This window comes from Paenibacillus phytorum, assembly GCF_013141715.1.
GTDB lineage: Bacteria > Bacillota > Bacilli > Paenibacillales > NBRC-103111 > Paenibacillus_E > Paenibacillus_E phytorum.
The window spans coordinates 1-57,025 of the sequence record NZ_WHOA01000064.1; the positions used below are offsets into that span (position 1 = coordinate 1).

Annotated in this window: 47 protein-coding genes; 17 read left to right on the forward strand and 30 right to left on the reverse strand. The window is 45.5% G+C overall.

What is annotated here, in order from left to right; all coding sequences use genetic code 11:
* Positions 1 to 362 precede the first annotated feature (362 nt).
* Both GC098_RS07925 and GC098_RS07930 read right to left on the reverse strand, forming a co-directional pair.
* Positions 363 to 752, reverse strand: a complete 390-nt coding sequence (locus GC098_RS07925) for a VOC family protein (protein WP_171642609.1) — start codon at positions 750 to 752, stop codon at positions 363 to 365.
* A 69-nt stretch (positions 753 to 821) separates the two neighbouring features.
* Positions 822 to 1,043 carry a hypothetical protein gene (locus GC098_RS07930; RefSeq protein ID WP_171642611.1) on the reverse strand — a complete coding sequence of 74 codons (222 nt, stop codon included), beginning with the start codon at positions 1,041 to 1,043 and terminating at the stop codon, positions 822 to 824.
* Between the two features lie 157 nt (positions 1,044 to 1,200).
* Between GC098_RS07930 and GC098_RS07935 the strand changes: the two genes are divergently transcribed.
* Positions 1,201 to 1,494, forward strand: coding sequence for a hypothetical protein (locus GC098_RS07935; RefSeq protein ID WP_171642614.1), 294 nt, complete (start codon positions 1,201 to 1,203; stop codon positions 1,492 to 1,494).
* Between the two features lie 125 nt (positions 1,495 to 1,619).
* Positions 1,620 to 3,770, forward strand: a complete 2,151-nt coding sequence (locus tag GC098_RS07940) for a 5'-nucleotidase C-terminal domain-containing protein (protein WP_171642616.1) — start codon at positions 1,620 to 1,622, stop codon at positions 3,768 to 3,770.
* 172 nt (positions 3,771 to 3,942) lie between these two features.
* Here the strand turns inward: GC098_RS07940 and GC098_RS07945 are convergent, their stop codons facing one another.
* Positions 3,943 to 6,636 carry an ATP-binding protein gene (locus GC098_RS07945; protein ID WP_171642618.1) on the reverse strand — a complete coding sequence of 898 codons (2,694 nt, stop codon included), beginning with the start codon at positions 6,634 to 6,636 and terminating at the stop codon, positions 3,943 to 3,945.
* Between the two features lie 167 nt (positions 6,637 to 6,803).
* Here GC098_RS07945 and hisC point away from each other — a divergent pair, with 167 nt between their 5' ends.
* Positions 6,804 to 7,919: a histidinol-phosphate transaminase gene (hisC, locus tag GC098_RS07950; RefSeq protein ID WP_171642620.1), complete on the forward strand. Its 1,116-nt coding sequence runs from the start codon at positions 6,804 to 6,806 to the stop codon at positions 7,917 to 7,919.
* Between the two features lie 121 nt (positions 7,920 to 8,040).
* Positions 8,041 to 8,508 carry a large conductance mechanosensitive channel protein MscL gene (gene mscL, locus GC098_RS07955; protein ID WP_171642622.1) on the forward strand — a complete coding sequence of 156 codons (468 nt, stop codon included), beginning with the start codon at positions 8,041 to 8,043 and terminating at the stop codon, positions 8,506 to 8,508.
* A 20-nt stretch (positions 8,509 to 8,528) separates the two neighbouring features.
* Here mscL and GC098_RS07960 read toward each other — a convergent pair whose 3' ends face one another.
* From GC098_RS07960 to GC098_RS07970, 3 genes are all read right to left on the reverse strand, one after another.
* Positions 8,529 to 9,290 carry a (S)-benzoin forming benzil reductase gene (locus GC098_RS07960; RefSeq protein WP_171642624.1) on the reverse strand — a complete coding sequence of 254 codons (762 nt, stop codon included), beginning with the start codon at positions 9,288 to 9,290 and terminating at the stop codon, positions 8,529 to 8,531.
* 461 nt (positions 9,291 to 9,751) lie between these two features.
* The gene (gene add / locus GC098_RS07965; RefSeq protein WP_171642626.1) at positions 9,752 to 10,798 is read right to left on the reverse strand and encodes an adenosine deaminase; all 1,047 of its coding nucleotides are present in this window, start codon (positions 10,796 to 10,798) and stop codon (positions 9,752 to 9,754) included.
* A 207-nt stretch (positions 10,799 to 11,005) separates the two neighbouring features.
* The gene (locus GC098_RS07970; protein ID WP_171642628.1) at positions 11,006 to 11,689 is read right to left on the reverse strand and encodes a DNA alkylation repair protein; all 684 of its coding nucleotides are present in this window, start codon (positions 11,687 to 11,689) and stop codon (positions 11,006 to 11,008) included.
* Positions 11,690 to 11,812: 123 nt separating this feature from the next.
* Between GC098_RS07970 and GC098_RS07975 the strand changes: the two genes are divergently transcribed.
* From GC098_RS07975 to GC098_RS07990, 4 genes are all read left to right on the forward strand, one after another.
* Positions 11,813 to 12,610, forward strand: coding sequence for a Cof-type HAD-IIB family hydrolase (locus GC098_RS07975; protein WP_171642630.1), 798 nt, complete (start codon positions 11,813 to 11,815; stop codon positions 12,608 to 12,610).
* Between the two features lie 150 nt (positions 12,611 to 12,760).
* Positions 12,761 to 14,380: a long-chain fatty acid--CoA ligase gene (locus GC098_RS07980; RefSeq protein ID WP_171642632.1), complete on the forward strand. Its 1,620-nt coding sequence runs from the start codon at positions 12,761 to 12,763 to the stop codon at positions 14,378 to 14,380.
* Between the two features lie 6 nt (positions 14,381 to 14,386).
* Positions 14,387 to 14,845, forward strand: a complete 459-nt coding sequence (locus GC098_RS07985) for an acyl-CoA thioesterase (protein ID WP_171642634.1) — start codon at positions 14,387 to 14,389, stop codon at positions 14,843 to 14,845.
* A gap of 60 nt (positions 14,846 to 14,905) precedes the next feature.
* Positions 14,906 to 15,757 carry an SDR family oxidoreductase gene (locus GC098_RS07990; protein ID WP_171642697.1) on the forward strand — a complete coding sequence of 284 codons (852 nt, stop codon included), beginning with the start codon at positions 14,906 to 14,908 and terminating at the stop codon, positions 15,755 to 15,757.
* Between the two features lie 348 nt (positions 15,758 to 16,105).
* On the opposite strand, the gene GC098_RS07995 is transcribed toward GC098_RS07990, so the two are convergent.
* The 7 genes from GC098_RS07995 to GC098_RS08025 all read right to left on the reverse strand — a co-directional run bounded on the left by GC098_RS07995 (position 16,106) and on the right by GC098_RS08025 (position 24,010).
* Entirely contained in the window at positions 16,106 to 16,684 is a 579-nt protein-coding gene (locus GC098_RS07995; protein ID WP_171642636.1) for a GGDEF domain-containing protein, read from the reverse strand.
* Positions 16,685 to 16,926: 242 nt separating this feature from the next.
* On the reverse strand, positions 16,927 to 17,199 hold the full coding sequence (locus GC098_RS08000) for a hypothetical protein (protein WP_171642638.1): 273 nt from the start codon (positions 17,197 to 17,199) through the stop codon (positions 16,927 to 16,929).
* Positions 17,200 to 17,338: 139 nt separating this feature from the next.
* Positions 17,339 to 18,193, reverse strand: a complete 855-nt coding sequence (locus GC098_RS08005) for a carbohydrate ABC transporter permease (RefSeq protein ID WP_376773848.1) — start codon at positions 18,191 to 18,193, stop codon at positions 17,339 to 17,341.
* 46 nt (positions 18,194 to 18,239) lie between these two features.
* Complete coding sequence (locus tag GC098_RS08010; RefSeq protein ID WP_171642642.1) at positions 18,240 to 19,115, reverse strand: carbohydrate ABC transporter permease; 876 nt, start codon at positions 19,113 to 19,115, stop codon at positions 18,240 to 18,242.
* 72 nt (positions 19,116 to 19,187) lie between these two features.
* A complete protein-coding gene (locus tag GC098_RS08015; RefSeq protein WP_171642644.1) occupies positions 19,188 to 20,534 on the reverse strand; it encodes an extracellular solute-binding protein in 1,347 nt (448 codons plus the stop codon).
* A 120-nt stretch (positions 20,535 to 20,654) separates the two neighbouring features.
* Positions 20,655 to 22,217 (reverse strand): response regulator transcription factor, encoded by a 1,563-nt coding sequence (locus GC098_RS08020; protein WP_171642647.1) that lies wholly within the window; start codon positions 22,215 to 22,217, stop codon positions 20,655 to 20,657.
* Positions 22,214 to 24,010: a cache domain-containing sensor histidine kinase gene (locus tag GC098_RS08025; RefSeq protein ID WP_171642649.1), complete on the reverse strand. Its 1,797-nt coding sequence runs from the start codon at positions 24,008 to 24,010 to the stop codon at positions 22,214 to 22,216. The genes GC098_RS08020 and GC098_RS08025 overlap by 4 nt, the downstream gene beginning before the upstream one ends.
* A 164-nt stretch (positions 24,011 to 24,174) precedes the next feature.
* Between GC098_RS08025 and GC098_RS08030 the strand changes: the two genes are divergently transcribed.
* Genes GC098_RS08030 through GC098_RS08040 form a run of 3 tightly spaced genes read left to right on the forward strand, consistent with a single transcriptional unit; the run spans position 24,175 to position 26,470 of the window.
* Positions 24,175 to 24,834: a helix-turn-helix transcriptional regulator gene (locus GC098_RS08030; protein WP_171642651.1), complete on the forward strand. Its 660-nt coding sequence runs from the start codon at positions 24,175 to 24,177 to the stop codon at positions 24,832 to 24,834.
* Between the two features lie 5 nt (positions 24,835 to 24,839).
* Positions 24,840 to 25,946 carry an alanine racemase gene (locus tag GC098_RS08035; protein WP_171642699.1) on the forward strand — a complete coding sequence of 369 codons (1,107 nt, stop codon included), beginning with the start codon at positions 24,840 to 24,842 and terminating at the stop codon, positions 25,944 to 25,946.
* A gap of 59 nt (positions 25,947 to 26,005) precedes the next feature.
* Positions 26,006 to 26,470, forward strand: a complete 465-nt coding sequence (locus GC098_RS08040) for a RidA family protein (protein ID WP_171642653.1) — start codon at positions 26,006 to 26,008, stop codon at positions 26,468 to 26,470.
* A gap of 1,156 nt (positions 26,471 to 27,626) precedes the next feature.
* Here the strand turns inward: GC098_RS08040 and GC098_RS08045 are convergent.
* The 7 genes from GC098_RS08045 to GC098_RS08075 all read right to left on the reverse strand — a co-directional run bounded on the left by GC098_RS08045 (position 27,627) and on the right by GC098_RS08075 (position 37,852).
* Complete coding sequence (locus GC098_RS08045) at positions 27,627 to 29,360, reverse strand: methyl-accepting chemotaxis protein (protein ID WP_171642655.1); 1,734 nt, start codon at positions 29,358 to 29,360, stop codon at positions 27,627 to 27,629.
* A gap of 134 nt (positions 29,361 to 29,494) precedes the next feature.
* The gene (gene mglC, locus GC098_RS08050; RefSeq protein ID WP_171642657.1) at positions 29,495 to 30,526 is read right to left on the reverse strand and encodes a galactose/methyl galactoside ABC transporter permease MglC; all 1,032 of its coding nucleotides are present in this window, start codon (positions 30,524 to 30,526) and stop codon (positions 29,495 to 29,497) included.
* An 18-nt stretch (positions 30,527 to 30,544) separates the two neighbouring features.
* Positions 30,545 to 32,062, reverse strand: coding sequence for a sugar ABC transporter ATP-binding protein (locus GC098_RS08055; protein WP_171642659.1), 1,518 nt, complete (start codon positions 32,060 to 32,062; stop codon positions 30,545 to 30,547).
* Between the two features lie 145 nt (positions 32,063 to 32,207).
* Positions 32,208 to 33,281, reverse strand: coding sequence for a galactose ABC transporter substrate-binding protein (locus tag GC098_RS08060; protein WP_171642662.1), 1,074 nt, complete (start codon positions 33,279 to 33,281; stop codon positions 32,208 to 32,210).
* A gap of 110 nt (positions 33,282 to 33,391) precedes the next feature.
* The gene (locus GC098_RS08065) at positions 33,392 to 34,372 is read right to left on the reverse strand and encodes a substrate-binding domain-containing protein (RefSeq protein WP_171642664.1); all 981 of its coding nucleotides are present in this window, start codon (positions 34,370 to 34,372) and stop codon (positions 33,392 to 33,394) included.
* Positions 34,373 to 34,384: 12 nt separating this feature from the next.
* On the reverse strand, positions 34,385 to 36,079 hold the full coding sequence (locus GC098_RS08070) for a cache domain-containing sensor histidine kinase (protein ID WP_171642701.1): 1,695 nt from the start codon (positions 36,077 to 36,079) through the stop codon (positions 34,385 to 34,387).
* A 114-nt stretch (positions 36,080 to 36,193) separates the two neighbouring features.
* On the reverse strand, positions 36,194 to 37,852 hold the full coding sequence (locus tag GC098_RS08075; protein WP_171642666.1) for a response regulator: 1,659 nt from the start codon (positions 37,850 to 37,852) through the stop codon (positions 36,194 to 36,196).
* A 553-nt stretch (positions 37,853 to 38,405) separates the two neighbouring features.
* Here GC098_RS08075 and GC098_RS08080 point away from each other — a divergent pair.
* The 4 genes from GC098_RS08080 (at position 38,406) to GC098_RS08095 (ending at position 42,643) form a co-directional block, all read left to right on the forward strand.
* Positions 38,406 to 39,362, forward strand: a complete 957-nt coding sequence (locus GC098_RS08080) for an AAA family ATPase (RefSeq protein ID WP_171642668.1) — start codon at positions 38,406 to 38,408, stop codon at positions 39,360 to 39,362.
* Positions 39,363 to 39,365: 3 nt separating this feature from the next.
* Positions 39,366 to 40,517 carry a DUF58 domain-containing protein gene (locus tag GC098_RS08085; RefSeq protein WP_171642669.1) on the forward strand — a complete coding sequence of 384 codons (1,152 nt, stop codon included), beginning with the start codon at positions 39,366 to 39,368 and terminating at the stop codon, positions 40,515 to 40,517.
* The gene (locus GC098_RS08090) at positions 40,480 to 41,859 is read left to right on the forward strand and encodes a DUF4129 domain-containing protein (RefSeq protein WP_171642671.1); all 1,380 of its coding nucleotides are present in this window, start codon (positions 40,480 to 40,482) and stop codon (positions 41,857 to 41,859) included. The genes GC098_RS08085 and GC098_RS08090 overlap by 38 nt, the downstream gene beginning before the upstream one ends.
* Before the next feature lie 613 nt (positions 41,860 to 42,472).
* Complete coding sequence (locus tag GC098_RS08095) at positions 42,473 to 42,643, forward strand: hypothetical protein (RefSeq protein WP_156410997.1); 171 nt, start codon at positions 42,473 to 42,475, stop codon at positions 42,641 to 42,643.
* 101 nt (positions 42,644 to 42,744) lie between these two features.
* Here the strand turns inward: GC098_RS08095 and GC098_RS08100 are convergent, their stop codons facing one another.
* On the reverse strand, positions 42,745 to 43,011 hold the full coding sequence (locus tag GC098_RS08100) for a zinc ribbon domain-containing protein (RefSeq protein ID WP_171642674.1): 267 nt from the start codon (positions 43,009 to 43,011) through the stop codon (positions 42,745 to 42,747).
* 191 nt (positions 43,012 to 43,202) lie between these two features.
* Between GC098_RS08100 and hprK the strand changes: the two genes are divergently transcribed.
* A complete protein-coding gene (gene hprK, locus GC098_RS08105; protein ID WP_171642676.1) occupies positions 43,203 to 44,117 on the forward strand; it encodes an HPr(Ser) kinase/phosphatase in 915 nt (304 codons plus the stop codon).
* Between the two features lie 35 nt (positions 44,118 to 44,152).
* Here the strand turns inward: hprK and GC098_RS08110 are convergent, their stop codons facing one another.
* Positions 44,153 to 44,371, reverse strand: a complete 219-nt coding sequence (locus GC098_RS08110) for a hypothetical protein (protein ID WP_171642678.1) — start codon at positions 44,369 to 44,371, stop codon at positions 44,153 to 44,155.
* An 18-nt stretch (positions 44,372 to 44,389) separates the two neighbouring features.
* On the reverse strand, positions 44,390 to 44,743 hold the full coding sequence (locus GC098_RS08115) for a hypothetical protein (protein WP_171642680.1): 354 nt from the start codon (positions 44,741 to 44,743) through the stop codon (positions 44,390 to 44,392).
* A 108-nt stretch (positions 44,744 to 44,851) separates the two neighbouring features.
* On the opposite strand from GC098_RS08115, the gene GC098_RS08120 reads away from it, so the two are divergent.
* On the forward strand, positions 44,852 to 45,862 hold the full coding sequence (locus tag GC098_RS08120; RefSeq protein ID WP_171642682.1) for a hypothetical protein: 1,011 nt from the start codon (positions 44,852 to 44,854) through the stop codon (positions 45,860 to 45,862).
* A gap of 163 nt (positions 45,863 to 46,025) precedes the next feature.
* On the opposite strand, the gene GC098_RS08125 is transcribed toward GC098_RS08120, so the two are convergent.
* From GC098_RS08125 to GC098_RS08155, 7 genes are all read right to left on the reverse strand, one after another.
* Complete coding sequence (locus GC098_RS08125) at positions 46,026 to 48,029, reverse strand: transglycosylase domain-containing protein (protein ID WP_171642683.1); 2,004 nt, start codon at positions 48,027 to 48,029, stop codon at positions 46,026 to 46,028.
* A 156-nt stretch (positions 48,030 to 48,185) separates the two neighbouring features.
* A complete protein-coding gene (locus GC098_RS08130) occupies positions 48,186 to 49,064 on the reverse strand; it encodes an aldo/keto reductase (protein ID WP_171642685.1) in 879 nt (292 codons plus the stop codon).
* Between the two features lie 153 nt (positions 49,065 to 49,217).
* Positions 49,218 to 50,876 carry a thiamine pyrophosphate-binding protein gene (locus GC098_RS08135; RefSeq protein ID WP_171642687.1) on the reverse strand — a complete coding sequence of 553 codons (1,659 nt, stop codon included), beginning with the start codon at positions 50,874 to 50,876 and terminating at the stop codon, positions 49,218 to 49,220.
* A 5-nt stretch (positions 50,877 to 50,881) separates the two neighbouring features.
* A complete protein-coding gene (locus GC098_RS08140; RefSeq protein ID WP_171642689.1) occupies positions 50,882 to 52,675 on the reverse strand; it encodes a GAF domain-containing sensor histidine kinase in 1,794 nt (597 codons plus the stop codon).
* 27 nt (positions 52,676 to 52,702) lie between these two features.
* Entirely contained in the window at positions 52,703 to 53,593 is an 891-nt protein-coding gene (locus GC098_RS08145; protein ID WP_171642691.1) for a diguanylate cyclase, read from the reverse strand.
* A 49-nt stretch (positions 53,594 to 53,642) separates the two neighbouring features.
* Positions 53,643 to 54,680 (reverse strand): HD-GYP domain-containing protein, encoded by a 1,038-nt coding sequence (locus GC098_RS08150; RefSeq protein ID WP_171642693.1) that lies wholly within the window; start codon positions 54,678 to 54,680, stop codon positions 53,643 to 53,645.
* Between the two features lie 272 nt (positions 54,681 to 54,952).
* Entirely contained in the window at positions 54,953 to 56,776 is a 1,824-nt protein-coding gene (locus GC098_RS08155; protein WP_171642695.1) for a carboxypeptidase-like regulatory domain-containing protein, read from the reverse strand.
* Positions 56,777 to 57,025: the final 249 nt, after the last annotated feature.

Consider the following 57,025-nt stretch of genomic DNA (forward strand, 5'->3'; position numbering starts at 1 on the left):
AGCTCGTACATCAATTGCAAGCACTTTTTTTCTTGTCAATTTCTATCGTTCTCTGTCGGAAAGCAATAATAACATAGCTTGCTGTTTGAATGCAAGTCCCATTTAATGACTCATGGTGATTTGCCGCTTCAAAGCAACGAGGAATAATGTAACACGTAGAGAAACCAATTACAACCCTTTTGGAAATGTTCCATAATTGCAATTGTTTTGAATTGTTCCTACATAGAATCCAAACACAAAGGATGCAGCCCTCTGCATCCTTTGAAGCTCATTAGTATTCCATTCTATCTATTGAAGGAAAATTCAAGGGGGAATCTACAACTCAAGTAAAAGGGTTGCCTTATCTAGCAGATTATTACGAATCAACGCGTAGATTGAAAGAATTCGATACGCTCTCCGTCTAAACCATTAAAGAAGAAGTATCTGGAGCCATTCGGAAGGGTCGTAATCTCAGCATCCAGCTGCTCAACTCCCAATCCTTTGATTCTTGTAAATTCCTCTTCAATATCATCCACAGTAAAGGCCAAATGATGAACTTTTCCCTCTTGCGGTAAACCCGCGTTATAACCCTCTATTAATTCAACTTCAGTTTCATTTAATGCTTCAAAGCCAAGAAAACCGAGTTTGATCACACCATTCGTATGTAACAAAGTACCTTTGTGCTTAAGTCCAATCACATCTTCATAGAAACGGATCGATGCTTCCAAGTTCGCTACCATTACACCGACATGCTCCATTTTCAAAACTGCCATCTGTACATAACCTCCTCCATTCATCTCCTTCTATTGTAACGAAAAGAGCATGAGAGGACTAGACCGTCTTTAAGAGATACTGAGCGTTTCCATTTCGCCATCCAGCGAGAAGAGCGTCACTTCTTTATTCGTAATATTGACCAAACCAATATCATCAAATACTTTTCTCACTTGAGCATTGGATAAATGCTTCACTATGGTTTGAGCCGCTATCTGTAAATGATCCTGATACATGGATTCAAAAAACATAAGAACTTCTTTTTCCCCGACTAGAATTTTCGCGTGCATCATCCCATTAACACCCCCATTATCAATGGTTCAATTGTATAATTTGGAATCTAGGAAAGTGTCAGAACTTTATTAGGTTTATGTTAGGTTCATAGATTTCGCCTTAGATATAAAGTCAGTGTATACTAGAGTAAAGAAGACGAGGTGGGAGGGTGCAAATATGAGATTACTAAAGCTTCTTCAAATCTATGAAGTGGACGGGATTACACCCAAGCATCGATCGGAACGATTCAATTTTGATGAAATTCAAGGGCAAACATTCCGTGAAATGAACCCTACTGAGGTTGGGTGCCCAATGATCCTATCAGGCGTCCATCAATATATACCCTTCAAAACAACTAGAGTTCAAGCAATAGATCGGGACGGATTGGATTTCCGGGTACTGACACGCAATACTATCTATCATTTTGAAGTTTATACGGAACGACAAGCCACTTCACCTTTGGAAGGTTAATGGCTTTTTTTGTTGTTTCATCTAATAACAATTTCTTCACTTCTCAAAATCTACCATTTCCCCTTATACTAATAGATGGGCTTATTAACCGCAGTTCTATTAATTGAAGGAGGAATTTTTAACACATGAAAAAAACATTGACCACCCGCCTTACAGCGCTCGCTCTTGTTACCGTTCTTACTAGCTCTTTCGCTAGCAGCCTAGCATTTGCTGAAACAGCAGCACCCTCTTCTCCCGCTTCAATGAAATCAGATTTGCGTCTTGCCATTGATAACGGCGCTATTGAGGGCTACGGGGATACCGACTACCGCGGTGCAAATGCTGCTACTCGCGCTGAAGTGGTAACAATGATTAACCGTGCTGCCAAGCTGAAAAGTGCAGATCTTGGTTCTGTCACGTTCACGGACCTTGCAAATTGGCAAAAACAAGCGGTTGCGAATGCCGTTGCAGCTAAACTCATTAGCGGCTTTGCTGACGGTACGTTTCACCCGAATGCTGCCGTTACTCGCCAAGAGCTTGCTGAGTTGATCGTTAAAGTCGTAACTGGCGGCCAACTGCCAAAAGTGAACGAGAATGTGTTGAACTACTTCAAAGATTCCTCCTCCATCGCTAAAGAATCCCGACCTTATGTCGCCTATGCCGTTATCAGCGGAATTTTCACACCTACCCTTGACGGTAACTTCAATCCTACTGCGGAAGTAACGCGTGATGAAGTAGCTAAGGCCCTTAAGCCTATTTTATTTAAAGTGGTCGATATTTTAACAACGAACGATATTCACGGTAAAATTGAAGTCGGCTTCGATAAAAAGCGAAATCAGGGTCAAGGCGGTATCGAAACACTCGGTGGTATCGTGACCGATTTCCGTGCTGTAAATCCAAAAGGAACGGTCGTTGTTGATGGCGGGGACGCATGGCAAGGTACGCTGATTTCCAATACGACGAATGGTCAATCCGTGATGGATACGATGGCGCAAGTGCAATATGATGCCGCGGCTATCGGAAACCACGAGTTCGACTTCGGTCGCGACGTTCTGATCGACAACATTAAGAAAGCTAAATTCCCTATTCTCGGGGCTAATATTATCGATGATAAAACAGGTAAACGCGTTGACTGGACACAACCCTATGTCATTGTTGAGAAAGATGGCCTGAAAATCGGTATCATCGGCTTCGCAACGCCACAAACGACAACAACAACGAAATCAACAAACATTGAAGGCCTTTCCTTTGTAAATCCAGTTCCTATGGCTAAAGAATTGTCTGCTGAGCTTCGCGCTAAAGGTGTCGACATCATTATGGTTACCTCCCACCTACCAGGTGAGCAAAACCAAAAATCTGCTGAAATCATTAGTGAGCTTGCTGATCTTGCAAAAGGCACTGGGAATGGCACCCTTGACGCGATTGTCGGTGGTCACTCCCATATGCGTGTTGCCGGTATCGTGAATGGCATTCCTGTTGTAGAGGCTCAAAGCTGGCTGTATGCGGTTGGGCACATTCAACTGTTTGTAGACAAATCCACAAAGCAAGTCGTATCCTCGAATGCAAGCTTGCTGGAAACATATACGAACCTGACGACAGCTGACGCAAAGATTCACCAAACGGTTGAAGATTATAAAGCCAAAATTTCGGCAAAATCCGGAGAGGTTGAAGTCGTTGCTGCAGAGCCGCTAACTCGTAAATCTTTCCGCTTTGCTACCAATGGTGGAGTTGATCGCGACGGCGCTTCCCAATTAGGAAACAGCATCACAGATGCCATGCGCGCTTCTGAGAAATCCGATATTGCCTTCACTAATATTGGCGGTATTCGCGCTGATGTAGACAAAGGTGAGTTGACGTATGGCAAAATGTTTGAAGTGTTCCCTTTCGGCAATTACAACGTAACGGGCACAATGACTGCTGCTCAAATCAAAAAAGCACTCGAAGTTACAGATAAGTACACAAATCTTCCGGCTATTCAATTCTCCGGCATGAAAGTAGAATGGGACAGCACGAAGCCACTCGGTGAGAAATATTCCAAAATTACCCTGGTAGATGGCACACCAATTTATGTCGATGGCAAGTTTAATACAGACCGTACATTCAAAGTAACAACCAATGATTTTATGGCTACTGGCAGTGGCGATGGCTTTACGGTATTTGGTGAAGTGAAAGATTGGAAAGATGGCGCCATCATGCTGGACGCTTGGGTGAATTATGCTAATTCCCTGAAAGCTGCTGGTAAAGAACTATCTGTGCAGGACGATGGTCGCGATGTGCGTTTGGATTTGAAGAAATAAGCTATCATTAATTATTAACCTCATACAAGGATAAACGACTTCGTCGTCCTTCTGGGACGAGCGCGTTTGTCAAGGTAGATGCGAAGCAAAAGTATAAAACTTATACTTTCTTATCTACAAATAAAAAAAGGCCTTTGACCGCATCCAAAAATGGATAGGGTCAAAGGTCTTTCTATTTGGTCAGCCATACACGCATCAGGGATAGCAATTGGCTTAAATTAAGCGGTTTGCTAATATAATCGGAGGCTCCTGCTTGCAAGCAAATGTCCCTGTCCTGTTTCATAGCCTTGGCCGTCAATGCAATAATCGGCACTTTCTCAAATCGGGTATCTTTCCTAATCATTCGCATGGCTTCGTAACCATCCATAACAGGCATCATGATATCCATAAGTATGAGATCGATGTCTTGATCTTTCTTCATGATCTCCAAACATTCCTGTCCATTATGAGCAACGGTAACCAGTATTCCTTCTTTCTCAAAAGCATTGCTTAGAGCGAACACATTCCGAACGTCATCGTCGACGACAAGTACTTTTCTTCCGCTAAAATTGTTCCTCTCTGCTGGATCAGCGGCTTTCTTATAGGCATCCCTAAGCAGAAAGTCACTTATCATTGGGGAAGACGCAGCTGCAGCTTCCTTCTGCATGGATTCAGTTTCATTAAAGACATGCTCCAATGAAGGAACATAAAGCGTGAAGGTACTGCCTACTCCCTCTTCGCTTTGCATAATAACCCTACCACCAAGAAGTCGGGCTAATTCACGGCTTATCGATAATCCAAGGCCTGTCCCTCCATATTTACGATTCGTTGTTCCATCCGCCTGGCGAAACGGCTCGAAGATCAATTGCTGCTTCTCAGGAGATATCCCAATCCCTGTATCTTTTACGGATATGACCAGAACTTGTCTATGTTTAGCCAATGGCAGAAACTCTTTAATCTGCTCCTCGCTGCACATACTCAAATTCACCTGAACAGAGCCCTTATGTGTAAATTTAAAGGCATTCGAGAGTAAATTTTTAATAATTTGGCTTAATCGCTGTTCATCCGTATAGAAAATATCTGGAACCTGTAAATCGCGCACGATGCTAAAAGTGAGACTTTGCTGTTCGGCCACCTTTGCAAATTGACTTCGCAATATATCGGGAAGCTCTGATACATTCATTTCACCGACATGAATATCTAATTTGCCAGCTTCGACTTTGGATAGATCAAGAATATCGTTAATCAGATGCAGAAGATCATTCCCTGAAGAATGAATAACACGGGCGTACTCTTGCTCTTCTTTGGTCAACGAACCCTGTTTATTTTCTTGTAGCATTTGGGAAAGGATAAGCACACTGTTTAATGGGGTACGGAGTTCGTGTGACATATTTGCCAAAAATTCCGATTTATATCGAGAACTTTGCTGCAGCTGAACCGCATGTTCTTCAAAAGATGCTTTGATATTCTCTAGCTCCCGTGACCTTTCTTCCGCAAATCGATTCTGTTCTTCCAACTGTTCATTCGTCATGTGCAGTTCTTCTTGTTGCGTTTGAAGTTCTTCCGTCATGATCTGATATTCTTTTAAAAGCCGCTCAACTTCAACACGCGTTTGCACACTATGTACAATTGTACCTAATACTTCGAGAATATCTTCAAGCAGCTCAAGCTGCAGCGGAGTAAATTTATCAAAGGAGGCCAGCTCCATGACAGCAATAACTTCATTGTTATGTAAAATGGGTACGATCAGAACACTTTGAGCTTTCGCCGCTCCAAGTCCAGACGATAGGGTAATGTAACTATCTGGTATATTGGTTAGGTGAAACATTCGCTTCTCAACCGCACATTGACCGACTAGTCCATCTCCCAATTTGAATCGGTGAACCCCAATGCCATCGCTCCCCCCCATGACCGCATAAGATGCCAACTTAATCATAGAATCCTTGTCTTCATAGGAAGAACGAAGATATAGAAGACCGTAAGAAGCATCAAACAGTTCAGCCGCTTTACTAATAAAGGATTTCCCAAGTGTTTCCATATCCGAGATCCCTTGAAGCATATGAACGACTTCCGTTAATTTTCGCTGCTGCCACTCCATCTCTTCTTGATTCTCAAGCAGAACATTCATTGCTTCCGCAAGATCTTTCACCTCATCGTTCATGGTAACTTGTATACGTTTAGAACGATCTCTCTTCGATGAACTTAAATTCATAATACTTCGTGTTACTTTTTTAATCGTCCCTACGATAGATCGGGAAATTAATAATGCAGCTGCTATTGAAAATATAACAACAAGCGTTAACATGACGAATAGAGACGTGGTCAGCATCTGATTCTGTGCATCTAAGTGCGCTGCTCTTTGCTTGGTAAGTCCCATTTCAACACTGCGAAAGCGATCTAACTGTGAGCGTATATCATCAATAACTTGCTTCCCAAGTAAAAAATTATAATCAAAATACGTTTCGTTATTAACGTTATTTCTCATCGAAGATAGGGACTTTCCTCCGCTCTGCTGAAGCCATCGTTCGATTGACGCCTTAATGGAAGAAAGATTTTGCTCCTGTATGCTATTATCTCGAGTCAGCTGACTGAGACGACTGTAGGATTCCCTCCACTTCGACTCGCCTACGTTGTAGGGTTCTAAATAGCTGAGAACACCCGTAAGTAAATAGCCCCGCTGCCCGCTTTCCATATCCATCACATATTTTTCGATACGATTCGTTTCATTATGGACGGCAAAATCATGCTCGATGATATAATTTCTATCTTTCTGCATGGAGATCACTTGATAATTAACTAATACAAATGAAATGGTTAAACAGACAATGATGAACATATACCCAATCATAATCTTGGAACGGATACCAAATCTATTTTTCCCCATCATGCTGCAGTCCCTTCCTTTAGTAAGAATTCGCCTTATACGTGTATTATACTATGTTCTCCAAAAAATGGGATATGGAGATTATATATACTTTACTACTTTACCAAGTTAATGTATTATTATAGTAACGCATTAAATTAAAATAATTTAAATAAATAGGAGTGATTATTATGAGTCGGACAATTAAACACATCCGCCCTCGCAGCGTTCTTTCACGCATGAAGCCTTACTCTCCTGGGAAACCCATTTGGGAAGTTCAACGAGAATTAGGTATCGAAAAGGTCACCAAGCTTGCTTCTAACGAAAATCCTATAGGCCCTTCGCCACTAGCACTAACAGCCATTCAAGCTTATCTGACCGATATCCATCGCTACCCCGACGCCGACACGATTGATCTTAGGGGGGCAATTGCGGAGAAATTACAACTTTCTTCTGATGAAGTCCTTGTAACCAATGGAGCCGATGAACTCATTACACTTATTTCGGAGACATTTTTGGAACCAGGGGATGAGATTATTGTTCCTTCTCCAACTTTTAGCGAATATGAATTCGGGGCTAATTTAATGGGCGCAAGTGTCGTGCAAGTACCGCTTCGTGAAGATTACCGTTATGATGTTGACGATATACTCGCTGCTGTAACTGAACAAACCAAACTGCTTTATATTTGCTCACCTAACAATCCAACAGGCACATATATGAAGAAACAAGATTTACACCGGCTTATGGATGAGCTCCCTTCCTATGTTCTTGTTATTTTCGATGGGGCTTATAGTCACTTTGTGACGGCGGATGATTATAGCGATGGGTTGGAGCTTGTGCGTTTGGGCTACCCCATCGTCGTCACACAAACCTTTTCGAAAATATACGGATTGGCTGGTATTCGTGTAGGGTATGGCATCGCGTCACCAAGTATTTTGCATAGTATCCGTCAGGTCAAAGAACCATTCAATGTGAATGCTTTAGCACAAGTTGGCGCTACTGCAGCGATTAAGGATGATCAGCATCTTGATGCGACACGTGAGATGAATGCTCGCGGGAGAGAGCAGTTATATGAAAGCTTGCAGGCAATGGGATTGAAATTCACACGCAGCATGAGTAATTTCCTATTGGTTGAGCTTGGCCCGGACGCTAAAAACATCTATGAAAAGCTGATGAATAAAGGCATTATTATTCGTTATGGCGGAGCTTGGAACCTTCCTAATCATGTGCGGATTTCAGTTGGGACGTCGGACGATCATAGGGTATTAATCGAGGCGCTTCGAGAAATATTCGTTCAGCAAACCTGATTTCATCGCCACAGCCCAAAAACGCCTTGAACGATAAGCCGAAACCTACCGCCAATTGTTTGCGCCCAATCAAATATGCTACAATACTAACAATTATTGTCTCATGGGGGTAAGCGAAACAATGCTTAAGGAATTTAAAGATTTTGCATTCAAAGGGAACATGGTAGATTTGGCTGTTGGGGTTATTATTGGAGGAGCTTTTGGGAAGGTTATTACTTCGATTGTAAATGATTTAATTATGCCGCTTGTTGGATTGCTAATTGGCAAAGTGAAGTTCAATGATCTCTTTATTTCATTAAATGGCAAGCATTACGATACCCTTAAAGATGCGGTTGCAGCTAGTGCGCCTACCTTTAATTACGGACAATTCATTTCGACCTTCCTAGACTTTCTAATTGTTGCTTTTGTCATTTTCCTTGTTATCAAACAGCTTAGCAAGTTCCGCAAGAAGGAAGAGCCGAAAGAAAAAACGGTAACATCCAAATCTTGTCCGCACTGCTTGTCCGAAATTCCTGTACAAGCTACACGCTGTAAGTTCTGTACTTCAGAGCTGTCATCAGGTACTGCAGTTTCCGGTAGTATTCAATAATGCTAAAAGCCCGAATCGAATTATATCGATTCGGGCTTTTTTGTGCGCAGATCGGCGATCTCGCCTTGCTCGAAGGCATTCGTCTGAAGCAGGTAGAGCAGCTGCCTCGCAGTCGCTTCGGGCGATTGCAGCTCGCCCTGCTCTTTGAGCTGGACGAACCGGCTCACCTGCGGGAAGTCCACTTCCGCAGCAGCGCGGATCTCCCGCTGCATATCTGTGTCAACCACACCCGGTGCGATGGAGTAAATCTCCACCGGGTGCGGTTGGTTCATCTGCTCGACGCCCACGCAGCGCGTCAACATGTCCAGCCCGGCTTTGGCGGTGCAGTAGGCACCCCAGCCGGGGTAGGGCTTCTTCCCCGCGCCCGAGGAGATGATGGCGACCCGCTTCACAATCGGCCACGCCTGCGTGAGCCGAATGAAGCTGTTCGTCAGCAGCGCGGGCGCGATGAGATTGACCTGCAGGCTGCGCTGCAGGTCGTCATGGTCTGCTCGGCCGATCGACGTCATCGGCTCGAGCATGCCAGCATTATTGATGAGCGTGATGGAATCCGCTCCATCCACCGTGCCGAGGATTCGCTCCATGAGCGAATATAGGCCTTGCGTGTCTGCCAAGTCGTAAGCGTGGAAGGTAAGTGTACCTTCCGCGCGCAGCGCCTCTTGGCGCAAAGCTTCACTGTCGCTGCGGGAAATGCAGTGAATCGCAGCTCCCTGTTGTAGAAGCTGCAGGATAATCGCAGCGCCGAGTCCTTTTGAACCGCCTGTAATAATATACGTTTCCATTTACAACACCATCCCGTTGAAATTCGCCCTATACTTTAAAGATACCACTCTTCGGGAATGATGTCTTTAATTTGGCTATCACTCGCTCGTTAGATACTAATCCGCTATCTTCACGTCTGTAAAGATGAAATATACTGTTACAGACACGATTCCACATCCCCTCACATCTGTAACGATGAAAAATATCTTTACAGCTTCGCTCAGCGCATAAAACTGCTTTTTTCTCGTTTGTAAGTATGAAAAACATCATTACAGACACGATTCCACATCCCCTCGCGACTGTAACAATGTAAAATATTTTTACAGCTTATACAATGGTTGTAGGTTATTGTACACTTTGCAACAATTGCTACTGTTCTGATGGATAATATCCAATAGACGGCTCCTAAAGTGGTTGAAAAGAACTCTTCAAAAAAAGAACCCGCTGCCTGGTCGCAACGAGTTCTTCTCTCATTAGGCTATTAGTTAAGCACGCCCAAACTACTCATTTCCTCTTCCATCTCTCGTCTTAACGACAGTTTATCATGATCTTCCATAAAGGCGGCATCTACGCCATTCATGATCAGCTTAACCAATTCCGGTGTCGTAAAGCCAAAGCGATCCGCAAGCACCCGGTATTCATTGGTAATGTTCGTACCCGATACGCTGGGGTTATCTGTATTAATCGTAACGACCAGCCCTTGCTCCAAATATTCGCGAATCGGGTAGGCTTCCCAACCGGAAACGGCCTTCGTTTGGATGTTGCTGATCGGACACATTTCGAGCGGGATGCGGCGATCCTTGACCATTTCCAATATGGACCTGCTCTCCTTCAATCTAACACCGTGCCCAATACGAACAGCGCCGAGATTCGTGACGGCTTCATACACGTTCATCGCTCCGGCTGCTTCACCGGCATGGATTGTGACAGGAATACCAAGTCTTCCTGACTCCGCAAAAACCTCCCGGAAGCATTCCGGCGGATACGACGCCTCATCACCGGCTAGGTCGACAGCGACTATGCCTTTCCCTACATACTTAGCAGCTGCTTCGATCACTTCTAGGTTGCTTTCGCAAGAATGATTTCTCATGCAAATCGCAATGACGCCGACTCTCACACCGAAATCCCGCTGCCCCCGTTTCACTCCCTCTACCACATGACGAATCGTTTCCTCAACCGTCAAACCGTTGTTCCTATGCAGCTGCGGTGCGAAACGAACTTCCACATATCTGCAATTATGCTCAGCAGACTGTTCTACGACCTCGTAGGCAACTCGCTCCAAGGCCTCAGCAGATTGTAAAAACCGAGTAGTAAAATCAAATTTGCTTAGATATTCAATGAGACTTCCGCACTCCTCACCTACTCGCATGTGTGGAATGAGTCCATCTTTATCATAAACAGGAAGTTCAATGCCTTGCCTACGAGCGAGATCCAGAATCGTCTCTGGCTTCACACTGCCATCCAAGTGCAAGTGAAGATCAACCTTGGGTAATCTCGCTAATAGATCGTTAGCCCGTATGTTATTCATCTTCCATCTCTCCTTTTTCTTTTAATCTCGTAACGCGCTTTTAAAGAATTTTAATAACTTTACACGAATGTTATGATTATGTCAATATACATGACAAATATTACGTTTTTTCAATATATGCGTAAAGTATGATGACATTGCATGAAGTTCTGGAAATAAAAAAAATCCACTTCAGGGTCATTCATCCCCCTCTGCGGATCTCCTATTTCATTTTTCCTTACGAAGAATCACTTTCAACGCTTCCCGCACACTTAGCGGCGAAAGCTCCGTACTTGCAACGAAAGATTGTACCGCTGCGGCATCTGTCTTCGAATACTCACGAAGCGCCCAGCCTATTGCTTTACGGATGAAGAATTCCTTCGAATCGGCCATGCGCCTGATACAGCTAAACAGAAGCGGTACATCCGTCCGTTCTTTATATTTTAGTTGGAACAATATCGCCGTTCTTTGCAGCCACATATGATCCGAAGCTAGCCACTTATCCACATAGGATGGAATCAACTCAGGAAACCTCTGAAAGTGAAAGCCGATTAAGTGATCAGCGATCATATCTACGGTGTCCCACCACGATTTTGTCACAACGAAATGCTCCAAGACATCGATATGCTCCTGTTCAGCGGTTTTTCGCAGCCCAGTTAGGACCAATAATGCCGTGTAGGCAAACTCGCGCTCCGGCAACTCCCAGAGCTCTTTGGCAACCTCGACCCCCTCCTCACCTTTAGGGATGCCATGTTCTTTCGTGAATTGCTTGGTCAATGCTACTCGTTCTGGATTACGGATCCCTAGAAATGGGAAACGATTCTTCATGTAGGCTTCCATACTTGGCGCATTTGCCGTGTTGCGGTACGCTCTTAACCAAGCCTCCAGCTTGTCCGTATAAGGGGATGCCATTGGTTACGTGCCTCCTTTTTAACCTATCAGCTATACGCTTTATTGTAGCAATTCCAAAGTAATTCGGGTATGCTTATAGCAGAATTTTTAATATAGACTACTTATCGGATCGGAGAGAACTACATGACTTACAAACTAGTTGCCGCTGACTTAGATGATACGCTGCTGCGTGATGATCTAACCATCTCACAAGAGACTATTGATGCTATGCACCAGGCTGTTGCTAAAGGGGTAACCGTAACGATTGCAACGGGAAGAAGCTTCCCATCCGCTGCCAAGATCGCCAACCAGATCGGTCTCAATGTTCCGATTATCACCTATCAAGGCGCGTTAATCAAAAATCTAATTGATGAGGAAGTCCTCTACGAGCGTACAGTTCCTGTTGAAAGTGCCCGATTCCTGCTCGATTTCTGTGAAAAGCGCAACCTTCATTTACAGCTTTACCACGGGGATGAGCTTTATGCAGGTGAAGATAACGATAAGATCAAAGCCTACGTGCGTCTCTCCAAGACGCCTTATATCATTGGTGATCTGCGCCAATGGATTGATATCCCTCAACCTAAGATGCTTATCATCGATACACCGGAAGTTTGCGACCAGCTGCGTGAAGAGCTGCTTCCCCTGCTGGGTGACAAGATGCACATTACGAAGTCCAAACCGCACTACTTGGAATTCATGCATAAGGAAGGTACCAAAGGACATGCGATCACTTTCCTTGCCGAGCATATCGGCTGCTCCTTAGATGACGTTATTGCTCTGGGCGATGCTTGGAATGATCGTGAAATGCTGGAAGTCGCTGGACTTGGCGTCGCCATGGACAATGCGCTGCCGCAGCTCAAAGAGCTGGCGAACTACGTGACGAAGAGCAATAACGACGACGGCGTCAGACATGTTATTGAAAAGTTTATTTTGAATACGTAAGAGTACGTAATCGTTGAACCGATTCCAGCTGCATGGTCCACATGCTCCGGAGTCGGTTTTTTATTTACAATCGCTTGGTTTTTGGACATATCCTGTCCTTCCGGATTATATATTACAATAGAATCAGACAATCTCCGGAGGTGTTTCCACATGGGAAATTTCCCATTAACGCTGCGCTCTCTCTTTGAACGTTCACAAACCTTGTTCCCCAAAAAAGAGGTTGTTTCACGTACAAGCACCGGCATCCATCGGTATACGTACGCCGATTTCGGGAGACGTGCGAAGCAGTTATCCAGCTCCCTGCAAGCACTGGGTGTGAAGCCCGGGGATCGGGTGGCTACTTTTGCCTGGAATCACCACTGGCATCTAGAGGCTTATTTCGCTATCCCCTGTATGGAGGCAGTGCTTCATACCGTCAACATCCGCCTCCCCGCTGAGCATATTGCGTATATTCTTAATCATGCAGAAGACCGTTTTCTCTTCGTCGATGAGACTTTACTCCCTATTATTGAGAAAATCCAGGATCAACTTACGACGATAGAAGGCTATATTTTGATGACGGATAAGAAGGAATTGCCGCCTACTTCTTTACATCCCGTCTATTTATATGAGAACATGATAGAGGGCGGCGACCCTCAGTATACATACGCTGCCGATATAAATGAAAGCGCTCCCGCAGGCATCTGTTATACATCTGCGACAACGGGTAATCCCAAGGGTGTGGTGTATTCTCATCGCGGGATCTACCTGCATTCCCTCTCCATTGGTCTGGCGGATACACTAGGACTCTCTGAACGCGACACCGTTCTGCCTATTGTGCCGATGTTTCACGTTAATGCTTGGGGACTTCCATTCGCGTCTGTCTGGTTCGGCAGCAAGCAAGTGCTTCCGGGACCTTCGCCGACACCTGACATCCTGCTTCGTTTGATCGCTGAGGAGAAAGTGACGATTGCTGCTGGTGTTCCTACCGTATGGACGGCCGCACTTAAGGTGCAGGAATTACTGCAAGTAGATTTATCATCCCTTCGCGCAGTGGTCTGTGGTGGATCTGCTGCCCCGCGCAGTCTGATCGAAAGCTACGAACAGCGGCTCAAGGTGCCATTCTATCATGCCTATGGGATGACAGAGACGTGTCCTCTCGTTACCGTTGCCCGCCTCAAAAGCTATCAAGAAGATGCCTCTTACGATGAACAGTACGATGCAAGGGCTACTCAGGGCTTGCTTGTGCCTGGGCTTGATATGAAAATCGTTGGACCTCGGGGTGAGGTAGCTTGGGATGGTAAAGAAATGGGCGAAATCTTACTGCGCGGGCCATGGGTAGCTACGGAATACTATAACGATGCCCGAACGCAGGAATCGTTCCAGGACGGTTGGTTCTATAGCGGAGATATCGCGGTTATTGATAGTGAAGGATTTGTGAAGCTGGTGGACAGGGCCAAGGATCTGGTCAAAAGCGGTGGGGAATGGATTTCGTCTCTCGACTTAGAAAACGCATTAATGGCACATCCCAATGTGTTCGAGGCTTGCGTCATCGGCGTACCGCATCCCAAATGGGATGAACGGCCCCTTGCCTTCGTCGTGCTGAAAGACGCTGCATTACAAACGGATGACAACAAAGAAGATTTACTCACCTTTTTGGCAAACAAATTCACGAAGTGGTGGATTCCGGACGATGTTGTTTTCCTCAACGAAATACCTAAATCGTCGGTCGGTAAATTTATGAAACGCGGGCTTCGCGAGCAGTATCAAACCTATTTTACAGGAGACTAGATAGCAATGAACAATTTTGAGTTAGAAGGCTTCCGCTTTTATACACCAACGAAAGTTCGTTTCTGTGAAACGGATGCGAACGGGCACCTGAGTCACCTTTCTTCTGTCATTTACATGGAGCAGGCCCGCTGTGAGTATATGAACGGTTTGGGTTTATTTTTTGCAAATTCGGATGGTAATCTGGCTGATAAAACCTTCTTTCTCGTCAACCAAAGCGTCGAATACAAATCTCAAGCACATTTTAACGATAACCTCGATATTTATATGAAAGTGAGCCGGATCGGCACTTCATCAATTGAAACTCAGTATGCCATTGTTAAGCGGGAGAATAAGCAGCTTGTGAGCTTCGGTACCAGCACTGGCGTGTATGTCGATGTTCATACACAAAAAGGCACTCCGCTTCCAGAAGATTTAGCAAGCCGTATCGAGCAATTCGAAGCTTCGTTCCTAGGGCAGCAGCAATAGAGCAGCATTCACAGCATTAATTATTAGCAGGGTAAATTGATGATGAAGGGCGCGATGAATATGTTCGATGCAACCTTGCTGAAGGATAAAGTCATTCTTATTACAGGTGGCGGTACGGGTCTGGGCCGTGCTATGGGTGAGAAATTTTTGACGTTAGGTGCAAAACTAGCGATTACCAGCCGACGCGAGGAGGTACTCGCTAAAGCGGCTGCCGAAATGAGCAGTGGAGGCAACGAAGTATTCTACAAAAGCTGTGACGTGCGTGACCCGCTTCAAATTACCGAGATGGTGGCCGCTGTGGAACAGCACTATGGCCGTATTGATGTACTGATTAATAATGCAGCCGGCAACTTCGCCAGCCCGACCGAAAATTTATCTCCGCGCGCGGTGGATGCGGTGCTGGATATCGTTCTTCACGGGACGTTCTACACCACGTTAGAAGTGGGTAAAAGATGGATCGAGCAGGGCGTCGGCGGTACGATGCTGAACATCGTCACCTCTTACGCCTCCACCGGCTCGGCCTTCGTTGTGCCGTCGGCTGCGGCCAAGGCCGGCGTGCTTGCGCTGACGCGCTCGCTTGCTGTCGAGTGGGCGCGGCACGGCATCCGGCAAGTTGCCATCGCGCCGGGGCTCTTCCCGACCGACGGCGCGTGGAGCCGACTGGCTCCGACGCCTGAGCTGTCGGAGAAGCTCTTGAACCGCGTGCCGCTGCGGCGGGTCGGTGAGAAGGATGAGCTCGCGAACCTCGCGGCTTATCTGATTTCGGACTACGCCGCCTACATTAATGGCGAAGTAGTCACGATCGACGGCGGCGAATGGCTGCAGGGCGCCGGGCAGTTCAATGACCTGCTCGAGGTGACCGAGGAGCAGTGGGTTGGGCTTGCGGAGATGACGCGCAAGGGCAAATCATGAGTGGTGTGATGGATCATTTGCTTACTCACTTGCGTAATGTTGTGTTTCGTACAACATTACGCAAGTTAATCCACGTTTCCCCCGTAAATATTGCAAAAAATTTAGCCAAAAAGTAGCTTTTTCGCATAAAAAAGGCTTTATTGTTGCACGTTATGCAACACCTTCTGCTTATCTAGAGTGAAATCAAGGAAATTGTTGTACGATGTACAACTCGCCCGCTATTTCCCTACCTGGTTACCTACCTTTTTACCTGATTACTCCCTACTTCTATTCTCTACTCTTACTTTTCCCTGTTCTCTTTTCCAAATTCACCTTTACCTTTGATGCGTCGGGATCTTTATTATTCATTCAAGCAGATTGATTCGAGCAAACCAAATTCCTACCGTATGATTTGGCTTTATACAACGCCTTATCTGCTTCTTCTTTGATATTCTCATTAGTATCAGGGTACGTAGCAACGCCCACAGATACAGTGATCTGTATGGCCTTTCCCTCATTAAGCATAAATTCCTGGTTTCTGACAGCCATTCTAATTCGCTCCCCAATGGTTAAAGCATGTTTATGAGGACAATCGTAAAGTAAGATGGCGAACTCTTCCCCACCTATACGTGATACGATATCGAATGAGCGTGAGGCATCTTTTAATAATTCCCCCAATTGTTTTAACACCATATCACCATTAGGATGACCGTAGGTATCATTCACTTTTTTAAAATGGTCAATATCTATAATCATCAAAGTCAAGGCTTCGTTCTTGTCTTTTGCTTCCAACAGTAAGGAATTGAATGCTTCATCAAAAGTACGATGGTTATTGAGCTCTGTCAGAAAAACAAATGTAGCTGCCTTTTCGATCATTTGGAAGTGAGTTTTCGCTTTAATCAGAAATTGTGTCAAATAAGCTGTGAAAATGCCACCTAAAGTCATCATTATCAGGTATATGAAGGATGGAATAGTCCCCTTACTCCCCTGATTGATATGAAAAATGATAATCGTAAAGAGATTGTTAAGAAATAGAGCATACGTCCACTTTTTCCAATAGGATAGGTTCCTTGTACAAATCCACCCAAGTATGATCGAAATTATAAGAGTGTTCGAAGCGGCGAAAATGGTTGCAGGACTTAGCGTACCGAAAGCCAATAAACGCATAAGGGAGATCATGATCCCAGTGACTAGGGCAGCGTAAACTCCACCGATAGCGCCGCTATCGTAATCGCCAGATGTCTAAAATCTAAAATCGTACCATTCAGCTTAACCGTGAACTCCATAAGTATAATACCTAAAATGCCAGTTAAAACGCCTATGTGAAGTTTAGTATACAAAGTAGTAGGCGTACCCAAGTTCCAATCCTTATAAATCACTTGGCTGGCCAAAAACAAATAAGCGGTGACGATAGAGAAATTGGCAATCAAATCCTGTAATGTTTCAAAAGATAAGTCATTCATGCTATCCACCCCCCATAATCGTAGCATAATTTTGTTAGCAAACTATGAAGACGAGCTTGAGGGATTGTTACAAACATAAAAAAAATAGCCACCCTTAGGGACTCTTTTCGGAATCCAAGGATGGCTATTTTATTCATTGTTATCCTTTGACAGCACCAGCCGTCATCCCCTTCATAATCTGCTCCTGGAACAGCAAGAACACGATAATGGTTGGCAATACGGCAATGGCAAGTGCAGCCATCGTCAATTCATAATCGGTCATATACCCCGTAGCAAAAGCAGATAAACTCAGCGGAACTGTTTTAAGCGCCGGCTTGCTGATAAAGACTAGCGCGAACGCAAAATCGTTCCAAAAGCGTAAAAACCCTAAGATCGCAACCGTAGAGAGGGCTGGCAAGCTAAGCGGAAGCATCATCCGAAAGAAAATGCCCCAATAGCCCGTGCCGTCGATTAACGCTGCTTCCTCAATTTCTTTGGGAATCGTAATTAAATAGGCCGCAATGACGAAAATGGCTAATGGCAATTCAAAGGCCACATAAGGTAAAATGAGTGCACCGTACGTGTTCAGAAGGCCGATTTTTTTCATAATAATAAAAAGAGGTACGAGTGTACTATGGATCGGAATGAGCATTCCGAGTAGAAATAAACCCATGAAAAATGGCTTCCATTTAAATTCAAACCGCGATAAAACAAAGGCTGCCAGTGCTCCAATGACTAGGGTCAGCACTAGCGAGGCCACCGTCACTACGGTAGAGTTCCAGAGCGAGAGACCCATACCCGATACTTTCCATGCTCGAACGATATTGTCCCATTTCCAAACCGTCGGCAGTAAAAAGGGTCGAGAATGAAATTCCTCATTGGACTTTAGAGCACTCATAAATAACCAAATCAACGGGTAAAGCGTGACAAGTGCATACAGGGTCAAACAGACGTTGATGACACCGCGCGCCCACCCTCTTTGCTTCTTACCTCCAGCGGGAAAACCCGTCTGCATCGATACAACCTGCTCCATAGATGTCCCTCCTGAGAGAATTTATTTCCTAACGATAGTCTCGTTTCATGAGATATTGGCTGCCAACAATTAAGAACAAACTAAGAATAATGATAGCCGTGGAAATGGCACTGCCAAAACCGAAACGATACACATTGAATGTGCTGTTGTACATATAAGAAGCAAGCAGTTCCGTGGAGTGTGCCGGTCCACCGCCCGTCATGACATAGATGAGATCGAATGCCTTCAAGCTTCCGGAGATGCAGAGCACAACGGCTACTTTGACCGTATCCCATATCATGGGCAGTGTGACTGCAAACAATTTGCGTACCGGACCCACGCCGTCCAGCTGAGCAGCATCTTCAATCTCAGGTGAAATATTCTGTAGAGCGGCAATGAACATAATCATGTAGGGACCAATATAATTCCAGATGATCGGCACCATGAGCGCGAACATCGATACTTTCGGATCGGAGAGCCAAGATTTCTTCCAGCTTTCAAGCCCGACGCCCTCAAGTAAGAAGTTGAGAATACCAATTTGGGGGTGGTAAATGTATCCCCAGATGATCCCGACGACAACCGAGGACAGCACCATGGGCATAAAGACAGAGGCACGAATAACACGTTGAAATAAAGTACTGCGCATAAGCAGAAGAGCTAAAATCATAGCAATTGGTACCTGACCGAAAACGGAAGCTGCAACGATAAGCATGTTATTTTTAAAAGCTTTCCAGAAGATTGGATCTTGGATCACTTCTGCGTAGTTGTCAAACCCGATAAATTTGGCTGCTCCGATACCTTTCCAGTCGAAAAAGCCGTAGTACGCCGACCAGAAAATCGGTACAATGACAAAAAACAGATAGAGTACTAAGGCCGGAAGCAGCCCTATGGTAATGAATCCTCTGATTCTTGCGGATACGGTCATAACTTCCCTCCTTGCTATCTTTTTTGAAAAAAGGCTCCAGCCGGGCTTTGGCTGGAGTCCTGTGGCCGTACTTTATTTGCCGACGGCTTTAGCTTGCGCGTCTTGAATTTTTTTGGCGATGTCCTCAGGTTTACCACCCATGAGAAGTTCTTGAAGACCATTGTTCACGACATCGGCACTAGCGGAGCTAAGCTTGCCATCGTAAACTGGCGTTTTCTTGACCGTGTTCATCATTTTGTACACTTCTGCAAACAAGGAAGATACTTTGGTTGTATCCAAATCTACTTTGTAGCTAACGAGTTGGTTGCTTTCCAAGATAGCTTTCTGTGCTTCTGGGCCAGACAAAGCATAGATCAGTTCGTAGGCTGCGGCTTTCTGAGCGCCTGTAACTTTCTTACTCATGCCAAGTCCTGTTCCAACTACACCTGAAAGGGTGTTCGGATCACCTTTGCCGTTAGGCACGGATGGTAGAACGGTAACAGCCATGTTAGCTAATGCTTCTTTGGACGTATTCGACGCTAAGTTCGGTAATGCCCAACCACCGTCGATCATCATGGCCGCTTTACCTTGAGCGAACATTTGTTCCATTTGTGTGTTATCAATGCTGTTGAAGCCTTCTTGGAAAGCCCCAGCCTTACCAAGCTGTTGAAGATACGTCAAGGCTTGCACGAATTCTGGATCCGTAAATTTGGCGCCATTCTGATCCACTGCTTTCAGGAACCATTCCGTACCTGTTACACGGTCTGCAAGTGAGCTGAGAATGCTGGACTGCGCAACCCATGCCGCTTTGTTACCAAGTGCGATTGGTGTAACATTATTCTTTTTGAACGTATCCACCAGCTTCATGAGATCGTCCCATGTCTTAGGAGGCTGTACATTATATTTGTTGAAGATTTCTTTGTTATAGTAAAGGATCGAAGTAGGAGATAGAGCCATCGGTGCGCTGTAGGTTTTGCCTGAGATCGTGAAGTCATCAAAGGACCCTGGCATAAAACCGTTCTTCCATTCCGCTTTGCTATCCAGCAGTTCATTAATCGGCTGAATCAAGTCACCACCGACGAATTCCTTGGTCATGACACCTGGCCACATCACGAAAAGATCTGGCATTTCATTAGCGGCAGCTACCGTTTTTAAACGTGGACGGTAACCATCGGGCGGGATTCCCTGTATATCTAACTCGACATTCGGGTGATCTTTCTTGAACTTCTCCATATATTCACGCATCGTTTTGGCGCGAAGATCTTCGCCTGTATAGTTGTGCCAAATCGATAACTTCACTTTCTCAGCTGGTTTGGCTGCATCTGTCGATTTGGGAGATGTGGTACCCGCAGCACCCTCTTTTGTTCCACTTGAACCACAACCGGCTAATAAAGATAATGATAACGTGGCCGCCAGTGTAACGATAAATGACCTTTTCATTTGTTTGTGACCTCCTAAAAGTTTTCGTAGATACATAAGCTCAAGCTCTCTCTATGAACTTTAGTATAGAGGACATATTCAGGAGGGGGTACGGGAGAAACTTCGGCGCAGAGGGGGACATTATTCAGTTTTATTCCCTTGCCGAAATTCGGATGGCGTTCTTCCCGTATACTTTTTGAACTGCTGCGTAAAGTATTTGATATCTTCATAGCCCACTCTTCTAGCAATATCGCTGACTTTGGTCTGAGTGCCCTGGAGGATTTCCACCGCGCGTTTCATCCGTTCCTGAGTGACGAATTCGATATACGTACAGCCTGTCTCCCGCTTGAACACCTCGCTAAAATGATTGGGATTCACATGCACGAATCCAGCCACCTGCTGCAGTGAAATCGGCTGATGCAGATTGTCCCGGATATAGGCAATGGACTTGTGAATATACGCGTAGCGATTCTGATCCAAGCCTTGATGAAAACGCGTCATCACGGCAGAAAGCACCTTAAAGACTTCATCTTCGGGACGCCCTTCCCCCTCATAGGTAGGCAGTATGCTAAGAGGAACAGTCCCCTCTTGAGAAGAACTGGCCCGTTCAAGCCATCGATGACCCGCTATGATCATCGACTGTAAATAACCCTGCACCGTAAGCGGCGTCGCTGCTGCATCTTCCAGCAGAGCCCGCACCTTCTGGTTCACCCAGTGCCTCAGCTCTGTGGCATTGCCGCTCATCAAGATCGCCGTAAGCTCCGCTTCCTCTTTCTCCGTGCAAACCGTCCGACCACCGCTGCGCTCCCTGATATCTTCAACCGTAAAAAGTCCTTGTGCACCGAGCAGCCCTTGGTAAGCAAAAACTTCTTTCGCCGCACGATAAGATTCCCGAAGGCCTTCGTAATCCTGCGTTACCGTTCCAAGCGCTGCAAAAGCCGAGCATTTGAGCGTTTCGGTAACGCGCTTAAGAGCCTTTGTGAGCCCAGATTGATCGGTCATCCCGACTTCGTGACGCACTACAAGCAGCAGATGGTCCTTTTTCATCAGCGTGACGCACGGTAGCAGCTCGAAAAGGATATTCTCTGCGGCTCCTTGCAGAAGCTCCAAGACAGGCGTCTCCCCCCATCCGGACACAGAGATCAGGAGAACTTGCATCGCTGCAGACTCACCTGTCTCAGGGTGAACATCTACACCATTCTTGCTAAACCATACTTGCAGTTGCCCTTGAGCTTCCCTATCATCGTTCAAACCTCGACCCAGCACCCGTTCCAACAACTGATTGCGCAGTGCAGCCTGTTGAAGATTATCCTGTTTGATCGACTCCCATTTATCCATTATGTTTTGCTTCGCTTTCAGCGCAGCTTTAATAATCTCTTCCGGACGACTTGTTTTGAGCAAGTAATCGGTCACACCTTCGCGCAGTGCCTGCTGGGCATAACTGAAGTCATCGTAACCCGTAAGAATAACGATTTCCGTATCCGGTAGCATCGCTTTCACCTCGCGTGCAAGCTCGATACCGTCCATACCTGACATGCGAATATCGGTCAGCACAATATGCGGCTTCTCTTCAGGAATGCGCTCTAAAGCCTCTTCAGCTGAAGAGGCGGCCGGAAGCAGTTCTAGTCCGAGCTCTTTCCAATCAATTACGGTACAAAGACCTGTTCGTATAATAACCTCATCATCTACAATCAAGATTCTCATGTCGCTAGTTCTCCCATCCCAAGAGGAATTGAAAATGAAATGCTCGTCCCCACACCCTGCGTACTCTCAACAATAAGCCCAGATTCTGCTCCATAATGCAGTAACAATCTCCGGTGAACATTGATGAGTCCGTAGCTAGTAACAGCTATCTTCGTTTCTTTAGCGACTTCGCTTAGCATACCCAGTTGACGATTGGCCAAAGCGAGCTGATCTTGAATCGCGCGTTGCTTCGCCTCATCCATGCCTATTCCGGTATCTTCAACAACGAATTTCATTTGACTATCCTTCAGTTCTCCGTGCACATAGACGTGACCCTTCGCTTTTTTCTTCTGGATACCATGAATAAGGCTGTTCTCAATCAGTGGCTGTAGAAGCAGCTTCAGCATCGAGGTTTGCACCATCGCGGGATCGATAAAAAATTCAATCTCAAACTGGTCTGGAAACCGAATAGCTTGTATATAGGCATAGTTCTGTGCATGAGAAATTTCCTGCTGAACGGCACAAAACTCCTCGCCCTTATTCAAACTAAATCTTAAGAAATCACTGAGCGCGCCCACCATTTCAGCAATTTGACGATCCTTATTCATCAAGGCAATCCAGTGTATGGAGGAGAGTGTATTATACAGAAAGTGCGGATTGATCTGCGCCTGCAGAGCCATAATATCCGCTTCCTTTTTCATCGCCTCGTTCAGCTGTACTTGATCCTTCAATCTTCCTATTCGTTCACTCAGCTTGTTATAGCTGTGGACAAGTAGTCCGACTTCATCAACGCTTTTCACCTCATAGGTAGGAATCGTCTCATCTGGATTCAGATCCTTCAGATACTTGGTCAATTTAATCAAGGGCTTTGTTACCCATTGCAAGAAGTAAAGCACCATCCCCATAGCGAGCAGCAGGGCAATTACAATCGTAACAGCTGTCACTGTGAGCACGTAACCATTTTGCTTTTGATAAATCTGTGTAGGGATGAAACCGACCAATTTCCAGCCTAACCGAGGAATCGGATTAAACAGAACCGTGTGTGGCTGTTCGTCTCTTTGTACGTTGAGCACACCGCTTGTCTCCGTTAGCTCACCCATTTTCGGAAAAACTTCTCCGACAGTTCGTGCTAACCAACTCGGATCGCCACCCGACATGATCTGATCATACTGATCTAACAAAAGAACGAACCCGCTGCTTTCCCATCCTGCACCTGTCAAATAACGCTCGATTTCTGCCTGATCGAGCGAAACGGTAAGCGTACCTAACGTCTTGAAAGTACTGACATCACGAATGGGTCTGACGAGTGAAATGACCTTCTTCGGTCCGTCCGATGTTTGAATTTCATACAGTGGAGACCACCATTTTGATGCTGATTTGTAAACGGATTCATATTGCTGTGAGAGAGGAAATAATCCTGAATTGGTTATGGTCGTTGTAGAAAGTGCAGGGTTGCCATTTTTCGGTGTAATCGTAATGTTGGAGATGTATTTTTTGGAATACGATAAATTCCATAGGGTGCCCACGATAAGTGAATAGCTGTTGACGTCCCCTTCTTCGTTATTGAGATACGTTTGAATATCCTTTTGCCCGATCAGAAAGACCGACATATTCTCAACGTCTTGAATGACAAAATCAAGCTTGTCCGACATTTGCTTCAGTGTGTTCATCCCCGCCTGCTTCGCTTTATCTTCCGTCACCGATGTTGCGATGCTATAGGAAACGATCCCCATTGAAAGCAGCGGTAATACAACTGCGAATAAAATAAGCAATGACAGTTTACGTTTCAGGGATTTGGCAAACCAGCGTCTCATGGGTGATCCCTCCTTCGGTCTTACAATGATCTTTTTTACATAGTACCATGAGCATCGTCAGAAAATCATACTTTTTTTTAGCTCAACAAACTTTTTGTTTGACATTCAACCAGTTTGTGTTACCATTTTTCTCAGAATAACCTTACACGGGGAGATGACAGGGCATGGAATCAATTCAAGATGAATTTGGGTTTTTGACCGATCTTGTGACAGGGCTTGCCGCTCAATTCGGAGACAACTGCGAAGTCGTGCTACATGACTTGACAGGTCCGTACGACAGCTCCATCGTCGCGATTGCGAATGGTCACATCACAGGTCGTAAAGTCGGAGATCCCGGAACGAATCTGGGCCTGGAGCTGCTGCGGGGCAATCATGTAAACGGCAACAAGTTTAACTACTTAACACAAACCAAAGATGGACGCATTCTGCGCTCTAGTTCGATGTATATGAAAAATAAAGCAGGCACTATCGTTGGCTCGCTGTGCATTAACTACGATATCACGGAGCTGATGATCGCAGAGAAAACACTGCAGACGCTTATACGTCCTGGGGAACAAACAGAAGTAAAGGAATCGTTCGTTACGAGTGTAAGCGATCTGCTTGATGCCCTTATTCAAGAAGCACAAGAGCAAGTAGGCAAACCCGTGGCGGTTATGACCAAGGAGGACAAAATGCGCATGATTCAACTCCTCGATGCCAAGGGTGCTTTTCTGATTAAAAAAGGCGGCGAGAAGATTTGCACCTATTTGAATATTTCAAAGTATACCCTTTATAGCCACTTAGAAGAAGGCAAAAGTGCCGTGAAAGAGAGTGTGGAAGGATGATGAACATGTTGGAGAATTTGGAGACACCTTGCCTGGTTATTGACGCAGAACGCATGGATCGAAATATTCAAGCTATGGCTGATGTTATCAGCCAACATCATGTGAAGCTGCGTCCGCATGCGAAGACGCATAAGCTCCCTTCCGTCGCACTCCAACAAATTGAGGCTGGCGCTGTCGGTATCACGGTAGCGAAAGTGTCCGAAGCAGAGGTTATGGCGGCGGGTGGCGTTACCAATATTTTCATCGCTTACCCGCTTGTAACCGCAAGCAAGATTGAAAGAGCGATTCGCTTAAGCGAGCAAATCGAGCTGATCGTCGGCGTCGACAGCTTGGCAGGCGCTCAGCAATTAGAGCAGTGCGCTAGCCGACTTGGCCACTCGCTGCAAGTCCGGCTAGAAATCGACACCGGCTTTCGTAGAACCGGCGTACTCTACGAGCAGGCCACCGCGCTCGCCGCGGAGATCGCCCTTATGCCGCATTTGCGGCTGACCGGCATCTATACGTTTCGCGGCTCCCTGCTAGCAGGAAAGCCTACTCTTGACGTGGCTGCAGCCGGTCAAGAAGAAGGCACGCTCATGGTGCAGCTGGCCGAGCGTCTTAGAGCGCAGGGCATCGCTATCACGGACGTTAGCGTTGGATCCACACCGACGGCTGCTTCCGCCGCTGCCGTAGAAGGCGTGACGGAGGTCCGCCCAGGCACCTACGTGTACTACGATCGGATGCAAGCCCGCTTAGGCCTCTGCGGCATCGAAGACTGCGCTGGCAGCGTGCTTGTCACCGTCGTTAGCCGCCCGTCGGCGGATCTCGCGATCATCGATGGCGGCAGCAAAACATTCGCTACCGATGTGCAGCCAGGCACGGACCCGCTTCAACTGCTGGGCTTCGGGCACGTCATGAATCTAGAAGATGCGTTTCTCGTTCGCTTGTCCGAAGAGCATGGCATGCTTGATCTTGGGCCACTCGCCCAAGCGGCCAACCTACAGGTAGGCGACAAGCTGCGTATTATTCCTAATCACATTTGCAGCACCGTCAATCTGCACAATCAGGTTATTATGCAGCGCGGTGATGCGTTTGAGCACTTGCCGGTGCTTGCACGAGGTATGTTGGAGTAAGCTACAATCTGGCAGCATTACTGCCGATTTAATCATCATTTGACTTGGAGGTCAACACTATGTCCCAAATTGAACAACGTTTACAAGAGCTAGGCATCACGCTTCCCCCATCCCCTGAACCGCGTTTCACTTATATTCCTTGCAATCAAACAGGGAATCTCATTTATTTATCCGGTCAGGATTGCCGTATTAACGGTGAACTTATGTACGAAGGCAAACTTGGCCGCGAAGTAACGATCGAGCAAGGGCAAGCGGCAGCCCGTCAAACCATTATCAATTGCTTAGCGGTTATGAAGGGCTATCTTGGAGACTTGGATCGTGTTGTCAAAATCGTAAAAATGCTCGGTTTCGTTAACAGCGCTCCGGGCTTTGGCGATCAGCCCTATGTCATTAACGGCGCTTCTGATTTGTTAGTGGCTGTGTTCGGTGAGAAGGGCAAACATGCTCGCTCAGCGATTGGTACGAGCGATCTGCCTTTTCACACACCGGTGGAAATTGAACTTATCGTAGAAGTGATTGATTAGGCACTGTAAGAACGATAACCTCCTCAAGCATGAGGAGGTTTTTTTCATATTATTTTCTGCGCTGGGCTAGGGAATAACCCCATACAAATTAAGTCCCTGTAATGCGATCTCCACGTCTTAAATTACTAATGTAGCAGCATATAAGCAAACAGCAGTTGAGGGGTCTTCTTCAAACACTTCAGAAACTTTCGCTCCATACGTGCCCCCGAGACAGCCTTTTCTGCCTTCTCAGGACGCAAAATCTACTAACTTGCCTTCTCTCAGCAGCTGAGAGGTCCTTTTCAGACGTCTCGCGCCACTTTCGCTGCATTCGTCCCCCCGAGACAGCCTTTTCTGCCTTCTCAGGACACAAAACCCACTAACTCGCCTGCTCTCAGCAGCTGAGAGGTCCTTTTCAGACGTCTCGCGCCACTTTCGCTGCATTCGGGCCTCCGAAACAGCCTTTTCTGCCTTCTCAGGATTCACATGCTACTTTACTTAGAGTATCTGAAAAGTACATTTTTGACCTCTCAATTCGCTTTAGCATCATTCCCACACTTTAGTTATGAATTTCATCGCCTCAGCAGACATTACGGAGGTTCCGGACGCATCCTCCGATTTTAAGCGTGTTTTCTCACTATCAAGTCACTTCCACGCGCTCCCCGCACTTTAGCGATGAATACATCCGTTTCCGCGGCGGCCCAATAAATAAGGGGTAAGCTTAAAACAAGGACCTGAGGCGCTGCCTCAGGTCCTTGTTTTCTGTTAAACGATTGCACATGGGTACGTTAAATACGCAAATAATGTTCCAATTGCAGTGTAAGTGGAACAACGATTCGTTATCTCTTCTTTTTTGTCTCCGGATGTACAAATTTCATACAAATAAAACAATTAGGTTAATAATCATTCCGCAAACGGAACGTAGATGCCTTATTTGCCGCAAAAAGCCCATTTTCACGAGCCAAGAGGAACGAGGATTCGTTATTTCGCTGTTTTCACGTCCTAAATGCTTATTTCCCTCAAATAGAGCCCTCACGTTCCGTTTGAATCAACTTGCAGCACACTTTTCCCAAAATAGCGGCATGTCATTCCTCTAAAGCACTCTAAAGTAGGTTTATTAGCTTGTCCATCCTACCAAACCTAGGAATTCCCCGAAATTCGGAGTCCGCTATACGCCTCACACGCGGAATCTTCCGATTAAGGTCTGCAAATCAGCTGCCATGCTGTTCAGCACTGTCGCCGAGGAGAATATCTCCTCCATGCTCGCGTACTGACCCTCGATGTTGGAAGATACATTTCTGGCTCCCGCTGCGGTCTGTCCGGCGACTTCATCGATCGCGCGAATCACATCCACGGCTGCGCGCGTTTTCTCTGAGATAGCGGCCGAACTTCCCGCCACTTCCTCGATCTGCCTCGCAACTTCGTCCATCGCATCGCGAATACGCTTGAAGGTATCTCGCGCTACGCCGACCACCTCTAGCCCCGTCTGCACCTCTCGGCTCCCAGCCTCGGTGGAACTGACCACCTCTCTTGTTTCATCCTGAATACTGGAAACAAGAAGAGTAACTTCTTCCGCCGCTGCTCCCGTCTGCATAGATAACTTGCGGACCTCGTCAGCGACGACCGCAAAGCCTTTACCAGCGGCTCCGGCGCGTGCCGCTTCAATGGAGGCATTGAGCGCAAGCATGTTTGTCTGCCGCGCAATACCTGCAATCATCGTGTTCGCATTGACGATTTGTTCAGACCGTTGACCGAGCCTCTGTACCGATTCAGCAAGTTCCATCATCTTCTGATAGATAGCATTCATCTGCTTAATCGCTGTCTCGACAGCCGCATTACCCTCCCCTGCCTCTTGCTGCGCAAGGAAAGACTGATGGTTAGCCGACTGCGTGACGCTTGCAATCTGAATGACGGCAGCTGACATTTCCTCCATGATGGAGACTCCCAAGTGTACACTGCGTACTTGCGCATCCGTACCCATCGATATGTCCTGGACTGTGTATGTAATGCGTTCCGAAGATTCGCTAACTTGCTCAGAATTGCTGCTAAGTGCTTCCGAGGCAGCAGCGACGTGCTGGGCACTGCTTCCTACCTGACTAATTAAGCTATGCAGATTGGCTTTCATTTGATTAAAAGCGGTAGCCAAATGTCGTAATTCGTCCCTATTCTTGACGTTAATGTCACCAACCGTTAAATCGCATGCTGCAATTCGTTCAGCTGCTTGTACCATAGAACGTATGGGGTTAACAATCATGCGGGACAGCAAGAGGCCGATGGCTAAGGCGAAAAGAAAAGCCGCTACACTGACCCAGATCAACGTTTGAACGGTCGATACAACCACATCATGATTGCGGGCAGAAGCATCCTCCTGGACTTTCCTTTCCAGCTCTTCAATCTTCGCGGCAGCCTGCGTCAATGTTTCCGTTGTCGGAATAGCCCACTGCATCGCTTCAGCTTTGGCTAGAGCCACATTCCCTTTGTCGGCGTATTCCGTCACTTTCTTCACTAGACGAGCAAATGTCATGTTCGAGTCTACCATGGATTGGATAGCACTTTGCTCATCCTCGTTCTTCGAAACCTCTCCCATCTGAGTAATGATCGAAGAAAGTGTTCTATTCATTTCCGTCAAAAGCTTCTCTTTGTCCTTCGTTGGGTCTAAAACGTATCCGAACAGCATGCTGTTCTGTATTTGCGTTTTCTCTTTGATCTCAGAAACATTTTGAAGAATAGTGACATTATCATTCAGGAGCTTGGAATAAGAGCTATCCACTTTATTCAAGTATGTATACGACATGCCGCTGGTTACAGCAACAAGTAAAGAAACAATAACAAATGTGCCTACAATTTTGCTTCTCAATGAAACTGATAATATTCGCTCTCTCCAGCTAGCCGAATGATGACTAACAGCCATGATTATGCCCCCTCAGACGTCAGAAATCGCTTTCATTTTATACAGGATAACAGGCTGTCGTTAAATCGCGACAGCCTGTTTCACATTATTACCTATAACCAAATGAGATGGAGCGTTCTTGGTGTTTAATATAATTATTTGGAATTCATGTATTTACGCATATCGAAGGCAACAGCCGCGACGATAATGACACCTTTAATAATCAACTGCCAGTAAGGACTAATTCCGATAAACGTCAAACCATAGTTGATAACGCTGAAAATTAAAACCCCTGCAAGAACACCAGGTACAGTCCCAATACCACCGGATGTGGATACACCACCGACGACGCAAGCTGCAATCGCATCAAGCTCGTACATATTCCCGTAGTTATTCGTTGCGCCACCCGTTCTTGCTGCTTCCAGCACCCCTGCTAGACCATACAAAGCGCCAGCAATCGCATAGATGTAGATGAGGTAACGGTTTACGTTAATTCCTGAAACGACTGCTGCGTGAATGTTTCCGCCGATGGCGTACATATATTTCCCCAGCTTCGTTTTGTTGAACACAATCCAAACGATGATAGATACGACAATGGCAATAATGACAATGTAAGGAATGGAATAAGTAGAACCGGTTCCGATCGCGCCTGTCCCCAGCTGACTGAAATCTGATCTCAATCCGCCAATCGGCTGTGATTGATTCGGTTTCATATCAAAGTATAAGGAGTTAGCTCCGTATACAGCTACCATCGTACCCAAAGTTGCAATGAACGGTGGAACCTTGAATTTTGCAACAATGATCCCATTGATCAGACCTACCAATAGACCGGCTGCAATCGCAATAAGGATCGGTACGATCAAAGGCAGCTCCGGCAAATTCGGGAAAAATCTTCGACCATATTCCTGCGTTTGCAGCATAGAAGCGGAGATAACGGCGGTCAAGCCGACGATACGTCCGGTCGAAAGGTCCGTTCCCCCTGTGATCAAGATGAATGCCGCACCCAAAGCGATAATGACGCGCGTGGATGACTGCAGCAAAATATCACGAAGGATATTTACGGATAAAAAGCGTGGATCATAGATCGCGATACCGATAACTAACACAACTAGCACGATGTAAATTGCGTATTTGGTCACGAACCCACTAATGTCTCTGGATTTCAATGTTTCTGTCTTCGTACTCATGGTTCTTGGCCCCCTCCATTATGCCATATGCTGTGCAGCAAGGCGCATGATCTCTTCTTCAGTTGCTTTATTTCCTTCTACAATGCCTGTAAGGCGTCCTTCACACATGACCATGATTCGGTCTGACATCCCTAACAGTTCGGGCATTTCAGAAGAGATCATGATAATACTTTTCCCCTGCTTCGCAAGGTCAGCGATGATGGAGTAAATTTCGAATTTAGCACCTACGTCAATTCCCCGTGTCGGTTCATCAAGCAGAAGCACGTCCGGTTCTGTAAGCAGCCATCTGGCAAGCAGCACCTTTTGTTGATTACCACCTGACAGGTTCTTGATCAGCGCGTGCATATTCGGTGTCTTCACCCGAAGCATTTCGATACTTCGTTCGACTTCTACCTTACGTTTAGCTTCGTTAATGAAGCCTAGTGGATTCATATATCTGCCCAAATTCGCAATCACGGTGTTCTCAAGAACAGATAATACGGGGAAAATACCCGTTACACGACGCTCTTCCGTGAGCAAAGCGATTTTCTGCTTAATGGCATCAATCGGCGACTTGAGCTTCACTTGCTTGCCATGCATGGAAATGCTGCCGGAAGCAACACCTCTCATCCCGAACAAAGCTTCAATCAACTCCGTCCGCTGAGCACCAACAAGACCGCCGACTCCAAGAATCTCTCCCTTACGAAGATCAAAGGATACATTCTTAAATGATCTTGGTATGACAGAAGTCAGTCCTTCGACTTTCATTAATACACCGTTCGGCACATTGCTGCGCTCAGGGAAACGCTCCTTCAGATCTCGTCCGACCATCTTCGAAATAATCATGTCGGTCGTTAACTCCGACGATGCCCACGTACCAATCTTGGTACCGTCGCGCATAATCGTCACTTCATCTGAAATTTCGAGAATTTCTTCCATTTTATGTGAAATATAGATGATCGAAACGCCACGACTTCTCAGGTCGCGAATAATGCGAAACAGCTGCTCAACTTCGTTACCCGTTAGTGAAGAAGTCGGCTCATCCATAACAATGACTTTCGAATTGAATGACACAGCCTTAGCAATTTCAATGGATTGCACCTTAGAAACAGATAACGTCCCTACTAGTGTATCCGGCTTAATATCCATCTGGAGCTGTTTGAACAAGCTCTCTGTATCTTTACGCATCTTCTTGTGATCCACTAATTTCAAAGGTCCGATCCCTTTTAGCGGAAATCTGCCAAGCCAGATATTCTCCATTACGTTACGATGAGGTACTGGATGAAGCTCTTGATGGATCATAGAAATGCCGTTCTCTAAAGCATCTTTCGAACTTTGAATGGAAACGACTTCGCCATTCAATTTGATTTCTCCACCATCCGGCTTATAAATACCGAACAAGCATTTCATCAGCGTCGATTTGCCCGCACCGTTCTCTCCCATCAGCGCATGCACGCTTCCCGGGCGAACTTTGAGGGTAACGTTATCCAGCGCTTTGACGCCAGGGAATTCTTTGGAGATTTGATTCATTTCCAATAAATAGTCATTTACAGTCATGGTAACTCCCCCTACAGCTCACGATAATCCCCACAAAGTGAAGCCTTTCTTCGTTGTCTCTTTACCTTTGCATGGGTTCCCAAATAAGGAAGGCAAGAGCGCCCGCGTAATCATACATCGCTGCTCTTGCCCGCTTCTATTCGGATTACTTCGCTTCGTTCATGTTAGCTTTTGTAATCTTTTTGTAGGAAATCCATACATATTTACCGTCAGTTACATCGTAGCCTGTTGTTTCTTTGCTAGGTGTTTTACCGTTAGCAAGTGCTGCTGCTACATTCGTTGTTGCTGCACCTTGGTTTTTCGCATCGTTCAGAACAGTTCCGAGCAATGTGCCATCACTAAGGGCTTGAAGTGCAGGAGCTGTAGCATCTACACCTACAACTGGCAAGAATTTATTGTCTTTGAAATAGCCTTTTGCTTTCAAAGCTTCGATAGCGCCAAGAGCCATATCATCGTTGTTCGCAAGAACAGCTTCGATTTTGCTTTCGCTGGAAGCTAGGAATGCTGCCATTTTTTCTTGACCTTTAACGCGGTCCCACATAGCTGTATCTTCCGCTACTTTTTCTACACCCAGACCAGCGTCTGTGATCGCTTGGATGGAGAACTTCGTGCGAAGCTCAGCATCTTGATGTCCTGGCTCGCCTTTCAGCATAACGTATTGGATTTTACCGTCTTTGTTTTTATCCGCTTCTGGGTGAGCTTTGAAGTAGTCAACCAGCAGTTGGCCTTCCATCGTACCGGATTGCTCTGCTTTAGCGCCTACATAGTAAACTTTATCCCATTTCTTCATATCGTCAGCAAGTGGCTCACGGTTCAAGAAAACAACTGGAACGTTTGCCGCTTTTGCTTTATCGATGATAACGCCTGCCGCCGTACGGTCAACTGCGTTAATCGCTAGAGCGTTTACTTTTTTCGTGATGAAAAGATCGACTTTATCATTTTGTGTTGGTTGTGAGTTCTGGCTGTCCACGATATCAACGGTTGCTTTATCTTTAGCAGCATCAGCGATTGCGGCACGAACACCAGACATGAATGTATCGTCAAATTTGTAGATAGCTACACCAATTGTTGGTTTTTTAGCAGTGTCTGCTGCTTTTGGAGTTGCTGCTGCACCTGTAGTTGCTGCTGGAGCTGGTGAAGGTGTTGCTGTTTTATTGCCACAGCCTGCTACGGTTGCAACCAAAGCGCCTGCTACTGCAAGAGTAATCAATTTTTTCAAGGTAAGACCCTCCCTAAAAGGTGTGTTGTTTATTATTTACATTCCCTACTATACGGGATCAAAGCACCAAAACAAATGCAATATCCTCATGTGTTCTATCGAAATTCTCATCACTTTATAAAAGGGAAAAGCAGCTTCTGATTATCCGACCAGAACATATTATTTAGATCAATGGCTTTAATCCCTGTGTCCACACGGCTGGGAACCTTCTTCCCATTCAAAGCCTCAACCGCATTCTTCACACCCAAATATCCGATACTGAATGGATTTTGAATAATCGTCGCTTGGATGACACCCTCTTGCAGCAGCTCCAGCTCTTCGGAGGTACTATCAAATGTGATGATTTTCACTTTGTCCTGGAGGTCCATACTTTGAATTGCATGCGCAACGCCAATGGACGAGATTTCATTCAGAGCAACAATCCCGTCTAACTGGGGATGCTTCTCCATCATGTTATGGGTTAGCTGCGCGGCAAGCTCATAGTCCGTTAGACTGTAAACCTTTTCAATTACCTTCACATCCGGATATTTGGATAGCTCCTCCAAAAGCCCTTGTTCCCGAAGCTCTGTATTGCGCTCTCCTTGCATAAAGCTAACAATAGCAATATCACCGCTTGTCCCAGCCAGCTTGATGAGCTGTTTGCCAGCCAATTGCCCGGCCTCATAATTATTAGCCCCGATAAAGCTCTTGGCTTTACGTGTCTCCACTTCGGAGTCGATCGTGATGACCGGAATTCCCCGCATGTACGCATCATCCACAATCCCAGACAATTCCTTATAACCGTTAGGAGCCAGCACAATGGCGTCAGGTCCGCTGCTGATCGATTGTTCCATTAAAGCGATTTGCCCCTTTACATCCGCTTCATCGCCTGGTGCACGGAAATCCAGCGTAACATCAAACTCCTTCGCGGCCACCTCGGCGCCCATCTTCACCGTTTTCCAGTAATCGCCGTTTTGACTTCGCAGTACAACCTCCAAATGTTTCTTCTGCTCGGTTGGTATGGTCTCCGTTTGCTTGGTACAGGAGGACATGGAGATGACGGCTACCAGGACGGCAAATAGAAGGGGCTTCACTTTCATTGTTTTATCCATGGCTTCTCCTTCCTATTCATCTTCCAAGACTAAAGGAATCCAGACCTTGACGGTAGTTCCTTCTTCCAGCTCACTTTCAACCTTGACCCCATACTCCGAACCGAAATATAACTGGATACGCTCATGTACATTTCGCAGCCCTACACCGGACCCTTTTTCACTTTTCACATGACCGATCAGGATGTTTTTGAGCGTATCTTCCGACATACCGACACCGTTATCCCGAATCTCAAATAAGATCTTCTCATCGACCTTGCCGACCGATATGTGAATGAGGCCCTCGTCCACCATATATTCAATGCCATGATAGAGCGCGTTTTCCACAAATGGTTGTAAAATCAGCTTCAGCGTCTTATAGGTAAGCACCTCTTCATCCACCTGAATCTCGTAATCAAACTTATCCTTATACCGCATCTTCTGGATGATCAAATAATTCCGAATGTGCTCGATCTCTTCCCCGATGGTAATGATATTTTTCCCCTTGCTGAGCGATATCCGAAAAAACTTGGACAAGGACGTGATGGTTTTGACGACGTCTTCATTCTTTCCATTACCCACCATGCGAACAACGGAATTGAGTGTATTGTACAAAAAATGCGGATTAATCTGAGACTGCAATACCTCCAGCTCATTCTTCCGCTTCGTCTCCTGCTCATGGATACTTTGATCCATCAGCTCACGAACCCGTGAGACCATCAGATTGAATCTCCGCGAAAGCTGCTCCACTTCATCAGCGCCCCGAACATGAATATAGGTGTCAAAATGGCCCTTTTCGACCATTTCCATCGACTTTTTCAGTCGCTTGATAGGCTGCGAAATACGCGCAGACATGAAGGACGAGATTAACAAAATGAAAACAAGGACAATGACGAGAAGCCAAATCATGAACGTACTGATTTCCTTGCGTGTTGTAACCATTTCATCCATGTAAGAGACGCCAATAATTTTCCAACCGATGTTATTAACCGTCCTGACCACATTGAGCCGTGACTCGCCATCGCTGACATCCATGTATTTTCCATACGAGAATTTGAGCGCTTGCTCCACATTTTCATACTTCAAGCCAATATAAATAAGCTGCTGCTGCGGGTGATAGACAATGTTTCCGGCAGAGTCATCGATGATGTATACATAGCCTTTTTTGCCAAGAGAAACCGTACGAAACACGTCATCCAGCGTCTTGAAATTAACATCTACGAGCAGCACAGCTTCCACCCATTTCCCATCCTTTTGAATGGATACCCCTTTGCTCATGGAAACGACCCATTTGTACGGATCCTTGAACAGATTCTGTATATGCGGTAGGGAAAAAGTGAGATGGTTCGGATTATCCAGCGCAGACTTAAACCACGACTGTTCGAGAAGTCGCGTATTTTTGCGCATCTCGGTCGTGGGAATGCCAGTTACGAGTCCACCATCTGCTGTAAAAAGATGAATGGAGACGATATCCTCACGCGTACTCGCAATCGTTTCCAACTGCTCGAGCAGCTTGTCCGTAGGAATGCCATGGCTTTTGGCAATTTTCGCATCGACAACCTCGAAGGTGTCCGCCATGCCTTTAATATAATGTTCTAAGTTAAACTGTACCTGCTCGATCACCTGCTGCGTATTCAGAAAAGCACTCTCTTCCGCTGTTCTAGAAAATTTATTATAAAGCACCAGCGAGACGATCAACATGACGATCACCGTAATCAAAATAAACGACATCGTAATCGTAAATTGAATGCTTTTCACTCTCAACGTGTCCAGCAGTACATTATACAAGGCCTCGAATAGCGTTCTCACTTTACGTTTCAAGCTTTACCACCCACTCCTTTAACACTAAAGCCCTTTGGAACTGTTATTTCGGTACTCTTTGGGGGAAACACCGACATTTTTGCGGAATGAAAAGCTGAAATAATTGGCATCGGCATATCCAACCTTCTCGGCAATCTCTAGTGCTTTCATATCCGTAGAACGCAAGAGCTCCTTGGCCGCTTCCATACGAATATGGTTCAAATAGTTCACAAAGGTTATTTTCGTCTCTTTCTTGAAAATACTGCTGAAATATCCCGCGCTAATATGCAGGTGGCCACACACTTTATTAATCGTGATATCTCCTTCGTGATAGTGGCTCTTCGTATAATCCTTGGCCATTTCGACCAGGTTTTTGTACGTATATTGTCGATCCGTCGCGATATGATTCATCATGCTGGCACATAGTTCAGCAAGCCAATGCTTGGCTTCTTCCAAGGATGTGAATTTATTTATCTCTGTAAAAGGAATAAAATGATCGCCAAATACCTCATCGACGTTAAGGTTCGAGTCCTTGGCCGCTTTTAGGATACAAGTCAATATTTCGAGTAAATAAATTTGGTAGTCCTTAACGGAAACACCGCCCTCAATCCCTTGAAAAAGCTCATCCATCGTCTCCCGAATCTCCTGGCTCGTCCCGACCTTAATGCAGCGCGTCAAGGCATGCTCTTTCACATCGTCAAAACGAATCTTCTCCACGTTCCGCTTCTCCACATCATCGATGTAGATCATGCGGTTGTTGCCTAAGATGAGCCGGTAATCCAGCGCCAACACGGCATCTTCATACGAATAGCTAATCTTGGTTACGTCTTTCATAACGGTTCCGATCCCAACAGTAAGCGTAAACTTCAAATATTTCTCTACATTCTGCCGTACTTCTTCCAGCACCTTCATCGTTTCTTGAAGCGCAGCTTCTCGGTCTGTGCTCTCCCTCGCGGCTAGTACAACCACTTGATCGTTATGCATAAAAACAAGGCCAAGACGCCGTTTATCGGCGATCTCCTCCGTAATATTCAGCAGGGCAAAATATTTCAGCGCCTGATCCTCGGAATATTTCAAAGAAACGGACTTCGCCAGCTCGCCGCGATTCTCCAAATCCTCTTCATGAATGAGCACCCCATCGATGCTAAGCACCGCTACAACATAGCTACTTCCACTGAGCTCAATACCATAGTTCGCGGCCTTCTCGTACACTTCATCGCGCGGGAGTTTCCGGTTCATCAGGGTCGCCAAGAAATTTTCCTTAAGCACAGGCATGCTCTTGCGGTAATGCTCTTTCAGCAGCTGTACATTTTCCCGATGAGACACTTCCTCCTGAATCTGCTCCTTCACCTTCAGCAAAGCATTAATCAGCTCTTGCGCGGAAAAAGGCTTCAGCACATATTCATCAATGTGCAGCTTAATCGCCTTTTGGGCATATTCGAACTCATCATGTCCCGTAAGAATGATCAGCTTAATCGTCGGAAAACGCTCACGGACCGCTTCAGCTAGTTGGAGCCCATTCATGAACGGCATCTGAATATCCGTCACAACCACGTCCGGCTGCAGTCGCTCAACCATTTCCAGCGCTTCCCTGCCGTTCTCCGCCTTCTCTATCACTTCAAAGCCAATAGCTTCCCAATTTATCTCACGGACGACACCTTCCCGCACGTCCTCTTCGTCATCCACTAATAGCAGCTTGTACATGCTCGTCCTCCTAAAGCTTTTCTTATATAAAGCTTACTTCGTAAGCGCTTCTCGTAAGCGTATTCTTAATAAACATCATTGTACTAACTGCCTATGGAATACACAACTGGTTGATGCTCTCATCAGAAAATAATGGTAAAAATCACCTTTTGTCTGTTAAACTTAAGAAAGAGTAAAGCAAACCCACTAAAAATGCATCAAACTGGGACAATCTTCTGCTTAGCATGTTGCGGCCTTAAGGAATTAAACATTAATTCAGCCGTCGCTGGAGAGGACCCTTTGCGATGATTAAGAGAACCTGAGTACGCTATTTCTTGCAAAATGCTTGTTTTCGTTACCCAAAGGGAACTACGATGCGTTATTTTGCCAAAATCAAGGAATTCTCGGCGATTTTCAAGGAATAGCGGAACGAGGTTCCGCTTAAGCCCCTGAAAACAGCAAAACGAAAGAAATAACGAATCGACGTTCCCTCAGTAGACATGAGTTGTAGTAAAACTACTTACAAGACAGGAATTACAATAAAACTGCTCACACAAACAAGGAGGAAGCCCCATTGGATTTCGCACAAATAGGACGAATCGCTTCACTTATTAAAACAAACGTAGGTAAGGTCATTGTTGGCAAGGACGATACCGTCGAGCTTATGGTCATCGCCCTCATTGCTTCCGGGCATGTGCTGCTTGAGGATGTTCCCGGTACAGGGAAAACACAGCTAGCCAAAGCGCTAGCCCGCTCCCTCGACGGCACAATGAAGCGCATCCAGTTCACGCCCGACTTGCTGCCGTCAGATGTAAGCGGCATCAATTTCTTCAACCAGAAGCTGGGCGAATTCGAATTCCGCCCAGGGCCGCTTTTCGCTCACATCGTGCTTGCCGATGAGATTAACCGTGCGACGCCGCGCACGCAGTCCAGCTTGCTCGAAAGCATGGAGGAACGCCAAGTGAGCATCGACGGTGAAACGCGTATGCTCGAAGCCCCGTTCCTCGTCATTGCCACACAGAACCCTGTCGAGAATCAGGGGACATTCCCCCTCCCGGAAGCTCAACTCGACCGCTTCCTGATGAAGCTCTCGCTGGGCTATCCTTCCGCAGCCGAGCAGGTCCAGATCTTGAAGCGCTACCAGCAGCATGATCCACTCGATCAGCTGCTGCCGGTTGTGGGCCGTGCTGAGCTGCTCGAAGCTCAGCACTTGTTCACGCAGGTGCGCGTCAGCGACGAGCTGCTGCAGTACATCGTGCAGCTCGCGGAAGCGACGCGCGCGCATGCTGATGCCGCGCTTGGCGTCAGCCCGCGCGGCGTTCGCGCCTTGATGAAGTCGGCGCAGGTGTACGCGGCGCTTCGCGGCCGCGACTACGTGCTGCCTGACGACATCAAAGCGCTGGTCAAGCCCGTCTGGGCGCATCGCATCCTGCTGCGCACTCGATCGCGCCAACAAGACCAGCAGGTGCATGCTCTGCTGGTCAGTATCCTTGCAGCTACCCCCGTTCCTACGGAAGTGAAGCTGGGGTAGCCGATGAGCATTAGCTGGATTCTCATCATCACTGTCGCTCTGTTCCTCCTCCAGCATCAGCTATTTGCCCGCTGGGGGTTTCGCGGGCTTCGCATTGAGCGAACCTTCAGTACGACGCATTGCCATGCCGGGGACGACATTGTCATGATCGAAACGATCGTTAATCGCAAGCTTGCTCCGATTCCTTGGCTTCGCTTGGAATCAACGATTCATGCGGGGCTCCACTTTGCGAAGATGAGTAATCTCGCAGTGAGCAGCGGAGCTCTTTTCCAAAATCATCGCAGTCTGTTCAGCCTTATGCCCTATACAAGAATAGTCCGACGCCACGGGGTACACTGTGCGAAGCGAGGTTGGTATAAGCTCGAAACGGTCGCCGCTTCAATGGGAGATTTGGTTGGTGTGCAAGCTGCTTCCTCCATCCACCGCATGCAGTTGGAGCTCCTTGTTTACCCTCGCTTGGTAAGCAGAGATGACATCCCGCTCCTCTCCAGCCGATGGCAAGGCGATATAACCGTCAAACGCTGGATCATGCCGGATCCGTTCCTCGTGTCCGGCGCTCGGGAATATCGTTTTGGGGATACGATGAACAGCATCCACTGGAAAGCGACAGCACGCAGCCAGAAACTCCAAGTATATAATCGAGATTTCACTGCTGACCCTAGGCTGCTCTTAGCCGTAAATACGCAAATAACGGAAACGATGTGGGATGCTGTGACCGATCCCGAGCTTGTTGAGAAAGCTCTCTCGTACGCAGCTACACTTGCTGAATATGCCGTGAGCCAAGGTATTCCTGTTGGTTTCGGCTACAACGGCTCTCTGCAGGGTCAGCCTGGAGTTCCCGTGTACCTCGCCCCCGAAGGTGGTTGGCCACATTTGGAACACCTTTTCGAAACGATGGCTAAGCTTGCGATCTCCTGCTCTCGCTCCTTCGAAGACTTCCTGGATTATGGAATCGAGCAAGAAGGAACCGCGATGGACATCATCCTGCTGACTTCTTTCGTATCTAAGGGGATCGAAGAAAGTATTGAGCGTCTTGAATCGTTAGGACATTCTGTTTTTATCATCCCCTTGCAGCACGGCCTTCTTGAGCTGAACGGAGAGGAGGTAGGTGTTTCCAATGTTAGCGCCCATTCAAACGCCTTCTCAACGAGCTAATCTTCATTTACTTGTGAGAGAATTCGGCTTAGCGATCTTGTACGGTTTACTCGAACTCATTATCTTCTTTCCGATTATCGTTCTAATCCAGGTCTATGTGTCTGAGACCTTACTCTGGATGACTTGCTTACAGTTTTTGCTCTGTTATGTGTTCGGCTGCTTCTTTGGACGTATAAAATGGTTAACTCGTACTCTCTATGAGTTAATGCTTTGTGCAGGAGCAGGTTTAACGATTACCTACCTCCTGCAAGGCAACAACTGGCATGGCTGGACCTGCGCAGCCATCGGGTTAATATTTGCATATCGCGGAATTCGCTGCACCAAGGATGGATGGCTCTCGCTCTTCCCTGCGAGCATATTTGTTACCGCAGGTTTGGTTTATTTCGTAGGTGTCCCCATTATGGGACGGTTGGATCTTTTCAATCCGTATATAGGTTGGATGAATGGATTCGGGTTTTGTTCGCTGGTCATTTTTTTCTTAGCTACGAATCGCGCTCAGCTCCTTAGCGCCACGTTAGCAGGCAATGAACGTGCTGCAGCATCGTCACTATCTGAGTCAGTGAAGCGTTCAAGCCGCATTTGGTTAATCACATTAATTGCTTGCATCGCAGCTGTTGCCTATTTTCAGCAATTGCAGCAAGGAATCAGCTCTCTTCTTCGTTCTTCGATCGCTTGGCTGCTGCGCCTTTTGCAGTCCGAACCGTCGTCTGATCAGCCGCTAGAGCCAAGTCCTTCAGCACAACCATTGCCGCTTCCTCCTCCTGCTCCCACTGACGAACCCAGCTGGTTTGACATGCTGCTTCACTATGCCCAGGTTATTTTCGGCTATCTCATTGTCATCGCCCTTATCCTTGGCGCCATTTATATCATCATTGCCAAGCTGACACCTGCTCTGGTCTCGCTTATCCGGCGCTTGATGAACCGTTCATTTAGCAGCAAGAAAGGCGAGGGAACCGAAGGATTCACGGATGAAAAAGAAAATCTTCTAGCGTGGAAAGAACTACCGCGTATGTGGTGGCAGCAAACGATGAAGAGCTGGTCGAGGGGGAAAGTAAATGAACCAAAATGGTCACATTTGCCGAACAATCGGGAGCGCATCCGTTTCCTTTATCGTGTGTTGATCCAGCAAGCAGCTGAAGGTGGCTATACTTACAATAAAGCCTATACCCCAAATGAAACAGAACGGGAGCTATCAAACCAATATCAGCTATCCAGCCATGCCGTTCATGCCATCACATCAGCTTATAACCAAGCGAGATATAGAGATGACGATGTATCTGATTTAGAGCTTGATCAAGTACTGCAAACTCTTGACCCTCTCATTCGCAATCATTTGAAATGAGCACCTTACTCCCTAGCTGTAAGCATGTTTTTCATCACTAAAGTGATGAATCCCAGCAATCCCAATACTTTAACGATGATAAATATCGTCTCGTTCGCTGCTTCCGAGGGAAATCTCCCTTTTCCCTAGCTGTAAGCATGTTTTTCATCACTAAAGTGATGAATCCGAACAATCCCTATACTTTAACGATGATAAACATCGTCTCAGACGCTACTTCTGTGGGAAATCGCCCTTTTCCCTAGCTGTAAGCATGTTTTTCATCACTAAAGTGATGAATCCCAGCAATCCCAATACTTTAACGATGATAAACATCGTCTCAGATTAACAAGCTCTGCCTTTTCACCATCGGAATTTTCCGGACAAAATCTCGGCCCCGCTAGCACAAAAAAGGGGGCTAGATTATTCACCCCAAAGTTCTCCTATGCAAGACAAAGAGGCTGCGCAGCAAACAACTGCACAGCCTCTTCTTTTTTAGACTTTTATGACCATTTATCCGACTCTTCGCAATCCTACAACGCATCCCAGCATTTACATTCAAAAAATTCAGTCACACTTTTGCACACGGATGCATATACATAATTGTTTGAATACATTCGACTGAGGTGGTTTTGAGATGTTAGCATTAAAAACCGGTTGTGAAAAAGAAGAAGTCGTTCACACATTATGTGAAATGGGATTGGATCAGATCGCAAAATGGATCATGGTATTACCCGAAGACAGGTGGGAAAACATGTTTCTTTCAACATGGCCAACACTTGCTAAAAAATGCGGCTTCAACAGATAAGCTGCTTTCTTTTTACATAAACATACGAAAGACCATGGTGGCATTTCGCTCTGTGCAAACCTTGCATAGAGCCTTTTTGTCGTCATGGCCGTAAAACTCGATTATTTGTTTGGTGACCATCTTTTCAGCTTATGAATATTTCGTGTAAAAAGGCCTGTAAGAAACCGCGGAAAACCAAACTCAACCAGCTTCTGCTTCACCCGATCCTTCATCTGCTCCACGGTTAGATCTGGCAAAGTGAATTCACCGTTTTGGTAGCAATGACTGCAGTATACCTTGCTCTTCATTCCAGACTTCTCTGTTCCTCCGCCTTGCTCATCACGAGCGAGCGGCATCCCGCAGCTTTGACAGTTTTTATAGGTGTCCATGTTTTTTTACTCCTCCTAAAAGCTTCTCCTATTATCATACCAACAAGGCATTCAATTGCAATGAAAAGCTGACCTATTATCTATTCAAGCGCTTTCAGAGCAGGATAGTAGCCACCTTCAGGCGAATCTACTAGAGATAGAATGTCAATTTCAATTAGATTAGTAATAGTAAAATTTTAAGGAGGACTGTTGTGAAGCCCGTCACAGTGAAAGATTTGGTTGAGCGCTTCTCGCTCGAAGTACTTGCTGGACATTCGGAACTGCACCGCCCGATTACCAAAACAAAGGCACATCGCCCTGGACTTGAATTTGTCGGCTATTTTGAATATTTCCCGCAAGCGCATGTTCAGTTGTTAGGCAGGAAAGAAATTACCTATTTGCACAGTCTCAGCGAGAACGAAAGAAATCTTCATATCGGAAATATTGTCAAATATCACCCGCCTTGTTTCGTCGTAACGAGAAACCAAGAAGGTTTGAAATATTTAACCAAATATTGCGAAGAAGAGAAAATCCCGCTCCTCCGTACGGCTGCCCATACGAGTAAATTTCAAGACTTAGTTGATTTATATTTAAGTAAATCGCTAGCTCAGGAGATTGCCATCCACGGTGTTTGTGTCAATGTCTCGGGGATTGGCATTCTGCTTCGCGGTAAGTCCGGGGTTGGCAAGAGTGAAACTGCCCACACCTTAATTCACAGAGGGCATCGACTTGTTGCCGATGATATTGTCGTACTGAAGAAGATTAGCCCCGAGACTCTGCTCGGTACCCACAATGGGAAGACGAAGGAATTCCTGGCGCTGCGCAGCATCGGACTGATTAACGTCTCGCGGCTTTACGGCCGCAAAGCTTTCCAGGACGAAACGCGGATCGTGCTCGATATTGAGCTTACGAAGTGGCAGGAGGATGCGCTCAACAACGATTTGGAGCTCGAACCCTGTTTCACCGAGTATATGGATATTAAAATTCCACATATTGAAATCCAACTGCAGCCTGGACGAGATGTTGCCGGACTCGTTGAAGCCGCTGCCAACAACTGGTATTTGCGTCAACAAGGCTACCGTGCAGCTGAGGAATTCATGCAGCGTCTGCAAAATGACACCGATTAAAAGAAGCCGTCCCATCCTAGGATGAGGCGGCTTCTTTATTTAGCTTTCTCTTTTTTCATTAACCAAGTCGGGGTATTGATCCTGACCGTGATATCATCGTGGTCTTCGTGGTCCATACTTTTCCTACCCCTCTCTTGCCATAGCTGATACGGATACAGGATAAATGAAAGTCCCACCATGATGAGAAAGATGTGATAGTGCTTCACACTGATAAGATCCGCTATGCCAAGCTTTTCTTCAATCCGATGAAACACAAAGGCATAAAAGGCATCTTACAACAGATTAGCAACGACATATAACCAAAACCGCCCAAATGTAAAGTGAAAAACCCACATCGTTCCGACAAGAAAAATCCCATAGGCAAAGGCTGTATTTGTCACATAGCCCCATGGAACGATGGCATCTTTTAATATCCATAACTTATATGTATAGCCAATCTCATACACGATCGTGACCAAAAGAGCGGAGAAAATACAGACAGGCATATACCTGTAAATACTTTTCTTCTTCATCAAAAATAAAGATAACCAGGGCAGCACAAATCCTGACCAAAGCAGCAATTTATTGAGTATGTTGACAACCTCCCCTGCGGTTTGGTTGATTTTACCATTGCCTGATTTCGTCAATCGTATGCATGGTTTAGGCTCCCTCACCTCTATGTTTGGCTTATCACGATACAGGTACGGCCCCAAAACAACCTCTCGAATCGAAAGCTGTTAGTGGAGGTGCTTCTTATGCGCAAAAGATTAACAATCACGATACTATCTATTACACTAGCCGTTTTGATGCTTTGTGGGTGGACGGCCTATGCGGCAACTTCACCTAACACATCGACTTCGACTTCCGTCCTGGGGACATTCAAATCCATCGCTTCGGATGCTGTCACTGTAAACACAAATACCGGTGATCAAACAATTCCATTAGCCAAATCCGTATGGGTTTACCGTAATGATCAAAAGGCCCAACTGGCTGATTTGAAGCCTGGGGATCAGATCGAACTAATCGTTAATAGCAAGCAGCAGGCTGCCTATGTGAAAGCGACCTCAACTGATGCTGGTGCACCTGTGACAGAAGCCGTACCAGCGACACCAGTGACCCCTGAGCCTACAGCGACACCAGCTTCGCCGGGAACGAGCGATCAAGCTGCAGCAGCTGTGCCAAATAAACCTGTTTCTAGCACACAATCCCCTTCCCAGCAGAACAATGAGGTTTACCCTAACTTGGAGGACATCGACCTGAAGGTGGATGGCAAGCACTTCAAACTGCACATTACACAAACCAAGGGTGCGAATGGCATCTTGTATGATCTGAATATTAAGCCCGAAAATAGCGGTACGATTCATCTCAAAGGGGACCAAGCCGCCGCATGGATCAAAATGCTACTTGCTTCCGTCGACCTCAAATCTTCAAATGCTGAGCAGGCATTAACACAGCTGCTTGCCGAGCATTACAACTTGGATGCAACTAAACTAAATATCCATATGAAAACCAAATGGGAGCAAGAACAAGCGCCCAATACGGTAAAGCAGCAGGATTCCCAAAAAGATGAGAGCGCGCAAAAAGATGATGACGAAGATGAAGATAAAGACAAAAATAAAGACAAAGACGACAAAGTCAAGTATAAAGACAACGATAAAAGCAACAGCAATAATAACAACAAAGAAAATAACAACGCTAAATCCAAAGCGCACGGAAACAGTGAACATTCTGGAAAAGACGATGATCGTAAAAAGAGTGACAAGTAAAATCGCAGCAGCCACAATGCTGACTAACTCAAAAATATAAGTCTCGAGCTTTTGTGCAAAAATGATACACTTTTTACAGGTTCTCACACCGTAGAAGGCCCCCCCATCACAATAAAAGCCGCCGATATCCATTTAGGATGTCGACGGCTTTTTGCTGCATATCTTATCTTTTCTTCCCCTTGCCATGTCCGTGCTGACTTTCTTTTTTGTCTTCCTTATCGCCCTGGTCTGACTCTCCGGACGAGGACAATGAGTTCGAATCCTTAGCAGTTTGAGCCTCTGCCCCCACAAACGGCATATCAAAAGGAACAACAGGTGTCTGAGCCAAGGCCCGATTCATCATCTCGCGAAATAAAACAGCAGGAACAGCACCGCCGGATGTCGTTAAGTAATGCTCTTTATCCGTACGGTCATAACCGACCCACACAGCAGCCGTTAGCTCTGGTGTGTAACCAACGAACCACGCATCTTTAGCACTTCCGCTGCTTAAACCTTCGAATTCCTTAGTCTGCGGCAGCTGCGTTGTGCCAGATTTACCTGCAACGGGGCGATTCATTGCAGCATTCTTACCTGTTCCTTGCGCAACAGCCACTTGCAGCATTGACGTCATTGCATAAGCTGTTTCCGGCTGCATCACGGGAACCCCCTTCGGGCTTGCCCCAACAAGCACATGACCGCTGCTCGTCTCGATCTTCGTGATGGTATGGGCTTGATGCAGAACTCCCTTGGCGGCGAAGGCGCTGAATGCTTGCGCCATCTGTAGCGGTGACACCCCTTCTGAGAGTCCGCCGAGAGCGATGCCAAGCTGACGATCCTGAGCCGGTAAAGTAATGCCCAGGGATTTAGCAAATTGGAGTCCACGATCAATCCCTATCTCGTGAAGCAGCCAAACAGCTGGCACGTTCCAAGAAGAAACAACCGCTTCCTGCATCGTCACCTGCCCTCTCGTTCGGTGATCCCAATCTTGTGGTTGGTAACCTTCGATGTTCAATGGACCATCATATAAGATGGAATTTGGCTTATAGCCATTCTCCATCGCAGGTCCATAGACAACAATCGGCTTAAAAGATGACCCAGGCTGTCTCTTCAACTGCGTTGCACGGCTAAACCCACGGAAGACTCCTTCTCCTCGTCCTCCAGCTAATGCGCGAATCCCACCGGTTCGCTGATCAACGATTGCAGCTCCGCTTTGAATGAGCTGATCTGGCTTGCTTTTCGGAAATAGACTCTCGTCTTTATAAACATCCGCAACTGCATTCTGCACCAAGGGATCTAGCTCCGTCGTGATTCGCAAGCCACCCGTCAACAACTGTTCTTCTGTAAAACCATACTCATTAACAGCTTCATTAATGACCGCATCCACATAGGCCGGATAGCGTCCCTTCAACTCATTGCCTTTATCGGATTTAACGACACCTAGCGGTGAAGCTTTGGCTTTCTCGTAATCCTGCGCGGTTATTTTACCTTCATCACGCATCAGTACAAGCACAGTATTCCTTCGCTCGAGTGCCTGACCTTCATCCTTAAAAGGTGAGTACCGGCTAGGAGCCTTAGGAAGAGCGGCAAGAACTGCTGCCTCTGGCAAGGTTAGATCCTTCACATTTTTATTGAAATACGTTCTAGCCGCTCCCTGTACCCCCCAGCTCCCTTCCCCGAAATAAATGCTGTTTAAGTACATCTCCAGAATTTCATTTTTACTATAGGTTGTGTCTATTTTAATCGCATAAGCGGCTTCTCTCAGCTTTCGACCCAGTGTTTTGTCCGCATTGAGAAACAGATTACGGGCCAACTGCTGCGTAATCGTACTGGCTCCCTCCGAATAGCTTCCTCGCAACACATCGCGAGCAACCGCACGGAAGATAGATCTGACATCAATCCCCGTGTGCTCATAGAATCTTTTATCTTCCACAGCCACAACCGCATCCATCAACACCTTCGGTAATTGTGAAAACTGGACAGGCTCAATTTTTGAAGCAGATAACTGCGAAGCTGGTTTACCGTTCTTATCCAGCACAAGTGTTGACTCTGGCAGCGGCTGGCTTAACTTCGATACATCGAGTCCACGAATGTAGGAATAACAAGCCACGAATACAATCACACAACCCATCAGTACAATAACGCTAAAAATTTGCCAAAACCTTTTTTTCTTCCAAAATGCTTTAAACATCTTACCTTCCTCCTTACGTACGCTTATATATATTCGCAGGATTCCTGCAGTTAGCGACGCACGAGGGAAAAGGAACTATTACCAACTTAAACGACATAAAAAGCCCCCCAATATATAAACAACTGAAGGGCTCACAATTTTTGGAATATACAATTTTTAAGCGATTGAGGTTGGTGCTCCGAAAATACTGGTGTATCCGCTGATGCTGCCCAGGATACGCTCCGCTTCCTCACCGTTCATGGAACCATATCGTTCCACGGCATCGACGATTTTAGGGAACAAATGAATGTCTCCTGCGCTTGCGAATCCACACACACCAGGGAAAGACAACACAAAATGCACACAAGCATCTATCATCTGCTGCTGGTCAAAAGGTTCATACCATGTCGCATAAGAACGCTTCTCCCCTTCTCCCCATGGAGCCTTAGCAATCGCTTTGATGACCCTGATAGCTGCATTTTGCTTATTGGCTTCTTCCATGAGTGCATCGAAAGCTTCCCGATACTCCGGCAAACTATACATATAATAATTGAGTGGCAGCAGCACGGTTGCGAAAGGAAATCGATGTAACGCTTCCAAATGTACACTCGGAGCATCATGCCCATGTCCAGTTATGCCAATCTCCTTAACAATACCTTCGGCTTGCGCTTCTAAAGCTGCCTCCAAAGCACCGCCTTTTTCTGTGCAGCGGTCTAACTCCTCCATAGAGCCTACCGCATGCAGTTGAAGTAAGTCTACAGAATCAACCCGCATCCGTTCCAGAGAGCGATAAATTTCTTCTTTCGCTTCCTTCTTCGTTCTTTGCCCTGTTTTCGTAGCTAGGAAAATATCCTTGCGAATTTGACTGATCATAGGGCCCATACGGACTTCGGCATCCCCATAACTGGCTGCGGTATCAAAATGGTTAACTCCATGCTGCAAGGCAAAAGAAATGGATGCATCCGCTTCCTCTTGCGTCACATTCCCTAGACTTGCTGCACCAAACATAACGACTGAGCTTTCGTGATTCAAACGACCTATTGTTCGTTTCAACATGAATGAAGTGCTCCTTCCTTATTGTTCTTACTCTTCTCCACCATATCATTTACTTGGCCAAGAATACAGTTCTTCGCTGAACAAGATGCAAAAAAAAAAGCTTTTGGATACGAACATCCAAAAACTTTTTACTCATACCTCAATGTATGCCAATTAATACGTTGCCCCTTGCAAGAACTTAACTCGTTCACCCATTGGCGGAATTTCGTTGCCATCCACAATAACTTCAACAACCACAGGACCTCCGTGAGAAAGCCACTCTTGCACATGCTCTCCCTGTAGTTGATCCAGAGATCTAACTTCGGCATGACGCAAGCCAAGCGATTGGGCAACACCTGCAATACTAACTCTCTCTTGTGAAAAGTCTTCCAGACATCTTTTGTACTGCAGCATATGACCATGATAAACCATCCCGAGACGGGCATTGTTAATGACGACAAATAGGATCGGAAGGTTGTATTCCTTAGCGGTTAGCACTTCGAGACCATGCATGAAGAAACAGCCATCGCCTGTAATACAGATCGTTGGTCGAGTCGGCTCCGCTAACTGAGCTCCTAGTGATCCTCCGATTCCAGAGCCCATGCCTCCGAAATTGATATCAATATCGAATTCTTGTCCGCTCTCGATCAATAAGTTTTGGATCGAATAGGTCATGAATTCACCGATATCTAGGAAGAATCGAGCATTCTTCGGTGCTGTTGCACTGAGACGACGGATCGCCGACAACGTATTCCATTTCTCTTCGGCCTGTTCGGAAGCTGCTGCTGCTTCGCCTAGCCCCTGGAATGCCTCGCTTGCATATGATTTATCTTGTGTATCAGCTGAAAGGTGCTCTAATAATTCCGTAATGACAAGCTTGATTTCACCATGTACAGGATACTGGGTTTCGTAGCACTTCCCTAATTCACTTTGATCGTAATCGATGTGAATGAGCTCTCTACCCGCAACCAATCGTGGTTCCCAGTTGCTTGTTGCTAGCTCGCCTAGGCTTGAACCGATGATCAGCAGTACCTCATGATCGTTACCGTTCAAGTACTCACTCGCTTTGATATTCGCTGATAAGCCATATATCCCTAAGGAAAGCGGATGATTTTCGGGGAATGCCCCTTTTCCACGTGGTGTTGTTGCCACTTTCCACTCAAGCGTTTCAGCCAACTGTACGATACTGTCAGAGGATGCTTTAGCGCCATTACCCAACAGAATCGCTCCACGTAGACCTGCTGCTTTGATTCGCTTAGCAGCCGCTTGAGCGGCTGCCAAATCCATCGTTGGCTGCTGAACTGGAGGTAACACCGGAAGCTCTCTTTCACCTATATCCGTCATTTGAATATCAATAGGAATCGCCAAATGCACAGGACCTGGCACGCCGCTAATCGCTGTGTGATAGGCCTCTGCCAGAATCTCTGGCAGCTGATTAGGGTCTAGAACCGTTCGGCTCATCTTCGTAATCGATGCAAAGATCGGTTCAGCATACAGCTCCTGCGCGCCCCCTTTGCCCATTTTACCAGATGGCACTGAGCCTGTGATGAATATAACAGGAAGCTTCTGCTTCCAAGCATTCGCAGCCGGAGTCACGAGGTTCGTCGCTCCCGGTCCGCTAGATGCCACGCAAATCGACGGAAGTCCTGTAATTCTCGTATAAGCACCTGCCATGTAGCCGGAGCTATTCTCATGCTTAGCTACAATCGGCTTAAGCTCAGGAATGTCCAAAAGGGCGTCATAGATCGCATTGATTGAGCCTGCTGGAATACCGAATACATATCGCACACCTTGCTGCACTAAAAATCTCAATCCTACTTCAATCGCCCGCATATTGGTTACCCCCTTCCTTTAGGTAAAGTAAATTTGAATACCGAACCTTGACCTTCGGTGCTCTCGAACCAAATCCGACCGCCATGCAGTTCGATAAGCTGTTTTGAAATGGCAAGACCTAGGCCTGTCCCATTAATTTGATTATTAGCTTGATAGAATTTCGTAAAAATGTTTTTCTGCTTCTCATAAGGGATACCGATACCACTATCATGTACTTCAACCGTAAGTACCGTTTCTTCGAAAATCGTTTTAATGGTAATCACACCCATAGGTGGTGTAAATTTAATCGCATTGGAAAGTAAATTCAATAAAATCTGCAGAATGCGTTGTTTATCGACGCTTACAATCGTATCCGTTTCTGCGTCCGATTCAACAACTAGAATCAGCTTCTTCTTATTGATTAAAGACTGTACAATATGAACGGATTCCTTGATGATTTCTTTGAAATCAGCTTCGGTATACACCAATTCAAATTTACCGTTTTCCATTTTAGCGAAATCCAGCAATTCATTCACTTGATCCAGCAAACGCTCGATCGACTTGGACGCGATATCTAGTAAATCCTTCTGCGAATCGTTGAGTCCACCGAGAATCCCTTTGCTAAGAATGTCTACAGATCCTTTAACCGCTGTAATCGGCGTACGTAGCTCATGAGAAAGTGTCGCGATGAAATCGCTTTTCAACTCATTCAGATGCTCTAGTTCACGTACTAGACCCTCTAGCTTGAAGTTAGCATGCTGCAGCTCTATAGAACGCTCATTGACGGAGTGATCCAATGTCTCCGTATGCTGGGCATTCGAAAGCGCGGTAGCTGTAGCATCAGAAATCGATTGGCAGAATTCCAATATGCTTGCTTCATACTTCCTTGGTTTTCCGATCGACGGAATCGCAACGACACCGTAAACGGAACCTTTGGCCACAAGCGGGAATACCATAATACTTCGGATATCAAAAGAGACGAAGGCTTTATGATTAGGCCGCGGATCCGCGTACACATCCTCGATTGCCGCTGATTTCTTCTGAGTAATGACTTCATACAAAAGGCGGTCATTTTCAATGGTTAACTTGACTTCTCTATGCTTAACCTTCCATTCGTCAACTGTTACATTCTCAGAAGACAATTGGTAGGGCTCAATGGTATGCTCTTTTTCATTATATAGATGAATACCGATATCCTTAGACCCACTGGCTTTACGCATGTAGTGGAAAAAAGTGTTCAGAACATCTTTGACCGACAATGACTCCGATAAAGCTTTCGTCGCGTCAAGAAGAAGCTGCTGCTTCTCCATCAGAAGTTGCCGTTGTTCGAACATGCGGATGTTGCGAATCGCCACACTTGCCATGTTAACAAAAGCTTCCGTAACTTCCATCTGCTCCTGAGTAATATTCATCGGTTTTCCGAAATCGTGGACGAAGACAAGCCCAAACACGTCATTTTCTACAATGACGGGAATCCCGAGGATCGATTTAATTTTTAACAATTGTCTCTTGGATTGATCCAATCTCAGGTCAATACTCGTATCTGAGATATAGTCGCTAGCTTGGTTGCGCAAAATATCCCTGACAAACTCATCTTCTCTAGGATCAATGAGCAGCTCCGTTATATCCACAGGCAATTTATTGCCTTTATATCCTTGAAAAGTACCATCCGGCTGTTTCAAGAAAAAACCAACAAGATCTGCTTGCGTTATCTCTCCTGCTATCGCGTCAACGAAGACTTGCAGGATTTCTGACATTTCAAACTGAGAATTAATGACCTTCGTCATTTGAAATAATTTTTGAAAACTTATCAATTCCATGACCATGCCCCACCCATTCCCCTTTTTTTAGCGAATCTTTATTTGATGTCTTCCATTATTCTTGGCCCCAAGAAGTGCAGAATCAGCTTGCATAATGATTTGATCGAACGAGGTAGGGTCGAAATTATTCGTCAACCCTATGCTCACTGAAAATTCCTGTGATTTATGGTGTGCCAGGCTAACCTTTAAACCGTCGACAGCCTTAATGATACTATCTGCAATCTCTACACAGTTCACTTCATTTTGGAGTAAGACCAAGAACTCGTCCCCGCCATACCGAAAGGCTAGATCATGCTCGCAAGAGATTTTCGACGTTATGATCGTTGCTACTTCTCTCAAGACTTGATCCCCAACCAAATGACCATAGTTATCATTAATGTCCTTAAAATAATCCATATCGACCATCATAGCGGCTTGAAATTGCTTGGTTCCCTCTTTGATCATCCGAATGGTAATATCCAAGTATGCTCGATTATATAAACTAGTTAGCGCATCCACATACACCAATTTAGCTAATTGTTTATTGTCTTTCTTCAAATTTTTAACCTTCGCTTTTTGGTGGAGGGCAATTTCAACCTTCCGTTCCAGCACATCCAGATCGAATGGTTTGGTCAAATAATCAATTGCTCCTAAACGAAGTCCTTGTAAAATGTCTTCCTTCTGTGCATTTGCAGATAAGAAAATAATTGGGATATCAAAGTCGCTATCGGCTATTAATTGTTTGCATATTTCAAATCCAGTCACTTCAGGCATCATCACATCAAGTAAAATAAGATCAGGTGCCGTCTCTTTGACCATGGAGAAAGCTTCTTTACCATCCTCAACCGTGATGATTTCATAATGTAATGAATTTAAAAATATACGAAGTATATTTAAATTATGGGGTTCGTCATCGACGATAAGAATGCGACACTTCATTAATCTATCCCAACTTTCATGACTAAAATAGTTGCCTATTGATAACTTGTTATCCATTCATTTGCATTTGCTCATCGATGATACTTAAGAAAATCCGCACTAATTCGTCATCAAACTGTTTGCCTGCGTGAATAAGAAGTTGTTCCCTGACTTCATGCACGTGCAGCGAATCTCGGTATACTCTCGTAGAAGTCATCGCATCAAATGCATCTGCAATACTTACAATGCGGACAAGCAAGGGAATCTCTTCACCTTGTAGATTGTCTGGATATCCTCTCCCATCCATGCGTTCATGATGCCATTTTACAATCGGCAGCAGATGCTCAACATCCGGCAAATCCTTTAGCAGCTCATAGCCAATTACAGGATGCTGGCGAATAACGTTAAATTCTTCATCTGATAACCGCCCAGGTTTCATCAAAATATGATCGGGAATTGCTATTTTTCCAATGTCATGCAAAAGAGCCCCTAACTTCAGGCGTTCCAGTTCAGCCTCACTTACCCCCGCCTTTGCTCCAAGTAAAGTAGAGTAGAAAGCGACATTATAACAGTGATCGACCGTGAAGCTATCTTTAACCCTCAATGTATTAAAAAGATTCTCGTAAGCTTTCTGTTTCAGTACTTGTCTCCGGAATTGAATCTTTTTAATCAATTGCTCCATATGCAGTTTAATGAGGTTGCACAGTTGCAATTGATCCTCTGTAAGTTGAATATCAGAAGGAAATGAGAATAATAAAGCCCCGTAAGAAGGACCATGCTTTATATGAAAACCGTATATACACTCGTATTTACTCATTATAAGATAATTTTTTAAATGACTTTCTGCCTTATGTACAGATAAACGTATCCCATCGGGATTTCGGATAAAAAACTGAGTTTGGAGCACTATTTGCTGTAACTGGTCCATGACTGCGGTACTAATATTAACCGAATAAGATGCTGGGGTGCTCTGATGTTTCTCGTCTATAAGAAAGAGAGAGATATGTTCGCAGCCAATTGTTTTCTTGGCGATATCACTCAATTGTCCGATCGATTCGAAGATGGAATCAGAATTTATCACATTTTTAAAAAACAATGAATTCTGCATAGATGTACCTCTTATTCTTCTCAAATAAACTTCCCCAACTATTTAATTAGTACTAGTTCTTCTTAATAAGGAGATTCTCCTCTATTATAAATAAAAATTTCCATTATTTTAATATTTTTTTACTCATATCGCTATATAATTACTCACTTTTTGTTAATTTCTTAGATTATTCTCTCGATTTCTGTCAGATAACTTGAATAGATCCCGCACCAAAAGCAAAAAGGCCTACCCCTTTCTAATGAAATAGGCTGACCTTTTCTAGTTATAAAGATCTAGTTACCTGACATAATAGGTTTAATAAGTGATAACAAGAGCTGTGTGTCCTCTTTACCAATTTGGGAGAAGGGGTTAGACGGATTGTTGAGAGTTAATAGAATCTGCTCAATGTCGATTGCTGTAATTCCCTTAAAATATTTTTGCTTAAGCGCATTTTGTACCTGATAAGAAGAATAATTGTCTTGAATATAGACCGGTGAGCCATAAAGGGACAAGTGATTATTATAGTCCATGTTATAGATGGATATAAAATTTGCTCCTTGCGGAATCATGATAGACGTCGGAATAGATAGCCTCCATGGTGCCCCTTTAGTTACATGACCTATTTCAACAGAACTCACATTATACCCTGTAAAATAAGCATAGTATGCCTTAATGTTCGACTCATTGTTGTCCTGATTCCATGTGATATGTCCACGGATACTTCGATAGTGCTCGTCCCAATCTGTAAATTGAATCGTTGGGGGCAGCGGATAATAGGCAGGTATGTCATTCTCTTCGCCACTTTCAAGATCAGAGTATATCGCAATCTGCGTTGCGCCATTAGGGATTATGATAGGCTCGTTAATATTTAAACCGTTGTAATTCATATGGTTATCTATGATAGGAGGTTCCAAGGCAGAACCGACCAATTGTAATTTCGTTCCATTTGCATCGGTAAAATAAATCGTTTGACCAGCTAGTTGAAGGAGAATATTACGATCTGACGATACTTCCCATCTTAGCCAACCAGCTATTTTCCCCGCTTGCGGGTAATACAGTTGCCCTTCGAAGTTACTCGGCACAGGTAAATTCGATGTTGTAGTGACAGGTGTTAATGGATCCGATAAACGATTATCATACATGAATACAATGGGCCAACTTCCAGGTTCTTCTCCATTACTGTTATTTACTACTACCCCGATTTCTACGACATCTGTTGGTAGCGTTGGCAAAGTAAACTGATAAGCTTTATCTGCCCTTTTTCCGACAACACCCAAATGATGGTATACATTTAATGCATTCTTTGTTCGATAGTATACACGGTACCCTGTAACTTGAGATTCATTCGTAGAACCAGTCCAATTCAGCACTCCATCAATAACTCCGCCGGTCGGATTGGTATCTTTGAAGAGTAATTGACCAGGAGAATACAGGGACGATTTCCAAATTGGACTTGTCACTTGAGCCAAGACAGATGATTCTGACTTCAACTCCAAGCCTATTCTTGTCGCTCCCGCTGGAATGGGTATTGCCGTTGGCAAAGTAAATTGATTAAGCGTCGTACTAATATTTGAATACACGTTACCAACTACCGAATTATAGCTGTCTAAAAAATTTATATTTATTTGGCTATTGGCGGGAACCGTTCCATACGTATTCCATGTTACCCTTCCTTGAATTACAGTTAATGAAGAGTATTCAAGATTGTCTTTAAAGTTAAAACTCTCAAAAGCGGTATAACCGCCTCTATGTTCTAACGTCACATTATGCGAATAGTTACCACTCACTTGACCGCCGATATATGTATCATTGAAATATCCAGGAGCTGAGATATAGATGCTATAATTTGCAACTGGTAAATTTTCTAGTTTACCATGACCGACTCCGTCTAACTGAATTCGTAATGGAAACGGTAAGCTCTCTGAGGTAACAACAACCTTAGCTGAGCTAATTGGTTGTGACTCAGTATTTTTCACGGTGACATCAATAGAAGCGACTGAAACATCTGAGCCACCAGGCAAAACCGCAGCAGAAGCTTTATCAAGATGAGGTAATGTTACCAACAAAATGATTGTAACGATCAAAGCCGCAATCCATTTTGAATGACTTACTTTCATCAAACTCTCCCCTTAGACCAATAATCTGTTCATATTCCTTTCGACATGATATGACATTTTCCTCTATTTTATAGGTAAAAATAACCTCTTTCTCAGTTAACGTATAACTGGGAAAAAGGTTAATGTCTGCTTCGCTTCCTTAATGCCATTAACCTTCAACAATGCAATTAAACGTTATCGTTTAACTATAGGAATACAAAAAAAAGCATAATCTAGCAGTGAAATCACTACTAGATTATGCTTTACTAT

Bases quoted from the DNA above. Each gene is read 5' to 3' on its own strand.
- GC098_RS07925 (WP_171642609.1), bottom strand. From the start codon at position 752: ATGGCAGTTTTGAAAATGGAGCATGTCGGTGTAATGGTAGCGAACTTG.
- GC098_RS07930 (WP_171642611.1), bottom strand. From the start codon at position 1,043: ATGATGCACGCGAAAATTCTAGTCGGGGAAAAAGAAGTTCTTATGTTT.
- GC098_RS07935 (WP_171642614.1), top strand. From the start codon at position 1,201: ATGAGATTACTAAAGCTTCTTCAAATCTATGAAGTGGACGGGATTACA.
- GC098_RS07940 (WP_171642616.1), top strand. From the start codon at position 1,620: ATGAAAAAAACATTGACCACCCGCCTTACAGCGCTCGCTCTTGTTACC.
- GC098_RS07945 (WP_171642618.1), bottom strand. From the start codon at position 6,636: ATGATGGGGAAAAATAGATTTGGTATCCGTTCCAAGATTATGATTGGG.
- hisC (WP_171642620.1), top strand. From the start codon at position 6,804: ATGAGTCGGACAATTAAACACATCCGCCCTCGCAGCGTTCTTTCACGC.
- mscL (WP_171642622.1), top strand. From the start codon at position 8,041: ATGCTTAAGGAATTTAAAGATTTTGCATTCAAAGGGAACATGGTAGAT.
- GC098_RS07960 (WP_171642624.1), bottom strand. From the start codon at position 9,290: ATGGAAACGTATATTATTACAGGCGGTTCAAAAGGACTCGGCGCTGCG.
- add (WP_171642626.1), bottom strand. From the start codon at position 10,798: ATGAATAACATACGGGCTAACGATCTATTAGCGAGATTACCCAAGGTT.
- GC098_RS07970 (WP_171642628.1), bottom strand. From the start codon at position 11,689: ATGGCATCCCCTTATACGGACAAGCTGGAGGCTTGGTTAAGAGCGTAC.
- GC098_RS07975 (WP_171642630.1), top strand. From the start codon at position 11,813: ATGACTTACAAACTAGTTGCCGCTGACTTAGATGATACGCTGCTGCGT.
- GC098_RS07980 (WP_171642632.1), top strand. From the start codon at position 12,761: ATGGGAAATTTCCCATTAACGCTGCGCTCTCTCTTTGAACGTTCACAA.
- GC098_RS07985 (WP_171642634.1), top strand. From the start codon at position 14,387: ATGAACAATTTTGAGTTAGAAGGCTTCCGCTTTTATACACCAACGAAA.
- GC098_RS07990 (WP_171642697.1), top strand. From the start codon at position 14,906: ATGTTCGATGCAACCTTGCTGAAGGATAAAGTCATTCTTATTACAGGT.
- GC098_RS07995 (WP_171642636.1), bottom strand. From the start codon at position 16,684: ATGATGACTTTAGGTGGCATTTTCACAGCTTATTTGACACAATTTCTG.
- GC098_RS08000 (WP_171642638.1), bottom strand. From the start codon at position 17,199: ATGAATGACTTATCTTTTGAAACATTACAGGATTTGATTGCCAATTTC.
- GC098_RS08005 (WP_376773848.1), bottom strand. From the start codon at position 18,193: ATGCAGACGGGTTTTCCCGCTGGAGGTAAGAAGCAAAGAGGGTGGGCG.
- GC098_RS08010 (WP_171642642.1), bottom strand. From the start codon at position 19,115: ATGACCGTATCCGCAAGAATCAGAGGATTCATTACCATAGGGCTGCTT.
- GC098_RS08015 (WP_171642644.1), bottom strand. From the start codon at position 20,534: ATGAAAAGGTCATTTATCGTTACACTGGCGGCCACGTTATCATTATCT.
- GC098_RS08020 (WP_171642647.1), bottom strand. From the start codon at position 22,217: ATGAGAATCTTGATTGTAGATGATGAGGTTATTATACGAACAGGTCTT.
- GC098_RS08025 (WP_171642649.1), bottom strand. From the start codon at position 24,010: ATGAGACGCTGGTTTGCCAAATCCCTGAAACGTAAACTGTCATTGCTT.
- GC098_RS08030 (WP_171642651.1), top strand. From the start codon at position 24,175: ATGGAATCAATTCAAGATGAATTTGGGTTTTTGACCGATCTTGTGACA.
- GC098_RS08035 (WP_171642699.1), top strand. From the start codon at position 24,840: ATGTTGGAGAATTTGGAGACACCTTGCCTGGTTATTGACGCAGAACGC.
- GC098_RS08040 (WP_171642653.1), top strand. From the start codon at position 26,006: ATGTCCCAAATTGAACAACGTTTACAAGAGCTAGGCATCACGCTTCCC.
- GC098_RS08045 (WP_171642655.1), bottom strand. From the start codon at position 29,360: ATGGCTGTTAGTCATCATTCGGCTAGCTGGAGAGAGCGAATATTATCA.
- mglC (WP_171642657.1), bottom strand. From the start codon at position 30,526: ATGAGTACGAAGACAGAAACATTGAAATCCAGAGACATTAGTGGGTTC.
- GC098_RS08055 (WP_171642659.1), bottom strand. From the start codon at position 32,062: ATGACTGTAAATGACTATTTATTGGAAATGAATCAAATCTCCAAAGAA.
- GC098_RS08065 (WP_171642664.1), bottom strand. From the start codon at position 34,372: ATGGATAAAACAATGAAAGTGAAGCCCCTTCTATTTGCCGTCCTGGTA.
- GC098_RS08070 (WP_171642701.1), bottom strand. From the start codon at position 36,079: ATGTCGTTTATTTTGATTACGGTGATCGTCATGTTGATCGTCTCGCTG.
- GC098_RS08075 (WP_171642666.1), bottom strand. From the start codon at position 37,852: ATGTACAAGCTGCTATTAGTGGATGACGAAGAGGACGTGCGGGAAGGT.
- GC098_RS08085 (WP_171642669.1), top strand. From the start codon at position 39,366: ATGAGCATTAGCTGGATTCTCATCATCACTGTCGCTCTGTTCCTCCTC.
- GC098_RS08090 (WP_171642671.1), top strand. From the start codon at position 40,480: ATGTTAGCGCCCATTCAAACGCCTTCTCAACGAGCTAATCTTCATTTA.
- GC098_RS08095 (WP_156410997.1), top strand. From the start codon at position 42,473: ATGTTAGCATTAAAAACCGGTTGTGAAAAAGAAGAAGTCGTTCACACA.
- GC098_RS08100 (WP_171642674.1), bottom strand. From the start codon at position 43,011: ATGGACACCTATAAAAACTGTCAAAGCTGCGGGATGCCGCTCGCTCGT.
- GC098_RS08120 (WP_171642682.1), top strand. From the start codon at position 44,852: ATGCGCAAAAGATTAACAATCACGATACTATCTATTACACTAGCCGTT.
- GC098_RS08125 (WP_171642683.1), bottom strand. From the start codon at position 48,029: ATGTTTAAAGCATTTTGGAAGAAAAAAAGGTTTTGGCAAATTTTTAGC.
- GC098_RS08130 (WP_171642685.1), bottom strand. From the start codon at position 49,064: ATGTTGAAACGAACAATAGGTCGTTTGAATCACGAAAGCTCAGTCGTT.
- GC098_RS08135 (WP_171642687.1), bottom strand. From the start codon at position 50,876: ATGCGGGCGATTGAAGTAGGATTGAGATTTTTAGTGCAGCAAGGTGTG.
- GC098_RS08140 (WP_171642689.1), bottom strand. From the start codon at position 52,675: ATGGAATTGATAAGTTTTCAAAAATTATTTCAAATGACGAAGGTCATT.
- GC098_RS08145 (WP_171642691.1), bottom strand. From the start codon at position 53,593: ATGAAGTGTCGCATTCTTATCGTCGATGACGAACCCCATAATTTAAAT.
- GC098_RS08150 (WP_171642693.1), bottom strand. From the start codon at position 54,680: ATGCAGAATTCATTGTTTTTTAAAAATGTGATAAATTCTGATTCCATC.
- GC098_RS08155 (WP_171642695.1), bottom strand. From the start codon at position 56,776: ATGAAAGTAAGTCATTCAAAATGGATTGCGGCTTTGATCGTTACAATC.